Annotated in this window: 46 protein-coding genes and 4 pseudogenes (1 of these 50 running past the window's edge); 25 read left to right on the top strand and 25 right to left on the bottom strand. The window is 69.5% G+C overall.

Annotation, left to right across the window (positions count from 1 at the left end; all coding sequences use genetic code 11):
* Positions 1 to 860: the 3' portion of a phosphatase domain-containing protein gene (locus ABT078_RS30705; RefSeq protein WP_351233442.1), read on the top strand. 55 nt of this gene lie to the left of the window's left edge; only the last 860 of its 915 coding nucleotides appear in the window; its start codon lies beyond the left edge, outside the window; its stop codon occupies positions 858 to 860.
* Between the two features lie 66 nt (positions 861 to 926).
* Here ABT078_RS30705 and ABT078_RS30700 read toward each other — a convergent pair whose 3' ends face one another.
* The gene (locus ABT078_RS30700; protein ID WP_351233440.1) at positions 927 to 1,709 is read right to left on the bottom strand and encodes an aminotransferase class IV family protein; all 783 of its coding nucleotides are present in this window, start codon (positions 1,707 to 1,709) and stop codon (positions 927 to 929) included.
* 653 nt (positions 1,710 to 2,362) lie between these two features.
* On the opposite strand from ABT078_RS30700, the gene ABT078_RS30695 reads away from it, so the two are divergent.
* The 4 genes and pseudogenes from ABT078_RS30695 to ABT078_RS30680 all read left to right on the top strand — a co-directional run bounded on the left by ABT078_RS30695 (position 2,363) and on the right by ABT078_RS30680 (position 6,935).
* Positions 2,363 to 2,836, top strand: coding sequence for a carboxymuconolactone decarboxylase family protein (locus tag ABT078_RS30695; protein ID WP_351233438.1), 474 nt, complete (start codon positions 2,363 to 2,365; stop codon positions 2,834 to 2,836).
* Positions 2,837 to 3,738: 902 nt separating this feature from the next.
* Positions 3,739 to 5,853, top strand: a complete 2,115-nt coding sequence (gene fusA, locus ABT078_RS30690; RefSeq protein WP_351233436.1) for an elongation factor G — start codon at positions 3,739 to 3,741, stop codon at positions 5,851 to 5,853.
* Between the two features lie 654 nt (positions 5,854 to 6,507).
* Positions 6,508 to 6,652 (top strand): annotated as a pseudogene (locus ABT078_RS42900) (metallophosphoesterase); the annotation flags it as partial.
* 52 nt (positions 6,653 to 6,704) lie between these two features.
* Positions 6,705 to 6,935 (top strand): DUF6480 family protein, encoded by a 231-nt coding sequence (locus ABT078_RS30680; protein ID WP_351233434.1) that lies wholly within the window; start codon positions 6,705 to 6,707, stop codon positions 6,933 to 6,935.
* Between the two features lie 94 nt (positions 6,936 to 7,029).
* Here ABT078_RS30680 and ABT078_RS30675 read toward each other — a convergent pair.
* From ABT078_RS30675 to ABT078_RS30665, 3 genes and pseudogenes are all read right to left on the bottom strand, one after another.
* Positions 7,030 to 7,545 (bottom strand): annotated as a pseudogene (locus ABT078_RS30675) (glutamate-cysteine ligase family protein); the annotation flags it as partial.
* Positions 7,546 to 7,672: 127 nt separating this feature from the next.
* Positions 7,673 to 8,203 (bottom strand): hypothetical protein, encoded by a 531-nt coding sequence (locus tag ABT078_RS30670; RefSeq protein ID WP_351233432.1) that lies wholly within the window; start codon positions 8,201 to 8,203, stop codon positions 7,673 to 7,675.
* Between the two features lie 81 nt (positions 8,204 to 8,284).
* Complete coding sequence (locus tag ABT078_RS30665) at positions 8,285 to 8,446, bottom strand: DUF5670 family protein (RefSeq protein ID WP_351233430.1); 162 nt, start codon at positions 8,444 to 8,446, stop codon at positions 8,285 to 8,287.
* 253 nt (positions 8,447 to 8,699) lie between these two features.
* On the opposite strand from ABT078_RS30665, the gene ABT078_RS30660 reads away from it, so the two are divergent.
* Complete coding sequence (locus ABT078_RS30660; protein WP_351233428.1) at positions 8,700 to 11,738, top strand: hybrid sensor histidine kinase/response regulator; 3,039 nt, start codon at positions 8,700 to 8,702, stop codon at positions 11,736 to 11,738.
* Between the two features lie 15 nt (positions 11,739 to 11,753).
* On the opposite strand, the gene ABT078_RS30655 is transcribed toward ABT078_RS30660, so the two are convergent.
* Positions 11,754 to 14,081, bottom strand: a complete 2,328-nt coding sequence (locus tag ABT078_RS30655; RefSeq protein WP_351233426.1) for a SpoIIE family protein phosphatase — start codon at positions 14,079 to 14,081, stop codon at positions 11,754 to 11,756.
* A 239-nt stretch (positions 14,082 to 14,320) separates the two neighbouring features.
* Between ABT078_RS30655 and ABT078_RS30650 the strand changes: the two genes are divergently transcribed.
* Positions 14,321 to 14,746, top strand: a complete 426-nt coding sequence (locus ABT078_RS30650) for a CBS domain-containing protein (RefSeq protein ID WP_351233424.1) — start codon at positions 14,321 to 14,323, stop codon at positions 14,744 to 14,746.
* 64 nt (positions 14,747 to 14,810) lie between these two features.
* Positions 14,811 to 15,134 (top strand): plasmid stabilization protein, encoded by a 324-nt coding sequence (locus ABT078_RS30645; protein ID WP_351233422.1) that lies wholly within the window; start codon positions 14,811 to 14,813, stop codon positions 15,132 to 15,134.
* Positions 15,135 to 15,176: 42 nt separating this feature from the next.
* Here the strand turns inward: ABT078_RS30645 and ABT078_RS30640 are convergent, their stop codons facing one another.
* The 9 genes from ABT078_RS30640 to ABT078_RS30600 form a co-directional block, all read right to left on the bottom strand.
* Positions 15,177 to 16,064: a SigB/SigF/SigG family RNA polymerase sigma factor gene (locus tag ABT078_RS30640; RefSeq protein WP_351233420.1), complete on the bottom strand. Its 888-nt coding sequence runs from the start codon at positions 16,062 to 16,064 to the stop codon at positions 15,177 to 15,179.
* Positions 16,065 to 16,549: 485 nt separating this feature from the next.
* Positions 16,550 to 17,740 (bottom strand): thiolase family protein, encoded by a 1,191-nt coding sequence (locus ABT078_RS30635; protein WP_351233418.1) that lies wholly within the window; start codon positions 17,738 to 17,740, stop codon positions 16,550 to 16,552.
* A gap of 115 nt (positions 17,741 to 17,855) precedes the next feature.
* Positions 17,856 to 18,500 carry a CoA transferase subunit B gene (locus ABT078_RS30630; protein ID WP_351233416.1) on the bottom strand — a complete coding sequence of 215 codons (645 nt, stop codon included), beginning with the start codon at positions 18,498 to 18,500 and terminating at the stop codon, positions 17,856 to 17,858.
* Positions 18,500 to 19,282, bottom strand: a complete 783-nt coding sequence (locus tag ABT078_RS30625; RefSeq protein ID WP_351233414.1) for a CoA transferase subunit A — start codon at positions 19,280 to 19,282, stop codon at positions 18,500 to 18,502. The genes ABT078_RS30630 and ABT078_RS30625 overlap by 1 nt, the downstream gene beginning before the upstream one ends.
* Positions 19,283 to 19,368: 86 nt before the next feature.
* Positions 19,369 to 21,132: an FAD-dependent oxidoreductase gene (locus tag ABT078_RS30620; RefSeq protein ID WP_351233412.1), complete on the bottom strand. Its 1,764-nt coding sequence runs from the start codon at positions 21,130 to 21,132 to the stop codon at positions 19,369 to 19,371.
* Between the two features lie 15 nt (positions 21,133 to 21,147).
* Entirely contained in the window at positions 21,148 to 23,124 is a 1,977-nt protein-coding gene (locus ABT078_RS30615; protein ID WP_351233410.1) for a maleylacetate reductase and hydroxyquinol 1,2-dioxygenase domain-containing protein, read from the bottom strand.
* A 141-nt stretch (positions 23,125 to 23,265) separates the two neighbouring features.
* Complete coding sequence (locus tag ABT078_RS30610) at positions 23,266 to 24,141, bottom strand: helix-turn-helix domain-containing protein (RefSeq protein ID WP_351233408.1); 876 nt, start codon at positions 24,139 to 24,141, stop codon at positions 23,266 to 23,268.
* 301 nt (positions 24,142 to 24,442) lie between these two features.
* Complete coding sequence (locus ABT078_RS30605; RefSeq protein ID WP_351233458.1) at positions 24,443 to 25,426, bottom strand: GDP-L-fucose synthase family protein; 984 nt, start codon at positions 25,424 to 25,426, stop codon at positions 24,443 to 24,445.
* A gap of 5 nt (positions 25,427 to 25,431) precedes the next feature.
* Positions 25,432 to 27,000, bottom strand: coding sequence for a tyrosine-protein kinase domain-containing protein (locus ABT078_RS30600; RefSeq protein WP_351233406.1), 1,569 nt, complete (start codon positions 26,998 to 27,000; stop codon positions 25,432 to 25,434).
* Between the two features lie 190 nt (positions 27,001 to 27,190).
* On the opposite strand from ABT078_RS30600, the gene gmd reads away from it, so the two are divergent.
* The 8 genes from gmd (at position 27,191) to ABT078_RS30560 (ending at position 36,174) form a co-directional block, all read left to right on the top strand.
* Positions 27,191 to 28,231, top strand: a complete 1,041-nt coding sequence (gene gmd, locus ABT078_RS30595) for a GDP-mannose 4,6-dehydratase (protein ID WP_351233404.1) — start codon at positions 27,191 to 27,193, stop codon at positions 28,229 to 28,231.
* A gap of 4 nt (positions 28,232 to 28,235) precedes the next feature.
* On the top strand, positions 28,236 to 29,165 hold the full coding sequence (locus ABT078_RS30590; RefSeq protein WP_351233401.1) for a glycosyltransferase family 2 protein: 930 nt from the start codon (positions 28,236 to 28,238) through the stop codon (positions 29,163 to 29,165).
* 98 nt (positions 29,166 to 29,263) lie between these two features.
* Positions 29,264 to 30,724 (top strand): O-antigen ligase family protein, encoded by a 1,461-nt coding sequence (locus ABT078_RS30585; protein WP_351233399.1) that lies wholly within the window; start codon positions 29,264 to 29,266, stop codon positions 30,722 to 30,724.
* Positions 30,725 to 30,792: 68 nt separating this feature from the next.
* Positions 30,793 to 31,554: an FkbM family methyltransferase gene (locus tag ABT078_RS30580; protein ID WP_351233396.1), complete on the top strand. Its 762-nt coding sequence runs from the start codon at positions 30,793 to 30,795 to the stop codon at positions 31,552 to 31,554.
* Between the two features lie 197 nt (positions 31,555 to 31,751).
* On the top strand, positions 31,752 to 32,456 hold the full coding sequence (locus ABT078_RS30575; RefSeq protein WP_351233394.1) for a class I SAM-dependent methyltransferase: 705 nt from the start codon (positions 31,752 to 31,754) through the stop codon (positions 32,454 to 32,456).
* 151 nt (positions 32,457 to 32,607) lie between these two features.
* A complete protein-coding gene (locus tag ABT078_RS30570; protein WP_351233392.1) occupies positions 32,608 to 34,074 on the top strand; it encodes an oligosaccharide flippase family protein in 1,467 nt (488 codons plus the stop codon).
* Positions 34,075 to 34,076: 2 nt separating this feature from the next.
* On the top strand, positions 34,077 to 35,237 hold the full coding sequence (locus ABT078_RS30565) for a glycosyltransferase family 4 protein (RefSeq protein ID WP_351233390.1): 1,161 nt from the start codon (positions 34,077 to 34,079) through the stop codon (positions 35,235 to 35,237).
* Positions 35,238 to 35,406: 169 nt separating this feature from the next.
* Complete coding sequence (locus ABT078_RS30560) at positions 35,407 to 36,174, top strand: class I SAM-dependent methyltransferase (RefSeq protein ID WP_351233388.1); 768 nt, start codon at positions 35,407 to 35,409, stop codon at positions 36,172 to 36,174.
* Here the strand turns inward: ABT078_RS30560 and ABT078_RS30555 are convergent.
* The 4 genes from ABT078_RS30555 to ABT078_RS30540 form a co-directional block, all read right to left on the bottom strand.
* Entirely contained in the window at positions 36,165 to 37,178 is a 1,014-nt protein-coding gene (locus ABT078_RS30555; RefSeq protein WP_351233386.1) for a glycosyltransferase family 4 protein, read from the bottom strand. The two genes, ABT078_RS30560 and ABT078_RS30555, sit on opposite strands and share 10 nt — an antisense overlap.
* 188 nt (positions 37,179 to 37,366) lie before the next feature.
* Positions 37,367 to 38,563, bottom strand: coding sequence for a glycosyltransferase family 4 protein (locus tag ABT078_RS30550; protein WP_351233384.1), 1,197 nt, complete (start codon positions 38,561 to 38,563; stop codon positions 37,367 to 37,369).
* A 444-nt stretch (positions 38,564 to 39,007) separates the two neighbouring features.
* Positions 39,008 to 39,883: a WecB/TagA/CpsF family glycosyltransferase gene (locus ABT078_RS30545; protein WP_351233382.1), complete on the bottom strand. Its 876-nt coding sequence runs from the start codon at positions 39,881 to 39,883 to the stop codon at positions 39,008 to 39,010.
* A 59-nt stretch (positions 39,884 to 39,942) separates the two neighbouring features.
* The gene (locus tag ABT078_RS30540; protein WP_351233380.1) at positions 39,943 to 40,941 is read right to left on the bottom strand and encodes a UDP-glucuronic acid decarboxylase family protein; all 999 of its coding nucleotides are present in this window, start codon (positions 40,939 to 40,941) and stop codon (positions 39,943 to 39,945) included.
* A gap of 252 nt (positions 40,942 to 41,193) precedes the next feature.
* On the opposite strand from ABT078_RS30540, the pseudogene ABT078_RS30535 reads away from it, so the two are divergent.
* Both ABT078_RS30535 and ABT078_RS30530 read left to right on the top strand, forming a co-directional pair.
* Positions 41,194 to 41,784: pseudogene (locus ABT078_RS30535) on the top strand (sugar transferase); the annotation flags it as partial.
* 43 nt (positions 41,785 to 41,827) lie between these two features.
* Complete coding sequence (locus tag ABT078_RS30530) at positions 41,828 to 43,663, top strand: DUF4012 domain-containing protein (RefSeq protein ID WP_351233378.1); 1,836 nt, start codon at positions 41,828 to 41,830, stop codon at positions 43,661 to 43,663.
* A gap of 57 nt (positions 43,664 to 43,720) precedes the next feature.
* Here ABT078_RS30530 and ABT078_RS30525 read toward each other — a convergent pair whose 3' ends face one another.
* The gene (locus ABT078_RS30525) at positions 43,721 to 44,281 is read right to left on the bottom strand and encodes an arsenate reductase/protein-tyrosine-phosphatase family protein (RefSeq protein ID WP_351233376.1); all 561 of its coding nucleotides are present in this window, start codon (positions 44,279 to 44,281) and stop codon (positions 43,721 to 43,723) included.
* 770 nt (positions 44,282 to 45,051) lie between these two features.
* Here ABT078_RS30525 and ABT078_RS30520 point away from each other — a divergent pair.
* The 4 genes from ABT078_RS30520 (at position 45,052) to ABT078_RS30505 (ending at position 50,048) form a co-directional block, all read left to right on the top strand.
* Complete coding sequence (locus tag ABT078_RS30520; protein ID WP_351233374.1) at positions 45,052 to 45,987, top strand: hypothetical protein; 936 nt, start codon at positions 45,052 to 45,054, stop codon at positions 45,985 to 45,987.
* 218 nt (positions 45,988 to 46,205) lie between these two features.
* Positions 46,206 to 47,051: a glutaminyl-peptide cyclotransferase gene (locus ABT078_RS30515; RefSeq protein ID WP_351233372.1), complete on the top strand. Its 846-nt coding sequence runs from the start codon at positions 46,206 to 46,208 to the stop codon at positions 47,049 to 47,051.
* A gap of 159 nt (positions 47,052 to 47,210) precedes the next feature.
* Positions 47,211 to 48,845 (top strand): alpha/beta hydrolase, encoded by a 1,635-nt coding sequence (locus ABT078_RS30510; RefSeq protein ID WP_351233370.1) that lies wholly within the window; start codon positions 47,211 to 47,213, stop codon positions 48,843 to 48,845.
* Positions 48,846 to 49,235: 390 nt separating this feature from the next.
* Positions 49,236 to 50,048: an SDR family NAD(P)-dependent oxidoreductase gene (locus ABT078_RS30505; protein WP_351233368.1), complete on the top strand. Its 813-nt coding sequence runs from the start codon at positions 49,236 to 49,238 to the stop codon at positions 50,046 to 50,048.
* 222 nt (positions 50,049 to 50,270) lie between these two features.
* Here ABT078_RS30505 and ABT078_RS30500 read toward each other — a convergent pair whose 3' ends face one another.
* Both ABT078_RS30500 and ABT078_RS30495 read right to left on the bottom strand, forming a co-directional pair.
* Positions 50,271 to 51,023, bottom strand: a complete 753-nt coding sequence (locus ABT078_RS30500) for an SDR family oxidoreductase (RefSeq protein WP_351233366.1) — start codon at positions 51,021 to 51,023, stop codon at positions 50,271 to 50,273.
* 616 nt (positions 51,024 to 51,639) lie between these two features.
* A complete protein-coding gene (locus tag ABT078_RS30495; protein WP_351233364.1) occupies positions 51,640 to 52,017 on the bottom strand; it encodes a hypothetical protein in 378 nt (125 codons plus the stop codon).
* 446 nt (positions 52,018 to 52,463) lie between these two features.
* Between ABT078_RS30495 and ABT078_RS30490 the strand changes: the two genes are divergently transcribed.
* Positions 52,464 to 54,197 (top strand): SulP family inorganic anion transporter, encoded by a 1,734-nt coding sequence (locus ABT078_RS30490; RefSeq protein WP_351233362.1) that lies wholly within the window; start codon positions 52,464 to 52,466, stop codon positions 54,195 to 54,197.
* 46 nt (positions 54,198 to 54,243) lie between these two features.
* Positions 54,244 to 54,483 (top strand): annotated as a pseudogene (locus ABT078_RS30485) (aldo/keto reductase); the annotation flags it as partial.
* Positions 54,484 to 54,522: 39 nt separating this feature from the next.
* Here the strand turns inward: ABT078_RS30485 and ABT078_RS30480 are convergent.
* The 3 genes from ABT078_RS30480 to ABT078_RS30470 form a co-directional block, all read right to left on the bottom strand.
* On the bottom strand, positions 54,523 to 55,083 hold the full coding sequence (locus tag ABT078_RS30480) for a phospholipase D-like domain-containing protein (RefSeq protein WP_351233360.1): 561 nt from the start codon (positions 55,081 to 55,083) through the stop codon (positions 54,523 to 54,525).
* Between the two features lie 85 nt (positions 55,084 to 55,168).
* Positions 55,169 to 55,429, bottom strand: a complete 261-nt coding sequence (locus tag ABT078_RS30475) for a hypothetical protein (RefSeq protein ID WP_351233358.1) — start codon at positions 55,427 to 55,429, stop codon at positions 55,169 to 55,171.
* Positions 55,413 to 55,865 (bottom strand): phospholipase D-like domain-containing protein, encoded by a 453-nt coding sequence (locus ABT078_RS30470; protein ID WP_351233356.1) that lies wholly within the window; start codon positions 55,863 to 55,865, stop codon positions 55,413 to 55,415. Before ABT078_RS30470 ends, ABT078_RS30475 begins: the two co-directional genes overlap by 17 nt.
* A gap of 352 nt (positions 55,866 to 56,217) precedes the next feature.
* Between ABT078_RS30470 and ABT078_RS30465 the strand changes: the two genes are divergently transcribed.
* Positions 56,218 to 56,688, top strand: coding sequence for a hypothetical protein (locus ABT078_RS30465; protein WP_351233354.1), 471 nt, complete (start codon positions 56,218 to 56,220; stop codon positions 56,686 to 56,688).
* A 110-nt stretch (positions 56,689 to 56,798) separates the two neighbouring features.
* On the opposite strand, the gene ABT078_RS30460 is transcribed toward ABT078_RS30465, so the two are convergent.
* Positions 56,799 to 57,368, bottom strand: a complete 570-nt coding sequence (locus tag ABT078_RS30460; RefSeq protein WP_351233456.1) for an aminotransferase class I/II-fold pyridoxal phosphate-dependent enzyme — start codon at positions 57,366 to 57,368, stop codon at positions 56,799 to 56,801.
* Positions 57,369 to 57,671: the final 303 nt, after the last annotated feature.

Raw genomic sequence — 57,671 nt, 5'->3', positions numbered from 1 at the left:
CGCGCGGGCTGCAGGCGGAGTCCGAGGGCCGGATGCGCCGCGTGAACCTCGACGACCTGCGGTCGATGCTCGACATCCCGGCGCCCGAGCGCGGCCGGTCCCACGCCCACGAGCAGACCGTGCTGGCCATCCAGGACGCGGCGGTGCGGGCGGCGGTCGACGACGGCTTCGACGTCGTCGTGGACAACACGCATCTGACGCCGCACATCCCCAAGCGCCTGAAGGCCGCGGTGGCCGGGCAGGCCGCCTTCGTCGTGCACGACTTCACCGACGTACCGCTCGACGAGTGCATACGGCGCGACGCCGAGCGGGACAGGGCGGTCGGCGAGGAGATCATCCGCATCCTGGCCGACAAGCACGAGAAGGTCAGGAGGGGCGGCTGGCAGCTCACCGACGCGTGGCTGAACGACGAGCCCTCGGTCAAGCCGTACGTCGCCGACCCGGCGTTGCCGGTGGCGGTGATGTGCGACATCGACGGCACGCTCGCGATCCGGGGCGACCGCGGCCCCTACGACTTCACACGCTGCGACGAGGACCTGCTCAACGTGTCGGTGCGCGGGGCCCTGGGGTCCTTCCGGCGCGCCGACGGCGATGTCATCGTCCTGCTGTCGGGCCGCGGTGAGGAACACCGTGAGATGACGCAGGCGTGGCTGGCCCGGCACGAGGTCCCCTACGACGAGCTGTGGATGCGTGCCGCCGGCGACGGCCGCCGCGACGACGTCGTGAAGGCCGAACTCTTCGACCGTCACGTCCGCCACCGCTACGCCGTGCGCGTCTCCCTGGACGACCGCGACCGCGTGGTCGCCGTCTGGCGCCGTATGGGCCTGCCCACCTGGCAGGTCAACTACGGCAACTTCTAGCCGGCCGGTGCCGCGGGGGCGGAGCACGTGCCACCCTGGCCTGCGCCGGTCCTGGGGCCGCTGCCGCTAGAGGCGCTCCGGCGGAATGGCTGCGTACACCTCGCGCAGCACCGCGAGCACCGGATCGTCGACCGGGAACGTCACGTCGTCGACAGCGCTGAGCGTACGGATGCCGATCGAGGCGTTCGTGGCGAAGGCGGCCCGCAGGGAAGGGAGTTCACCGGAGTGCACCGGACGTGTCACGCACGGACCGTGGGCCGCCTGGAGCAACCGCATGGTCACACCCGGCAGTACATCGGCCTCCGGCCACACCACCGTTCCGGCATCGTCGACGAACCCGATGTTCCACGTGGTTCCTTCCGCGATCCGGCCGCCGGATTCGACGAACAGAGCGTCGCCGAATCCGGCGAGCTGCGCCTGACGCCGCAGCCTGAGCTGCCCGAAGAGCGCCACGTGCTTCACCGCGGCGGCGTCGCGGTGATAGGGAAGGCACTTCACGGTGAGCGGAGACGGGGACGGGGCGCCGGCCGAACGGGTCGTGACGAGGACGTGAGGGTCCGCCTTCACGGCGGGGTGCAGCATGTCCAGCGCGGGATCGAAGATGGTGACCCGTACGGTGAACACACCGGTCCGCCCTCCGACTTCACGCCGCACGCAGTCCAGCACCCGCTCGGGATCGAGTTCCGTCCCGAACACCGTGTGACAGTCCCGGACCAACCGGTCGAGGTGCAACGACAGTCCGCGGACCGCCCCGTCCTCCACGCGCATGGTGGTGAAGTGCCCGTAGTTCGTCAGGGCGAGCGCCAGCAGATCGTCGGTCACCGCGGGCGCTCCGTTGACAGTGGCCATGCGGCAAGTGTGGCATCGGACGATCAGTCTTCTGCACCTTACGCCGTGCACGACGCCGTGCGCACCGCCCGCACCGCGGACGCCGGCGAGCGGTCCGACCCCGGCCCAACCAGCGCCGAGCGGGCCCCGGCCGCCCTCCTCCTGCTGCGTGAGGTACGCCATCAACTCTCCGGATGGGAGCCGGGCCTGATCGACGCAGCACGTGCAGCGGGTGTCGGCCGGGCCGACCTCGCCGAACCACTCGGCGTTACGAGCCGCCAGGCCGCCGAACGCCGCCGCCACGGTGCGGCGGACGCGGGTGACCTCGACTCGCTGTTCGCCGGGGGTGCCGTTGGCTCCCGGACGTACCCGCAGGTGGGCCCCTCACCGCCGCCCTCGCGGACGGCAACGCCGCCAACCACGTCGGCCCCCTGGACACCGGGGCGCATCCGCGACGCCACCACTCCCAGGCAGTTTCGTTCGGATCAGCGGGTGGATCAAAGGGGCATCGGGATCGCGGTGAGCGGGGCGACGTCATGGCAGCGGTACGGAACGTCGCCGTGGACTGCGTCTCGGCGCGGCAGGGAGACGCGCGTCACATTCGTCCATGTCACAGCTTGCCGAGCTGTTCCGTCCAAGAGGTGTAACCACCAACAACGACACAGGAGTGCACCATGGAAGCTCGGTTGAACCTCATGGCCAGCCCGGTCGCAGCCAAGTTCGGGAAGCACATCGTCGCCGCGGGCCAGGTGCTCGCGGACTCGACGCTGCCCGCCGCGACGCGCGAACTGGTGATGCTCCGCGCCAGCCAGATCAATGGCTGCGGTTTCTGCGTCGACATGCACACCAAGGACGCCGCGCACGCCGGGGAGACCTCGACGCGCCTCAATATGGTCGCGGCCTGGCGGGAGGCCAAGGTGTTCACCAATGCCGAACGCGCCGCCCTGGAGCTGACCGAGCAGGGCACGCGCACCGCCGACGCGGCTGGTGGCGTCCCCGACGAGGTCTGGGCGAATGCCGCCAAGCACTACGACGAGGACCAGCTTGCCGCCCTGGTGTGCACCATCGCCCTCATCAACGCGTTCAACCGCGGAAACGTCATCGTCCAGCAGCCCGCCGGCGACTACCAGCCCGGCCAGTTCCACTGACGGGACGGCCGTGGCCGCCGGTGACGTCCGGCGCCAACAGCAGCACACACCCCGGGCACCGCTTCGCGGAGCCCGGGGTGTTGTTCTGGTCCGCCCAGGGGAACGACTGAGTCCAAGGCGTCGGCCGGGACGGTTCCGTTCTGGAGCTGGACGGGCGCTACGTGCCGGTCGTCGACCAGGAGATGCTGCTGTGGGCGAAAGCCCGCGAACCGAGGCCCGCGCCCCGGTCCGTGCTCGACCTCGCGGCCGCTACCCCGACACCGCTCGTCCCCGCGCCGCGTAGTGCCCCCGCTGACACTGCGGTGGAGGGCATATGAGCCAGCGGTACCACGCGTTCTGCCCCACGTTTGCGCAGGACGTGGACGAGGGCCACATGTACGGGCCCGACGCGGCGGTGGCGCCGAGGGCTGCGGCAACCTGACGCCGACGAGGCGGACGGATAATCGAGTGCCCGGCCTCGGTCCCGCTCACTACACTCGGCTTGCGCGCTGACACGACATCACAGCGTGCGCTTCGACGAGTGAGGGGAGCCGGGCCGTGCGTCACCGCACCGCTGTCGCCGTTCCCCGGTCACGGTTCGACGTGATCCTGATGTCTTCCTGCGCCCGGTGTCGGCTGCGCGGCCGCCACCGGAAGTCCGCGACGAACACCTGAGTCCTGACTGCCCGTCCGGTCGGCCCGGTGAGTTCGGCGCCGCGGTCGTGTCCTCCCCGTGCCCTCGTGCTGTCGTGCCGTCGCGCCGCATCAGCGGCTTCCGGGACGGCCGCCGGCCCAGAGGATCCTGGCGGCTCCCGACTGCACGGCCTCAGGCCGTCCTCCGGGCCGCCCTCGAGCTGACGTCAGGCCGTTTCGTCCGGGAATCGCGCTGCCCAGTTCTCGAACACCCTGAAAGGCCATGGGCCGTGCGTACCACCAGGCAACGCCATACGACCAGTCCGCTGACCCGCGTCCGGAACCTGGGCATCCTCGCCCACGTCGACGCCGGCAAGACCACCGTCACCGAACGGATCCTGTACGTCACCGGCGCCACCCACAAGCGTGGCGAGGTCCATGACGGCAACACCGTCACCGACTTCGACTCGCAGGAGCGCGACCGCGGAATCACCATCTTCGCCGCGGCGGTGAGCTGTGTCTGGGACGGACACCGGATCAGCCTGATCGACACGCCGGGCCACGTCGACTTCTCCGACGAGGTGGAGCGCTCGCTGCGGGTGCTCGACGGCGCGATCGCGGTCTTCGACGCCGTCGCTGGCGTCGAGCCGCAGAGCGAGTCGGTGTGGCGGCAGGCCGACCGGCACGGAGTGCCGCGGATCGCGTTCGTCAACAAGCTGGACCGCGCCGGTGCCGACCTCGACACGGCGGTCGCGTCGATCCGGGACCGGCTCCACACCGTCCCGCTGGTGGTCCAGCTGCCGATCGGTCGGGAGGACGAGTTCACCGGGGTCGTGGATCTGCTGCGTATGCGCGCGCTGGTCTGGGGCGCCGGCCGGGACACGTACGAAGACGCCCCGTTGCCCGAAGACCTTCGCGAGGAGGCGCACCGGCGCCGCCGGCTGCTCGAGGAGGCGGTGGCGGAACTGCACCCGGTCGCCCTGGAGGAGTTCTGCGCGGAGTCGACGGTCTCGGCGCGGACTCTGGCCGCGGCACTGCGCGACCTCACCCGTCGTGGCGAGGGCGTGGTGGTGCTGTGCGGATCGGCCTACCGCAACCGCGGGATCGAACCGCTGCTGGAAGCCGTAGTGGCCTACCTCCCCTCACCCCTGGACGTGCCGCCGGTTCGGGGCACTTCGGGCGGCACGGCGCAGGAACGGGCCGCCGACCCGGCCGCGCCGTTCGCCGCGCTGGTGTTCAAGGTCAGCTCGACGGCCACAGGGAGGCTGACCTTCCTGCGTGTGTATTCAGGATCGATGGAGAAGGGAGACGCGGTGCTGGACGTGGGCGCGCGCCGCACCGAGCGGATCGGCCGGATCCTGCGGGTCCAGGCGGACCGGCACGCCGACGTGGGCCGGGCGGTGGCCGGGGACATCGTCGCCGTCGTCGGGCTGAAGGCGGCCCGTGCAGGGGCCACTCTGTGCACACCGGCAGCTCCGTTGGCCCTCGAACCGCCGACGGTGGCCGAGCCTGTCGTCTCAGTGGCGGTCGAGGCCCGTAGGAGCCTCGACGCCGACCGGCTGGCTTCGGCGCTGGCCCGTGCGGTCGAGGAGGACCCCTCACTGGCGGTTCGGACCGACCCCGAGACCGGCCAGACGGTGCTGTCGGGGCTGGGCGAGCTGCATCTGGAGGTCGCGGTGGAGAGAGTCCGTCGCGCTCACGGGCTGGAGGTCGTCGTCGGCCGACCACAGGTGGCCTACCGGGAGACGGTCGTCCGCGGTGTGTCCGGCCTGGTGTACCGGCACGTCAAGCAGGACGGCGGCGCCGGTCAGTTCGCCCACGTCGTGCTCGACGTGGAGCCGCTGCCGACCGCCGGCCGGCGGCCTGATGGCGACAACGCGAGGTGCGGCACAGGGCACTTCGAGTTCCGGTCGACCGTCACCGGCGGACGCGTGCCGCAGGAGTACATCCGGGCGGTGGAGGCCGGCTGCCGGGACGCCCTGGCGGAGGGGCCCCTCGGCGGTCACCCGGTGACCGGGCTGCGGGTCACCCTGACCGACGGGGCCACCCACCCCAAGGACTCCTCGGAGATGGCGTTCCGGACGGCAGGCAGGCTGGCGCTGCGGGAGTCCCTGCGCGCCGGCGTGATGGCGCTCCTGGAACCGGTGGTCGAGGTCACGGCCACCGTGCCCGACGACGCCGTGGGCGGAGTGCTCGGCGACCTGGCGGCACGCCGCGGCCGGGTCTCGGGCTCGACCGCGCGGGCGGGCACAGCCGTGATCACCGCAACCGTGCCGCTGGCCGAGCTCTTCGGCTACGCATCCCGGCTGCGCAGCCGGACCCAGGGCCGGGGCACCTTCACCACCCGGGCCACCGGCTACGCGCCGGTACCGGCAGCGGTGTCCGACGGGCTGCTGTCGACGTAACTGCACATGACGGCCCCGTCCGCAGGCGGCGGAGCGATTCCGACCGCCTGCGGACGGGCCGTTACCGGCCGCGGGACGTCCAATTCCGGTTGCTGCGGGCGGCGTGGACCCCACCTCGGCAGCGGTTGAGAGCGTGGGAGAGGGGGCGGGCGGCACGACAGAGGGGGCACCCGGGGAGGGGCGACCGCCCCGGCGCGGTCCGCCGGCACAGCTCGCGTATGGTCCAGCCGCCGGGCCGGACACGAGCTCGTCCGCCGATGCGTGCATGGCACGCCGACCCGACGGCGTCGCCCACACGCCCCGCCCCGGGCCCGGCTCACACGCGCGCGAGAGCTCCCGTCCGCCGCGCTTCGCTCACCGTCGCCGCTTCGCCGTCTTGCGTCGGGGAGCCAGGCGTAGCCCTGGAGCAACCGGGCTACGGTGCTGTCGCTGTAGATCCCGTACAGGTGCGCGGGTACCCGTCCTCACACCGGCACACCGCGTATGTACCCGGGCCGTGCGGGCACGTGACCGGTGAAGGGTACGCGCGGGTGTCCCACCCCCGGCCCGACTTGGTGGGATGCAGCCCTCTGGAGGAGAACGTGCCTGAGCCGCCGGACGTCGAGGGCTTCCGTGAGGTGCTCAGCTCCTGCGCCCGCGCAAAGCGGGTTGCGCACGGCCGGTGCCGACGTGGCAGTGCACGGACACGCGCACCCGGGGCGTCGAGCACGGGATGACGGCGGGCGGGGTGCGCGTACGCAATGTGGCACAGCCCGTGATCGGCCGTGCATTCGGCGTCTGTCATCTGCGGGCGCCGTAACCACCCCGCAGTCACAGGCGTCACATCGGGATAAATTGGGCAAATATCTTGTATGGCTGTTTATAACCCCGACCCCGACCCACGAGTGACCCCCGGTCTGGAGCCGGGCGGTTCGGTGCCGCCGGGCGAGACCCCGCCCGGCGAGGCGAGCACGTCCTCCGGCGCGGGCCCGTACGAGACCCGCACACGCGGCTGGGCCAAAGGGCCGCTGGTTGCCATTGCCGTACTGGCTCTGGTGATCGCGGCGTTCTTCCTGGGCTACGCGCTCGTCCTGCTGTTCTGAGGTGCGGACCGGGCTGCCGCGGTGGCGTTGCCGCGGAGTTCTGTGCGGGCACGCGGACCGTCGAGACGGTACGGCGTTTCGTGGATGCGGGCTTCCGATAGCTGCAGTACCGGCTGTCCTGGCCCTGCCAGAAGGGCGAGTTCGCACTCACCGCCAGGAGCATGGCCAGCCAGTGCCGGATGCGGTCGAGGACGGCCACTCCCTCCTCGTCGGACGCCACGGACACATGCACATGACAGCCACAGGTGAGCTGCTCCTGAGTCGTCAGGCCGAACTGCTCTTCCATCCAGCGGTACCGCTCGCCCGTTCCCACCTCCGGCCTGACCGGCAGGGGTGACGTGGCCAGGGCGGCGACGGCAGCGCCCTTGTTCTCCGCATGTCGCGCGGCCTGCGCACGGCACCGGGTGATCTCGGTCGCGAGCCTGCCCATGTCGACCTGTGGGTGGGTGGCGAATTCGAGTAGCTGCCGTTGCAGCTCCGCCTGGAAGCGGTCCTGTTTCCCGTCGGCCTCGCGGGACGCGGACGTCGGCACCGCGGTGGACAGCGCTCTCGGCTCGCCGCTCTCCGCGTCGACCAGCAGCAGTTCCTCCTCCACACCCACACTTCGCACGGCGATCGACCTCTCGCGGACCGGTACACACACGTTGGTGACGCGCCCTCGGAATGTGCCGTCCACAGTCTTCTCCCCCAGGGGCGAGCCGACTGCATGGCCCGCGAGTGTCGACGTGTCGCAAGCGTCAACTCGGCCGCGGGTGCGCTTGCCGTAGCGCTTCGCGTCGGCCGTGACCTCCGGCCAGGACAGTTCTCGCAGCTGTGCCGTGCAGCCCGTCCACGATCGCCATCTGGCTTGCTGCCCGATCGATCAGTTCGTGGAGGCGCGAGTGGTCGAGACCCTCCGACTCCGTGGATACGGCGGCCAGCGCCCGCCACAAGAGGTACTTCCCCTGAATGCCCATCCGCAGGGTTTCCAGCTCGACGACTGTGCTCAGCCCCGAGCGGCGATGGGCGTGGCCGTTGGGCTTGAGCCGCGCGATTTTCTCCACGGCCCAGCCCCCGTAGACCTTGTACCGGCGTGGTGCGACTTCCAGAGAACGCATGAGGTCCAGGAGGCTCTGGCGGTCCTCGGCGATGTCCTCGGCCAGGTGCTGCACCTCTGCGGCACGGGCCGAGGAGCGGTGCGCACGAGCGATACGCCGGGACAGTTCCACGCCCGATGTGGCGCCGGCCAGGTGGTCGTTCAGGTAGATGCTCAGATATTTGTGCTGCACGGGGCCTCCTCGCATTCTGGCGGCGTCAAGAGGCTCGCCTCGGATTGTGCGCGGACATGTGCGGGAACCCACAGGCGCCGGCTACCAGCGATACCAGCGACCGCTGCCGCCCGCCGGACGAAGGAAGAATCCGAGCAGCCATACCACCAGCAGGATGACCGCGACCCACCAGAGCACGTCCAGTGCGAATCCCGCACCGAAGAGGATCAGCACGAGGAGCAGAACGAGGAGAAGCGGGACCATGACGTCACCTCCGTGATTGCGTCTGTCCCTGCGTCTGCCCTCTCCGTATTCCGCCACACCAGTTTTTTGGCCTGTACGGGACATTCGACAATCGATGCGTGCCTGGGCCCTGAGTCGCGGGACACCGGGAAAACGATGCGCGCGGAGAGCGCCGCACTCCGCCGCCCCAGGACATCCGGGGGTGTCGCCAGGGGGAGCGCGTGCGAGAGTCGAGAGTGGAAGAAGACGCCGAACGAGTGACACGAGGTCGGCGATGGACGCATCAGGCCACTCACGGGGCGACCCGCAGGACCAACCGGCCCGTCCGCAGGACCACGCCGCGGCGGAGGCCCGGCCGCCGGCCGCGCTGAGCGAGGAAGGGCTGAGAAAGCTCCTGGCAGGGCTCACGGCCGTACGCGACGGGGACTTCTCCTCCCGGCTGCCCGACGACGCCGGGGGCATCATGGGCGAGATCGCCGCGGTCTACAACGGCATGGTCGACCAGCTGTCGCTGGTCACCTCCGAAGTCACACGGGTCGCCCGGGAGGTCGGCGGTGAGGGGCGGCTCGGCGGCCACGCGCGGGTCAAGGGCGTCGGCGGCGTCTGGCAGGAACTCACCACCGGTGTGAACACCATGGCCGACAACCTCACGTCGCAGGTGCGGTCGATAGCCCAGGTCGCATCCGCGGTGGCACGCGGCGACCTGACCCAGAAGATCCGGGTCGACGCGCGCGGCGAGATCCTGGAGCTGAAGGACACCATCAACACGATGGTCGAGCGGCTCTCCTCGTTCGCCGAGGAGGTCACGCGCGTGGCTCGCGAGGTCGGCACCGAAGGCAACCTGGGCGGCCAGGCCACTGTTCGTGGTGTGTCCGGCACCTGGAAGGACCTCACCGACAACGTCAACTCCATGGCGACCAACCTGACCAACCAGGTCCGCAACATCGCCCAGGTCACGACGGCCGTCGCCCAGGGCGACCTGACCCGCAAGATCGACGTCGACGCGCGCGGCGAGATCCTGGCGCTCAAGACGACCATCAACACCATGGTCGATCAGCTGTCGTCGTTCGCCGCCGAGGTCACCCGCGTCGCCCGCGAGGTCGGCAGCGAAGGCCGGCTCGGCGGCCAGGCCGAGGTCGAAGGCGTCTCCGGCACCTGGAAGAGGCTCACGGAGAACGTCAACGAGCTCGCCGGAAACCTCACCCGGCAGGTCCGCGCGATCGCCGAGGTGACCAGCGCCGTCGCGGAAGGCGATCTGACCCGGTCCATCGCCGTGGAGGCCCCGGGAGAGGTCGGAGACCTCAAGGACAACATCAACTCGATGGTCGAGTCGCTCCGTGCCACCATCCGTGCCAACGAGGAGCAGGACTGGCTCAAGACCAACCTGGCCCGCATCTCCGGACTGATGCAGGGCAGCAGCGACCCCGCCCAGTTCGCCACAGTCATCATGAACGAGGTGCCGCCGCTGGTCTCGGCCCAGTACGGAGCGATCTACCTGGCCGAGGAGGCCGCGGACGGCAGCGGCCCGGAGCTCGTCATGACCGCCGCGTACGGAGTGCCGGCGGCCCGGGCCGTGCCCGCCGGGGCCACAGGGCGCGACGTTCCGCCCGCCCGTTCGCCGGCCCGCCTCCGGCTCGGCGAGTCCCTGGTCGGCCAGGCCGCCCTCAGCCGCCGCACCATCGCCGTCGACGACCTGCCGCCCGGTTTTGTTACGATCTCTTCCGGCCTCGGAGCCGGGGACCCCGGCGCCCTGATCGTGCTGCCGATCCTGGTCGAGGACCAGGTGCTCGGCGTTGTGGAGCTGGCCGCGCTGCGGCCCTTCACCCGTATCCACCGGGACTTCCTCGAGCGGTTCATCGAGACCGTCGGCGTCAACGTCAGCTCGCTGATCGCCCATGCCCGCACCGACGAGCTGCTGGAGCAGTCGCAGCGGCTCACCTCCGAACTGCGCGCCCGTTCCCAGGAGTTGCAGGCCCGCCAGGAGGAACTCCAGCGCTCCAACGCGGAGCTGGCGGAGAAGGCTGCGCTGCTCGCCGACCGCAACCGGGACATCGAGCGCAAGAACCTGGAGATCGAACAGGCCAGGCAGGAGCTGGAGGACCGGGCCAAACAGCTCTCCCGCACCTCCATGTACAAGTCAGAATTCCTCGCCAACATGAGCCATGAGCTGCGCACCCCGCTCAACAGCCTGCTCATCCTGGCCCAGCTGCTCGCCCAGAACCCCGAGGGCAATCTGACCGAGAAGCAGGTCGACTACGCCGAGGTCATCCACTCCGCCGGCTCCGACCTGCTTCAGCTGATCAACGACATCCTCGATCTGTCCAAGGTCGAGGCGGGCAAGATGGACGTCCACCGCGAGCGCTTCCCGCTGCACCGGTTGCTGGAGTACGTCGAGATGTCCTTCCGGCCGCTGGCGAGCGAGCGCGGCCTGGAATTCGGGGTCGTCACCGCGGACGACGTGCCCGCCGACATCACCACCGACGAGAACCGCCTCCGCCAGGTGCTGCGCAATCTGCTCTCCAACGCCCTGAAGTTCACCGAACGCGGCGGCGTCGAACTGCGGGTCGAGCACGCCACCGACGACGAACTCCCCGCGTCACTGCACGGCCTGCCGGTGCTCGCCTTCCGGGTCAAGGACACCGGCATCGGCATCGCGCCCGAACATCTGGACGCCATATTCGGGGCCTTTCAGCAGGGCGCGGTCAGCACCGGCCGCCGCTACGGCGGCACCGGCCTCGGACTCTCCATCAGCCGAGAGGTCGCTCAGCTCCTCAGCGGGGTGATCGTCGCGGAGAGCAGGCTCGGCGAGGGCAGCGTCTTCACCTTCTACGTACCCGTCGGCGGAAAACTCCCCGTGCACCCCCCGCCCGGGCTCGCCGCCCGCGAAGCCCATGGCCTGCGGTCCGTGACGGAACGGCGGCCGGTCCACGACGGAAGCCTTGCCGGGCGCGTGGTGCTGATCATCGACGACGACGACCGGAACGTCTTCGCGCTCACCGAGATCCTGGAGGCCGAGGGGATGCACGTACTCACCGCGGCCGACGGGCGCTCGGGCATCGACCTGCTCATCGCCCATCAGGACGTGGATCTGATCGTCATGGACGTGATGATGTCCGGGATGGACGGTTACAGCGCCACCGCCGCCATCAGGAAGCTGCCGAGGTTCGCCGCCGTGCCCGTCATCGTCGTCACCGCCAAGGCCATGCCCGGGGACCGTGCCAAGAGCCTCGCGGCCGGGGCCAACGACTACATCACCAAGCCGGTCGATGCGTACGACCTCGTCACCCGGGTACGCAAGTGGCTCCAGCGCTGAGCGCGGATCCGGTGATCAGGAGACCCGCACGACCACCAGGCTGGTGTCGTCGTCCGTGTCTCCGGTGACCGACGTCAGCAGCCGGTCCGTACGCTCGTCCAGCCCGCCCGGGCCGAGCCGCTCCGCCGCGCGCCGCAGACTCGCCAGGCTCTCGTCGAGTCCCGTGTAGCGGCGCTCGACCAGACCATCGGTGTACAGCATCAGGATGTCGCCCGGTGCGAGCGGTGTCACCACCTCGGCGTAGTCGGCGGACGCCACCGCGCCCAGCAGGATGTTCCGCGGCGGCTCGAGGAAAGACGCCCGGTTGTCGCGGAGCAGCAGCGGCGGCAGGTGGCCCGCACTGGCCCAGCGCAGCGACCGGTCCGCGGGGTCGTACAGGGCGCACACCGCCGTGGCCGTCGGACGGCCGTGCGTGTGCAGGGTGACCTCGTTGAGCCAGGCCATCAGCCGCGCCGGCGAGTGGCCGGTGAACGCCAGCCCGCGCAGCGCGTTGCGCAGCGAGACCATGCCGGTCACCGAGTCGATGCCGTGCCCCGCGATGTCGCCGACGGCGATCAGCACCCGACCGTTCGGCAGCGGCAGTACGTCGTACCAGTCGCCGCCGACCCGGTACTCCTCGGCCGCCGGCCGGTAGCGGGCCGCTACCTGCAGACCGGGCAGCCGCTGGAGCACGGGCACTTCGGGGACGATCGCCTGCTGCAACTGGATGACCAGCTGATGCCGGAGCGCCGCCTGGGTCTGGGCCGCGGTCAGCCGGTCGAAGGTGGCGGTGAGGGCGATCTCGGTGTGGTGCTGCGCGGACACGTCCTGGTACACGCCGGTGATCCCGGTGAGCACACCGCCCGTCAGCAGCGGCTCCGCGGCGATCCGGACGTGGCGGAGCCCGCCGTCCTCCCGCACCGCCCGGACGACGGTGTGTGCGCCCTGGCGGCGCTCGGTCAGCTCGGCCAGCAGGTCTTCCAGCCTGCCGGTCTCGTCGCGGTGGAGCCGCGGTGCCAGCCGGCGCAGTGGCACCGGCGGCGTGCCGGGGTCGAGGCCGAAGATCCGGTAGGCCTGCTCGCTCCACCGGGATGTTCCGGTGATCAGGTCGTCCTCGAACGCGGCCAGGTTCTCCAGCCTGCCCAGCACCCGCGCCAGCGCCATCCCCGGGTCGGTCGCGCCGTGCCAGAGCACCACGGTCCTGACGGGGCCGACGGGCAGCACCCGGACGTCATGCAGCGGTTCCGGGTCACCGGCCCTGTGCACCACGGGCAGTCTGGCCGCCCGCTGCGGAGCGGCCCACTCCCGCGCCGCCCGCTCCAGCCGCACGAGATCCGGCTCCATGGCCGGGAACACCTGGGCCAGCGGACGGCCCGCCGCCCCGTGCACATGGCCCGCCGAGTCCAGCGCCGGCCGGTTGAGATGCTCGATGTGCAGGGCCCCGGTCCCCGGCGCGGCGCAGAGGACCATCGCGGGATGCGTCATCAGATCGAGCAGCGCGGCGAGTGCCCCCGGCTGCGCCGGATCGTCAGCACCCGCGTCCAGGATGCGTGCCGCGGGGACGGCCAGCGCGGTCAGGGCCCGTTTCACCGGTTCGTCGAGCTGCCTGGGGCCGGGCCAGTCGGCGAGGGCCAGTCCCGTCACCGTCCCGTACTGCCGCAGCGGTAGCACGGCGCGGGCGGCGTCCGGGGTGGGCCCCGGCAGCCGTTCGGCACCGGGAGGACCGGCCGGAAACCACGCGGGGGCCGCCTCCCGCAGCACGCGGTGCAGCGGACTGCCCGCGAACGGAGGCACCCACTTCCAGTGCGCGGCCTCCAGCCGGCTCACCCCTGCGTGGCCGGTCAGAGCCAGGCAATCCGTCTCCGTTCGCCGGAACAGCCACAGGCCGCGCACTCCGAGTGGGCGCAGCCCGCCGTCCAGGAGGGTCTCGGCGACTTCGCCGACCGTGCCGCCGGTCCTGGCGGCGGTTTCCGCCGCGGCCTCCGTACGACGCGCCCTGCGCGCCTCGTCCCGGTCCTGATCCCCGTTCTGGTCCTCGTGCCGGTCCCGGCGTGTGTCCGCGCCGCTGTCCGCGGCCTCGTCCCTGTCCCGGCCCGCCTCCCTGTCCGTTCCCGACGCGTTGAGGATGTCCGCGGCGAGATCCTCCTCGGGGACCCCGGTCGTCTCCGCGAGCTGTGTGAGGTGGTCGGCGGCATCGGACGGGGTGAGGGAGAGTTGCGCGACGAGTACGCCCGAGGCGAGGTCGAGCAGATGGCGCCGCGCAAGATCGCGGCGCAGGGCGGAGAGCTCGGCGGCGAGCTGTGTGACCGCGGAGGCCAACTGGTCGGGCGCAGGCTCGTCCCGCCCCTGATCGGGCATGGTCATCTCGTCTCCAGCGTGACGAACCGGAGTCTACTCGGGCATACCGGACCATGTGTGGTCGCCGTGCTCCACGCGACCCGTCACCGACTGTGATGACAGGGGCCCGCGCCGTTCCGCTGTGGGCTCGGCGTGCCTTCATCGGCCCCTTGGCCGGTCTCAACCACGCGCTCCACCGACTTTCACCGGATAACCGGGCGGAACCAGGGCAGGTGCGATACGTCAGCGAAGGGAGAGTGGGTGTCATGGCTCAGCTGGTGAAGGACGTGATGACGACGGGAGTGCGGACACTGCCTCCCGACGCTTCGCTGGTCGAGGCCGCCCGGCTGATGCGGGACGAGGACATCGGCGATGTGATGGTCGCCGACGACGGCCGGCTGCTCGGTGTGCTGACGGACCGAGACATCGCCGTCCGTTCGGTCGCCATGGGTCATGACCCGTACATCATGCCGGTGCGTTCCGTGTGTACCCCGGAGGTGCTCACCATCCGTCCCGACGAGGAGGCTTCGAAGGCCGTGTGGCTGATGCGGATGCACATGGTGCGCAGGCTCGCGGTGGTCGAGGACGGTCGCCCCTTGGGTGTTGTCACCCTCGGAGATCTCGCGAGGGCCCGTGATCCGGGTTCGGTCCTCGCCGGGATCAGCGCAGGCCCGCCCAACAGTGGTGCCTGAATGCGATCCGCAGCGTGCAAGGAACCCGGGCTCGATCCGGTCGATCCGGGAAGGAGGCTCGACGATGCCCCGAGGATCCAGTCCCAAGCGTGAACGTCAGTACGAGCACATCAAGGAGAGCGCGCTGGCCCGCGGCGAGAGCCCCGAGCGTGCGAAGGAGATCGCTGCGCGCACGGTCAACAAGGAACGCGCGCGCAGCGGCGAGTCCGAGACTGCGAGCCGCACGTCCACGCAGGACATCTCGTCGAGTCGTCGTGGTGGACTGCGCTCCCACAAGGGCGCGCAGGGGCCGACGTACGACCAGCTCTACCAGGAGGCCAAGAGCCGCAACCTCGAAGGCCGTTCCAAGATGAACAAGGAGGAACTCGCCCGCGAACTCGGCCGCTGACCGCTTCTGCCCCGTGGATCAGCGCTCAGGGCGGACCGCCCCTCACAAGGCCCCTTCAGGAGGGTCGTCGTCCGCCAGGAGCCCTTTCCGCAGCTTGGTGAGGATGCCGGCGAGCAGGCGGGAGACATGCATCTGCGAGATCCCGAGCCGCTCCCCGATCTCGGACTGCGTGAGCTCGTCGCCGAACCGCAGCGAAAGGATCGTGCGTTCGCGCTCGGGCAGGTCGGCGATCAACGGCTTGAGGCACTCCAGGCACTCCACGATGTCCAGTGCCGGGTCCTCCTCTCCCAGCCGACGGGCGAGCGGGCTGACGGCCTCGTCGTCCTCGAGAGGCTCTATGGAGCGGGCCACATAGCCGTTGGCGGCCCGCTGGCCCTCGGCGACCTCGTCCTCGGTGATCCCGAGCCGGGCCGCCAGTTCGGCCACGGTGGGGGCGTGTCCAAGGTCCTGCTCCAGGACGTCGTACGCCTTCGCCAGGTCCAGCCGCAGTTCCTGGAGGCGCCGCGGCACGCGCACGGCCCAGCTGGTGTCGCGGAAGAAGCGCTTGATCTCGCCGGCGACGGTGGGCAGCGCGAAGGACGTGAACTCGACCTCGCGCTCGACGTCGAAGCGGTTGATCGCCTTGATGAGGCCGACCGTGCCCACCTGGACGATGTCCTCCATCGGTTCGCTGCGGCCGCGGAACCGGGTCGCCGCGAACTTCACGAGGCTCATGTTGAGCTCCACCAGCGTGTTGCGGACGTACGAGTACTCCGCCGTGCCCTCCTCCAGCGTGCGCAGTCGCCGGAAAAGGGAGGTCGACAGGGCCCGTGCGTCCATCGTGCTGATGGTGTGCGGGTCGGGGATGTCCGGAAGGTCGTCCAGTGCCGCGGGTCGTTCCGGACTGCAAGCACGGACGGTGGGATCGCGGGTGATCGGGAAGCTGGACATGAGAACGCGGCTCCTTCGACGGCTGTGGCCTGCGCCGATGGCGGCGGGACCGTCCGTCGAGCTCAATCCCTTTGATACCCGTTTGTCCTCTGTCGAAGCTTCCTTTGGCTTGTCGGCGCTGTGCACGTCCGCGTGCGAAGCGTGACGAATGCCCGCTCGTCCGGCGACATGAGGTGCGGCCTGCGGCCTGTGGGCCCGGTCGGTTCCGCTTCGTGGATCACCTCGCGGGCGTTGTCCGCCCGGTCCTGCTCGATCTTCGTACGGTGCCCGGGAGCATCCCGCCGGCCGGACTCCTCGGCGGAGAACCGGATGGTGCGACCGGCCGCGAGGAATCCAGTCGTCCGCGGGAATCCAGCCGTCCGCGGGACGGCCGGGCCGCCGTACGCGGCACGATGTCGCTCTCCCGTGCGGCACCGCGCGCACCGCGCCGAAGTGCTACCGGCCCACGGGCACGCGGTGTACGACGACCGCCCGTTCCCTGCGCCTCAGCGCTCCAGGACCAGCGCCAGGCCCTGCCCGACACCGATGCACAGCGCTGCCAGGCCCGTGCCCGAGCCGGCAGCGGCGAGCTGGTGCGCGACCGCTCCGGTGATGCGGGCGCCGGAGGCGCCGAGGGGATGCCCGATGGCGACGGCGCCGCCCCTCGGATTGAGGATGCCCGAGTCGAGTTCGGGCATGGCGGCCAGGCAGCCGAGGGCCTGCGCGGCGTAGGCCTCGTTGAGCTCGACGGTGTGAAGGTCGTCGAAGGCGCGCCCCGCCTTCGTCATCGCGTTGCGCATCGCCTCGACCGGGCCGAGGCCGAAGTACTGGGGCTCGATGCCGGTCACGGCACTGGCGCGGATCCTGGCCAGCGGCTCACGGCCCGTCTCGGCCAGCCCGGCCTCGTCGGTGAGCAGCAGGGCTGCCGCGCCGTCGTTGAGGGGCGAGGCGTTGCCGGCCGTGATCGTGCCGCCCTCACGGAAGACCGGCTTGAGACGGGCGAGCGCGGTGAGGGAGGTGTCGTCCCGGATCCCCTCGTCGCGGGGCAGGTCCACACCGTCGACGGGGACCACCTCGGCCTCGTAGACACCGTCCTTCCACGCCCGGGCGGCCTTCTCGTGGCTGGCGAGCGCGAAGACGTCCTGGGCCTCGCGGGTGATTCCGTACCTGTCGGCGATCAGTTCGGCGCTCTCGCCGAGCGGGATGGTCCAGGCGTCGGGCATCCGCGGGTTGACCATCCGCCAGCCGAGCGTGGTGGAGTACAGCTGCTGGTTCCCGACGGGGAAGGCCCGATCCGGTTTGGGCACTACCCACGGGGCGCGGCTCATGGACTCCACTCCGCCGGCCACGGCGACGGAGGCGTCACCGAGCGCGATCGCGCGGGCGGCCTGGATGACGGCCTCCATCCCCGAGCCGCACAGCCGGTTGACGGCGGCACCGGGGACCGTCACGGGAAGCCCGGCCAGCAGGACGGCCATGCGGGCGACATCCCGGTTCTCCTCCCCGGCGCCGTTGGCATTGCCGAAGAGCACGTCGCCGATGAGGGCCGGGTCCAGGGCGGGGCTGCGGTCGAGCAGCGCGCGCAGCACCCCGGCGGCGAGGTCGTCCGGACGTACGGAGGACAGGGCACCCGCGTAACGGCCGACGGGTGTGCGGACGGCGTCGACGACGTAGACGTCCCGCAGGCGCTCGTTCATCGAGACTCCTTGGTGTGGGGGGTGTTGAGGGGGAGCGGTGAGTGGAGGGTTGTGCCCGCCGGTCCGGGTGCTGTCCGGGAACCCGGCCGACGGGCGTCAGGGGGCCGACGCGAGGTCAGCCGACCGGGCCCGGCACGCGCAGGGGCGCGGCCGTACGGCTGACGACCTCGTCCGCGCTGATGCCGGGTGCGGTCTCGACGAGGACGAGACCGTCCTCCGTGACGTCCAGGACGCCGAGGTCGGTGATGATGCGGTCGACGCACGCGACCCCGGTGAGGGGGAGGGTGCAGGAATCGACGACCTTCGGACTCCCGTCCTTGGCGCAGTGGTCCATCACGACGATCACCCGCCGGGCGCCGTGGATGAGGTCCATCGCACCGCCCATGCCCTTCACCATCTTGCCGGGGATCATCCAGTTGGCGAGGTCCCCGGTGGCGGAGACCTGCATGGCCCCGAGAATGGCGGTGTCGATGTGGCCGCCCCGGATCATTCCGAAGGACAGCGCGGAGTCGAAGAAGCTCGCGCCCGGCAGCACCGTGACCGTCTCCTTGCCCGCGTTGATCAGGTCGGGGTCCACGTCCTCCTCCGCAGGGTACGGGCCGACGCCGAGGATGCCGTTCTCCGACTGGAGCACCACGTGGACTCCCTCGGCCACGTGCTCGGGGACCAGTGTGGGCAGTCCGATGCCGAGGTTCACGTAGTCGCCGTCGTGGATCTCCGCCGCCGCGCGCGCGGCCATCTCGTCCCTGGTCCATGCCATCAGTGCTGCACCGACTCTCGTGCTGAGGGCACGGTCACCGTGCGCCTTTCGATGCGCTTGTCCGCGGCCTGCTCCGGGGTCAGTTCGACCACGCGCTGGACGAACACGCCGGGCAGGTGGATCTCGTCCGGGTCGAGCTCGCCGGGCTCGGCCAAGTGCTCCACCTCCGCGATCGTGACGCGGCCCGCCATCGCGGCGAGCGGGTTGAAGTTGCGGGCCGAGCGGTGGAAGACGAGATTGCCGTGGCGGTCGCCCTTGGCGGCCCTGACGAGCGCGAAGTCGGTGGTGATGCCGTGCTCGAGCACGTAACGCCGGCCGTCGAACTCGCGTACTTCCTTGGGCGGTGACGCCACGGCCACGGTGCCGTCGGGCGCGTAGCGCCAGGGCAGGCCGCCCTCGGCGACCTGGGTGCCGACACCGGCGGGCGTGAAGAAGGCGGGGATTCCGCAGCCTCCGGCTCGCAGACGTTCGGCGAGCGTGCCCTGCGGTGTCAGCTCGAGCAGCAGTTCCCCCGAGAGGTACTGGCGGGCGAACTCCTTGTTGTCACCGACGTACGAGCCGGTGACGCGGGCTATGCGGCCCGCGGCGAGAAGGATGCCCAGCCCGCCGCCGTCCACTCCGCAGTTGTTGGACACCACGCTCAGCCCGCTCGCGCCGGTGGCGTACAGCGCCTGGATCAGCACATCGGGGACACCGCTGAGGCCGAAGCCGCCCACGGCCAGGGACGCTCCGTCCATGACGCCGGCCAGCGCCTCCTCGGCGCCGGCAACCACCTTGTCCATATGCACTGCACTCCGTTCCGGTCCGGCGAACAGCGCGCGTGGCGTTCGCCCTTGTTCGTGTGGTCCTCTGCGCGTCGCGCGCGCCGTCAGCGCTGCAGCACGGTCCTCAGTGCGTCGAGCAGTTCCTCGTACGCCGTCGAGTCGGCATCCGGTGCCGAAGCGGCCCGCCAGGCGATGTGTCCGTCCGGGCGGACGAGCAGACACCCGTCCTCGGCCAGTTCCGATATCCGGCGCCACTCGCCGTAGGCGTCGCGGCTGTTCCGGTCGCCGATGCGGACGCACGCCAGCGGAAGCCCCAGAGCCTCCGCGCAGGCGGCCGCCGCGGCCTCCCACACTCCACCGGAGAGCCCGGTGACCAGTGTGAAGACTCCCTTGCCGACGACGTCCAGCGTGGACACCCGGTGACCGTCTCCGTCGACGAGCCAGGCGTGCGGCAGTTTGGCACCGGGGCGGGTCGTCGCCTGGTGGAACAGTTCCGGATCCCGTGGCCAGGCCTCGGCGGTGTCGTCGTCCTGGACGACCGCCGCGGACACATAGCGCTGGTTCATCTCGACACCGTGGGCGTTGAACTCGAAGTTCTTCAGCCGGATGGCCTCCTCCAGCGCCTGCCGCCGTTTGGTGCCGTCGGCCGTCTCGCTGCGGCACGCGGCGAGACCGTCGGCGATGTGCTCCTCCTCGCTGTACTCGTCGAGGCCGAGCGCCTGGAAGATCGGGCCGAACTGATCGCGGCTGAGGTTCGCCCGATCGACGATCTGCTTGCCCACCGGTGCCCGCTCTTCCGTGTAGGTGTCGAGCAGCCCGGGTCCGGCCTGACCGCGGATGACCATGGCGAGCTTCCAGGCCAGGTTGTACGAGTCCTGGATCGAGGTGTTGGAGCCGAGTCCGTTGGACGGCGGGTGCCGGTGCACCGCGTCCCCGGCACAGAAGACCCGCCCGGCCGAATACGTGGTGGCGTAGCTGTGGTTGACCGTCCAGAGCGAGCTCGAGGTGATCTCGACGGGGATGTCCGGGTCGCCGATGAGGTCGTGGACGATGTCGCGGGCGGTGGCCTCGTCCATCTGCGGCGGGGGCTGGTCGATGTCGTATCCCCACACCAGCAGCCATTCGTCCCAGGGCCGGACCATCCGCACCAGACCCATGCCGATGCCGCCCATGTGGGCGCCGGGGCGCATCACCCAGTACAGAACACTCGGGCGGTGGGCCACGTGCCGTGACAGGTCCGCCTTGAAGACGATGTTCATGCTGCCGGCCTTGCCGCTCTCGCCGGCGATCGGCAGCCCGATCTGCTCCGCCACACTGCTGCGGCCGCCGTCCGCTCCGATCAGATAGCGGGCCCGCACGGTGAACTCGTCCCCGCGCAGGCGGTCCCGGAGCCGGGCGGTGACGCCGTCGGCGTCCTGTTCCAGGCTGAGGAACTCGGTGTCGAAGCGGACCTTGGCGCCCCGCGCCGCCGCGTTGTTCACCAGGATCGGTTCCAGGTAGGTCTGCGGAAGGTCGATCATCTGCGCGGGGCTGGCGACCCCGTACTCGGTCGCCGCGTGGGGGCCGGTGCCCCAGCTGCGGATCCGGCCGATCTCCTCGCCGGCCAGGGCGGTGCACAGGACCGTGTCGCCCATGAGTTCGGCGGGGCTTCCGGCCGCGACGGCTTCGCCGTCCACGCCGAGGTCTCGCAGCACTTCCATGGTGCGCTGGTTGGTGATGTGCGCACGAGGGGTGTTGGCCAGCCAGCCGTACTTGGTGACGAGCAGGGTGCGTACGCCGTAGGTGGCGAGGAGCAGGGCCGCGGATCCACCGGCGGGGCCACTGCCGACCACGAGGACGTCGGTGTCGTAGGCGTGGGTCGATTCCATGGGGACTGCTCCAGGTCAGTGTGCAGGGCCGTCGGCCAGGCGGGCGATGCGGAAGGTGAACTGCAGGTTGCGCCACTCCCCGTCGACCTCACGGCCGTCCGGGGGCGCACCGACGCCGGGCGTGAAGTCGACGACGAGGCCCTCCTTGACGCCGAACACGGTGTCGGAGTCGATGTAGTGGCCCCCCTTCACGAACAGCTGGGTGACCAGGCGCTGGTGGCCGGGTGCGGAGATCATGAAGTGCAGATGGGGGGCACGGTAGGGATGGCGACCCACGGCCTGGAGCATCTGTCCCACCGGTCCGTCGTCCGGGATGGGGTACTCGGCGGGCAGGGTCGTCCAGAAGCGCAGGTGGCCCTCCGCGTCGGTGCGCAGTCGGCCCCGCAGCACCGGTCCGTCGAATTCGGCCAGTTGGACGTCGTAGAACCCGTCCTTGTTGGCTTGCCAGACGTCCACGACGGCATCCGCCAGGGGCCGTCCCTCCGTGTCGGTGATGCCGATGTCGGCCCACAGCGGAGTGCCGGCCACGCCCTGCGAGATGTCCGCGCCGTGCGCGGTCTCCGGTGGACCGTCCGTGTAGAACGGCCCGAGAACCGCCGACGGAGTGGTCTGCGGGGTGCGGGAGTTGGTGAGCAGGTCGACGACGCTGGAGACACCGAGCGTGTCGGACAGCAGCACGAACTCCTGACGGGTGCTGGTGGAGATCTGCCCGGTACGGGTCAGGAAGTCGATCGCGTACTGCCACTCGGACTCGGTGACGTCATTGCTCGTCACGAAATGGTGCAGATGCCGCACGAGGTCGCCGAGCAGCTGCCCGACCCGCGGATCTGGTGCGTCGGCGAAGCTCGCCACCACCTGATCGGTCAGGTGCTCCGCGTCCGCAGCCGCTCCATGTGCCGCGGGAACCACTGCCCCAGGTGCCCGGTCCGGTGGAACCGCCGGACGGCGGCCCTGCCAGGCATCGTGCAGCAGGCTCTCGATTCCCTGGGGCGTCAGCTCCCGGGGGTTGGGGTACGGCGTCGAGGTGGCCAGCCGTGCGGCCTGCGGCAGATCCGCTTCCGCCAGGCCCAGCTCGCGCAGCGACGTGGGGCCTCCCAGGGAGGAGATCAGGTCGAACACCCCGCTCGGGGCGTCCGCCACGCCCAGCGCGTCGGCGATGCGGCTCATGACGTCCGGGGCTGCCGGGGCGTTGTAGGCCATCGCGTGCGGCAGGACCACGGTGTGCGTCTCGGCGTGCGGCAGCTCGAAAGCACCGCCCAGCGTGTGGCAGAGCTTGTGGTGCAGCCCCATGCCGACGGAGGCGAGGCAGGTGCCGGCGAGCCATGCGGCATGCAGCAGGTCGGCGCGTGCCTCGGTGTCGGACGGTTCGGCGACGAGGGCCGGCAGGGCGCGGGCGATCCTGGCGATCGCGTCGAGCGCCATGCCGTCGACGACCGGGTTCGCCTGCGGCGAGTAGAGGGCCTCGACGGCATGGGCCATGGCGTTGATCGCGCTCGTGAGCGACATGCCCACCGGTAGGCCGAGGGTGAACTCGACGTCGTAGACGACGGTTTCGGGCAGGATCGCCGGCGACGACTGTGTGATCTTGCGTCCGTCCCGCGTCTCGCCCAGCACGGGGGTGACCTCGGAACCGGCGTACGTGGTCGGAAGAATGATCTGCGGCAGATCGGTGCGCAGCGCCAGGGCCTTGGCCAGCCCCGTCGTGGAACCGCCGCCGACGGCCACCAGGCAGTCGGCGGAGTGTTCCCGAAGGATCCCGAGGGCCCTTTCGGTCACGTCCACCGGAGTGTGCATGGCGGCACCGTCGAACTCCGCCACGGTGACGTCACCGAGGACGTCACGCACCTGTGCGGCGGCCTTGGCCACCGGTGGGCTGGACAGGAGCAGGACACGGGAACAGCCGAGCCGCTCGACTTCGTCGCGGACCCGGCTGACCGTACCGGTGCCGAAGATGACCCGCGAGGGGTGGGAGGTGTAGACGAAATTCCTCATGGGGTCCGCCTTCGCGTATGCCGTGGGTCCCTGAATTTCAGACCTTGAGTGTGCGGGCGGCGGGCGTTCCGTTTCCTGCACGTTTCGCGCGTGTTTCTGCAGGATTGGCGCGGCGGACCGCTTCGTGGGTGGCCCCGGGTGTCAGCCCGCGCGCCGGAAGGCGGCGGGCGTGGTGTCCAGCTTGGCGCGCATCACGCGCGTCAGGTGTTCCTGGTGGGAGAAACCGCAGCGGACGGCCACGTCGGGGATGGGCACGGCCGTGGCGCGCAGCAGCCGCCGCGCATGGTCCAGCCGCAGCTGCAGCAGGAACTGGTGGGGGGACTTCCCGGTGCTGGTCCGGAACTGCCTGCTGAACTGGCTTGCGCTCAGGCCGGTGGCCGCGGCCAGGTCGGAGACGGGCAGCGGCTCGGAGATCCGCTCCTCCATCAGTTCCCGTGCGGACATGAGCTGCGGAACGGTCAGCCCCGACAACGCGCCGTCGCGATCCGCGGGGCGGCCGACCGTGTGCGCACGGGCGAGCTGCGCGGCGAGCGTACCGACCAGATGATCGACATAGGTGCGGGCGGAGGGCTCCCAGTGCCGCAGCGCACCGTCCAGGGCCAGCACGAGCTGCTCGACCAGTGGATCCGAGCCGCCCAGCTTCTCGGCGAGCTCCACCGGCTCGTGCCCGCCGTGGGCTTCCTGCAGGGCCGGGTCGCTGAGGTACAGATGGACGGTGTCGAGTCCCCCCTCGAGCTCGACGTCCAGCCCGCGACCCGCCGGGTGGAGGAACATCCCCCCGGCCGGAACCCGCCGGGTCCGTACCGACCGGCCGGACCGGCGCCGGACGGTCACCGGGCCGTCCAGGTGAAGGATCAGCAGGTGTGTGGGGGCAGCATCGAAGGATGCGTGGTACGGCCTTTCCCGCTGGGTGGACACGTACGCGTGCTCCCAGCCGAGACCCGAGCTGGTCCGGTCCGGGTTCACCCAGGACTGGCACAGGATGCCACTGGTGTCGAGGAGTCCCAGTTCAGACATGCTTGAGACCTCCGAGCCCGGTAGCGGTGCCCATGCGAGCCTCCCACGCGGTGGTGTGACAGATACTCTTTGTTGAATGCTAAATGATTGGGGTGCATTCCCTGCCGTGCTTGCGGCGGGTTTCCTGCGAGGGTGCCTGATGCGGAGGCGTTACGGCGGCGTTCCGGCGCAGGTGAGTATGGGCGTTCGGGCGGCGATCATCACGAAAAGGGCGCCTGACGGGCGTAAGCCCTGGTCAGGCGCCTTCATCGGCCCCCGGGGCCGTCACGATCGACGGTCGTGACCGATCGGAGTCGTCCGGTCACTGCCGCAGGGCCCCCGATGTGAGGTGTTTCCTGTACCAGGCGTAGGTCTCGGCGAGGCCCTCCGGCAGGCCGATGCGCGGTGACCAGCCCAGCGCAGTGAGACGGGAGACGTCGAGGAGCTTGCGCGGGGTGCCGTCCGGCTGAGCCGCATCCCACTCGATGGACCCCTGGTAGCCGACGACCTCTGCCACCAGCTCCGCGGTCTCCCGGATTGTCAGGTCCGTGCCGGTTCCGACGTTGACCGGGCCGCTCGCGTCGTAGCGCTCCAGCAGGTGCAGGCATGCCCGGGCGAGGTCGTCCACGTGCAGGAACTCGCGGCGGGGCATCCCGGTACCCCAGTTCACCACCCGCCGACCTCCTGCCTCGTGGGCCTCGTGGAAGCGCCGGATCAGCGACGGCAGTACGTGGGAGTGCTCTGGATGGAAGTTGTCCCCGGGGCCGTACAGGTTGGTCGGCATGGCACAGATCCACGGCAGGCCGTACTGCCGTCGTACCGCCTGCACCTGCTGGATCCCGGCAATCTTGGCGATGGCGTAGGCGTCGTTGGTCGGCTCCAGCGCGCCCGTCAGCAGTGCCTCCTCGCGGATGGGCTGGTCGGCGAATTTCGGGTAGATGCAACTGGACCCCAGGAACAGCAGCCGCTGCACTCCCTGCTCCAGGGCCGCGTCCAGCACATTGACCTGGATCCGCAGGTTGTCGGAGATGAATGTGGCGGGCTGGGTGGCATTGGCCTTGATCCCGCCCACGCGCGCCGCGGCCAGCACCACCACGTCCGGTCGCGTGGCCGCGAACCAGTCGAGGACGGCACGGCGCTCGCGCAGGTCCAGTTCCGCGGAGCGGGGGCCGACCACGTCGGTGAAGCCCTCCCGGACCAGGTGCCGTCGCACGGCCGAACCGACGAGCCCACGGCTTCCGGCCACGAACACGCGCGCCGAGCGGTCGAGAGGGCGGTGAGTCCGGCCGTGGCCCACCGAGGTCATGGTGGTCACCGCTGAACGCTCGGTTCGGCGGTCACAGGGCGCGTCCCGTCCTGGAGTACTTCCTCCGCACGCGTGACCTGGACGTCCGTGACCTGGACGTCCCGTTCTCCCCCTGGAGTCGGCAGAGCCGGAGCGGTGTCGATGGACGGTGCGGGTCTGCCGACGCGCACCAGCCCGCCCAGCTTGGAGAGGCGGCCGGTCGTGTGGCTCTGCGGACGGTATTCGTAGGCGTAGCCATGGGCGCCGCGCTCCTCCTTCGCGGACGCCATGTTGAGGACCGTGCCGAGCACGGAGGCACCGACGTGCTGCAGTGTGCGGAGGGCCTCGCCGACCTGGTCGCGGCTGGTGCGTGAAGCACGTACCACCAGCAGGTAACCGTCGACGGCGGAGGCGATCACGGACGCGTCCGCGACCGGGAGTACCGGAGCGGTGTCCACCACGACATGGTCGAACTTCTCCGCGAGGGCGAGCAGCGCGGCCCTCAGCTGTTCGCTGCCCAGCAGCTCGGTGGGGTTGGGCGGAACGGAGCCGCTGGTCAGCACGGAGAAGGTGACCGTCGACTGCAGCACCTGCTCCACCTCGGCCTGGCCGATCAACGCGGTGGTGAGCCCGGCGTCCCGGACCAGCCCCAGGATGCGGGCGGTGGAAGGACGGCGCAGATCGGTGTCGACCAAACACACCGAGGCGCCGGTCTCGGCCAGTGTCGCGGCCAGGTTGATCGCGACAGTGGTCTTTCCCTCACCGGACAGCGGGCTGGTCACCGCGATCACTTTCGGCGGCCGGTCCACGTCCACGAACTGCAGGTTGGTGCGCAGCCGCCGGAAGCCCTCGGCACGCAGTCCGTGCACGTCGTCGCGCACCGCCACCAGATGCCTGGTGGTCTGTGGGTCATGCACGATGCTGCCCAGTACGGGCGGCCCGCCGAACCCGGCCAGGAACTCGGTCAGAGCCTGGGTGCTGCGTACCGAGGTGTCCAGGGTTTCCCTTGCCAGGGCGAAGACCGCTCCGAGGGCCAGTCCGGCCAGCAGCCCGAGGGCGAGGTTCACGATGGGACGCGGGGAGAAGGGCGCGGACGGCACGGAGGCCGGCTCCGTGACACTCAGCCGCACGGGGGACGTCTCGGCGCCCACCGGGCGTTCGAGACTGCGGATCACGTTGGCGAAGCGATCGGCAACAGCATTGCTGATCCGCGCGGCCCGCTCCGGCCGGGTGTCGGTGACGGTGAGTCGGAGCAGCACCGTGTCGGGCTGGACCGTCGCGCTGATTCTGCCGCTCAGCTGAGTCGGCGACATGTCGAGCTTCAGCTCCTTCACGACATGCCGGGTCACCAGAGGGCTCGCCGCCACCTCTGCGTACGACTGCACGCGAGCCTGCGTGAAGAGGTTCCCCTGCGCGAGCTGAGCCGTGTCGGCGTCGGTTCCGCCCTGCAGGGAGACGAAGAGCTTCGCGCCGGCCCGGTATTCGGGGACCGCGGTGTAGGTGACGAGTGCGCCGACGGCCGTACCGAGCACGGTCAGCACGGTGATGGCGCACCAGCGGCGAGAGAGGACTCGTAGGTAGTCACGCAGGTCCAAGGTGTCCGTCCCCGGTCGGATCCAGTGAGGGCAGCCCTCACCTTACGGAGCAAAGGGGCAAAAATTGCAGAACGCCACAATCCGCCAAAAAGGCATGAGTTGTCCCTACACTGATCGAGGTGTCGGGGCGCCCACCTGCACAGGAGAATTCCGTCCACTTTCGACACCCACCCCCAGCTAAGGAGTGCGTGTGACCGTCAAGACGGCGCTCATCACCGGCATCACGGGCCAGGACGGTTCCTACCTCGCAGAGCTGCTGCTGGACAAGGGCTACCGGGTCCACGGAATCGTCCGCCGCGCCTCCACGTTCAACACGCAGCGCATCGACCACCTCTACCGTGATCCGCACGACCCCGAGGCCCGCCTCTTCCTGCACTACGGCGACCTCACCGACGGGACCCGCATCGCAGGACTGCTGGAGCAGGTGCAGCCGGACGAGGTGTACCACCTTGCCGCCCAGTCGCATGTGCGCGTGTCGTTCGACGAGCCCGAATTCACCGGGGACACCACGGGGCTGGGTACCACGCGGCTGCTGGAGGCCATCAGGAGGACGGGCCTTCCCTGCCGCTTCTACCAGGCGTCCAGCTCGGAGATGTTCGGGGCGGCAGCGCCGCCCCAGCACGAGCACACCGCTTTCCATCCTCGGTCGCCCTACGGGGCGGCCAAGGTGTACGCGTACTGGGTCACCCGTAACTACCGGGAGGCGTACGGCCTCTATGCCGTCAACGGCATCCTGTTCAATCACGAGTCTCCGCGCCGTGGTCCGACGTTCGTGACCCGCAAGGCGGCCGTGGCCGCCGCGCGGATCAAGGCCGGCCTGGAGGACGTGCTCCACCTCGGCAACCTCGATGCCCGCCGGGACTGGGGATACGCCGCCGAGTACGTCGAGGCGATGTGGCTGATGCTGCAACAGGAGGGTCCGGACGACTACGTCGTTGCCACAGGCACGAGCTACAGCGTGCGTGACTTCGTCGAGCAGTGCTTCGCTCACGTCGGCCTGGACTGGCGTGACCACGTGCGCTTCGACGAGCGCTACCTGCGCCCGACCGAGGTCGATCACCTGGTCGGGGATGCCTCCAAGGCCGAGCGGCTTCTCGGCTGGCGTGCGACTGTGCGCGCCCCGGAGCTGGCCCGTCTGATGGTCGACGCGGAACTCAGCGCTCTTGGGCACACCGTCGGGCCCGGTGGCCAGGCTGCTCCGCCCATCGTCCCCGCTCCGGCCGTGCGGTGACCCGGTGCCCCTCGATCACGTCGCGCCCGACGACGCCCCGGGCGCCGTCGCCGTCCTGATGACCTGTCACAACCGTCGGGACAGCACCCTTGCGGCCATCGCCTCGCTGCATGTCCAGACCGGCCTTCCGGCCGGCACCCGCTTGACCGTTCACCTTGTCGATGCCGGCAGCGTCGACGGAACGGCAGTTGATGTGCGGGCCGCATTCCCGGACACCGACGTGGTCACGGTCGGTGCGGACGTCTACTGGGGCACCGGGACCAGGATCGCCGCGACCCGGGCGGACCCCTCGGCCCACGTCGTGTGGCTCAACGACGACGTGGTCCTCGACCGTGGAGCGCTCGCCGCGCTGCTGCGCACCGCCTCCCCGCTGGATCGCCCGGCCGTCGCTGTCGGCGCCATGCGGTCCGGCGACGGCACTCGCACCACCTACAGCGGCTATCGAGTCGTCCGCGCCGACCTGCACCCTCCTCGTCTGGAGCGGATCGAGCCGGATGCCCGCCAGCCGAAGCCGTGCGACACCTGCAATGGCAACGCGGTCCTGGTCACTGCCCGCGCCAGGCACATGCTGGGGGATCTCGACCCCGCCTTCCCTCACCGTATGGGCGACCACGACTACGGGCTCCGCGCTCGACGGGCCGGCATCCCGGTGCTGCTTGCCCCCGGCCACGTGGGCACCTGCGACGACAACCCACCGCTCGCCCACGGCACTTCGGCCGAGCCCGGCATCGGGGCGCGCACCGCGCTGCGTCGGCTGGTCTCACTACGGGAGCAGCCGCCGGGACCCTGGTGGCGGTATTGCTGCCGTCACCTCGGCCCCTGGGCCCCGCTGGTCTTCTGCTCCCCGTACCTGAAGACCGCCCTGCGGTCCACCGTGCGCCGGGCTCGAGCCCTGCCACGGCATCGCCCCACGTTCCTTCGAGCGGATCCATGAGTACTCCGGCACGTGTCCGGACGGACGACTGACCGTGCGGGCGGCTGCGGGACACCGGCTCCCTCCGCGCGCTTTCCCACACCCCAGGACGGATCACGGTGCGACACCTTCCCGTTGACCCGCACACCCTGCTGACGCTGTTCACGGCACTCCCGCTCGTCGGGCTGCTGCTGTGGGTCTTCGCCCGGCACTGCGGGACCGCCATCGGGCTGCTGCTGGGCACACAGGTCTGGGCCGTCGCCGCCGGCGGACAGACAGCCGCCCTCGACATCGGTGTGCGTGTGTACCCGATGGACGTCCTGGCCGTCTGCGCGCTCTGTGTCGCACTGGTGCGTCTGTGGCGCGGCGGCCTGACTGGTCACGCGGGGTTGTTGCCTCTCCTGACGCTGGTCGCTCTTACCGGATGGTCGACCCTGCGGGGGATCGCCAACTTCGGTCTCCAGGCCGCGGGCAACGACTCCCGGGTCTATTTCTGGTATTTCCTCGCCATCGCCCTCTACACGGCCACCGCGCCCCTGGGCACCTCACTGAGTCGGATCGTCACCCGGGCCTGGCTGGCCTCCGCGGCAGCGTATGCGTTGTTGAGCCTGGCCGGTTGGGCGGGCCGCGGACTGCATTCGGTGACCACGCGCGTCACGGTCGATGGGGTGACGGTCGACCCCAGACCTGTGCCTGCCGGCGCGGCGCTCGTCCTGGCGCAGGGCGCGATGCTCCTGCTGTGCCCGCTCGTGTCCGCCTCGTCCACTGCCGGCTCGTCAGGCCATCACCCTCCGACGCGCACGCGGCAAGCGCGCGGCCGATCGCTGCTGGCCTTGTTGCTTCTCGTCCTCGTCGCCTTGCTGCAGCACCGCACCGTGTGGGTGGCTGCTGCGGCCATGGCGATCGCATGGTGGGTGTTGCGTCCTGCTCGAACCGGGCAGCGCGTGGCGTCCGCGATCGCAGGGGTGACGGTGCTCTTCTCGGCAGTACTGCTTTACTCCGTTGGAGCCTTCGGTGCGATCGGAGGTGCTCTCACGGACTCCTTCATGGAGACACAGGGCACGCACAGCACGTTCGTCTGGCGGGTCCTCGGCTGGCAGGATCTGCTGAACGCGCCGCGCTCTGCAGCCCAGTGGCTGTTCGGCGCCCCGTTCGGCTCCGGCTACGAGCGGTCCATCGCGGGCGGGCTCGTCACCGTCTCTCCGCATGACTACTACCTGCACGTCGTACTGCGCCTGGGTCTGGTCGGACTGGGGGCGCTGCTGGTCCTGTACGTCCTGGCGTGGCGGCGGTCCGTCCAGGCAGGATCCGGGACCCTGGCTCTGCGCCTGGCGATCATCGGCCAGTTGGTGCTCTTTGTCGCCTACTCGGCGTTGCCCGAGCAGGCGGTGCTGCTGGGGCTGTGCCTGTGGCAGGCGCGAGTCTCCGCAGTCGGCGAGCGCCGGCAGCCGTCGCCCGGTCGACTCGGCGCGGATACTTGTACCGCAGAGACTGTTCTTCATACGGCAGCCGTTGTGCCCCGACCCTCATCCGTCCCGGACAGCGTCAATGCTGCACCACCCTCAGCTCGCTCGTGCTGAGGGTGGTGCCGAGCCGGGAGTGGGAGGTGCGGCGTGTAAACACCGCAATTGACATGAAAGAACGCCAAGTGACCGAGAATGCACGAGTGACTCTTCTTCATCGTGCTCGCAAAACAGCACAGCGCTTCGGCATCGACGTGAGCCGATTCCCGGAGTGTTCCTTCGATTACCGCGTGGTGCAGTTGCTACGCGGCTTCGGTATCGATGTGGTTCTCGACGTGGGGGCGAACTGCGGCCAGTACGGGGTAATGCTGCGGCGGTTCGGATACCAGGGCCGGATCGTATCCTTTGAACCGTTGAACGGTCCGCTCAAGACTCTGCGCCAGAGGGCGGTGGCGGATCCGCTGTGGACGGTGTTCCCCTGCGCGCTGGGTGACGAGAGATCCACCGTCACCGTCAACGTAGCCGGCAACAGCGGATTGAGCAGCTCCATTCTCTCTATGCTGCCCCGGCATGCCAAGGCATGTCCGGAGTCCCGCTACGTGGACCGCCAGGAGGCCGAGCAGTATCGTCTCGACGCCCTGTGGTCGCAGGTGGCCGGACCAAATGATCGGATCTTCCTCAAGCTCGACGTTCAGGGATACGAGGAACGTGTTCTGCACGGAGCCGGGGAGCTCATCGACCGTTGCCATGGGCTGCAGATGGAGACTTCCTTGGTGCCGTTGTATGAGGGCAGCCTGGTGTTCGGTCAGGTTCTGGACCTGGCGCAGAAGCTCGGTTTCACCTTGATGGCCGTGGTACCCGGCTTCATCGATCGCCGGAGTGGCCAGATGCTTCAATGTGATGCGGTCTTCCTCCGGGACTCCGCTCGGGATTCTCGCACCTGTTGAATTCCTCGACTCGGGCCTCTCAGTTTCTGCCTCGTCGCGAGGGTGTGTCAGATCTCTGTCGGCAAGAAGCTGAGTTAGCCTGGTGATTCGGCGCGCACTGTGCCAGGGGATGCCGATATTCTCACTTCTCATTGAGCGATCTGGCGTCGTGCACCTTCCCCGCCCCGTGCCTTTGCAGCAAGTTGAGGAGAGGCATCATGCCGCATCCCGGATTCTTTGTTCATCGTCTTCCCGTCGGGCCCGTGATGCCTGACCGGGACGCGCTCCTGCTCGAGCTCTGCGCCGGGCGCCGTGTGCTGCACATCGGCTGCGCCGACTCGCCGTTGACTGCCGAAAGGTTGGACGACGGGTCAATCCTCCATGCCAAGCTGCTGAAGACTGCCTCCGCTGTTCTCGGATCGGACATCGACGCCCGTGGCGTCGAGCTCCTGCGGGAACGACTGGGTGGGGAATACGCCGTTATGGACGTCACCGACCAGGACGCCAGATCCATCGCCGCCCGGTTCAAGCCAGAGATCGTCCTGGCAGGAGATGTCATTGAACACGTACGTGACGCCGCATCGTTTCTTCGTGGCATTGCAGACCTGATGCGGGAAGCAGGAAGCGGAGCCGAGTTGATCCTCTCGACTCCGAACGGACTTGCTTTCAAAGGCGTTGTCAATACGATGAAAGGCCTGGAGAGCATCCACCCCGACCACGTGTACGTGTTCACCCCTGCTTCGTTGGCACGCCTGGTGTCGGACTGCGGGCTGCACCCGAGCCGATGGCTGTTTTACCACGTTCTCGGATCGGGCAAGAGAGTTCGCGAGCGCTTCCTGCGGGCTGCCTCCCATGCTGCGGTGAAATTGCGGCCCGCGTTCTCGGAGGGGCTGGTCCTCGTGTGCAAGGAATCCGCACCCTGACCACATGAAGCGGGTCAACGGTGCTGGAGTTCCCACTTCGTGCGCGGCGTGAGGCGGTTCCTTTGTGAAGCTCGCTGATGCAGATCACTCTCCTGGGGCCGGGCCCCGGTCGGCTCTCAACTGGCTGAAGTGGAACTGTTCCGGCTCGGCCGTGCTCCTGCTGCTCCAGCTGGGATACGCCACCTACACCGGTCGAGCGGTGACGCCCGGCGCATTCGGCGCGTACGCCGTCGCCCTCACCGTGATCCAGTTGCTCGGCTATGTGTCCAACGCCGGGTTGGCAACGTATGTGCTGCGGGTCGGTGTGCTGACCCGGCCGGCCGCTTATGCTGCCGGGCGACTCGGGACCATCTGCGGCATCGTCTGTTTCACACTGATCGAGACGACTGCTCCGCTGCTCGGGGCGCTATGGCAGATGCATGAAATGCCGTCCATGCTGCGGTTGCTGGGCTGCCAATTCCTCGTCCAGCCTGCAGCTGCGGTGGCGGTCGCCACATTGCGTCGCCTGGGGCAGGCACGCGCGGCGGTGACGTGTGAACTGGCAGGCCAGGCAAGTGGCATCGTTGCCGGTGTCACGTTGATCGCTCTCGGGTGGAACCCGCTGGGGCTCGCGGCCGCACAGCCTTCGGCAGCGGTGGTCGCCCTGGCACTCGTCGCGGGCCGGTTCGTCGCCCGCCCCGTGCTGCCCCCCGGCCCGCCGGTCAAGGTGCGCCACCTCGTGGCGCCTTCCAGCTTTCTGACCGGCTTCGGTCTTCTGGAGTTCGTCAGCAACAGTTCGCCGACGTGGGTTGTGGGGCGGTTGTTCGGGGCGGACGCCACCGGGGCCTACTCCCGCGCTTCCTACTTCGTCGGTCTCCCTTCCCAGGTTCTGTTCCAGGGACTGAACTCCGCAGCCACTCCCTTGCTTGCCGAGCGGCGTGAGTCGGGCCGTCTCGCGGGCAGCCGCACGACGGAATACATCGTGTGCACGGCTTCGGCTGCCACCTTCTTCGGCTTCGGAGCACTGTGCGGGCTCGGGCCGGCGGCGCTCGAACTGCTGCTCGGCCCGGGCTGGGGGCTGGCCACCGCGCTGGTGCCACTCACCGCAGCAGGTGCCGGCATGGCGCTTATGTGCCGATCAGGCATGATCATCGATCAGGTCCGACATGCGACCAGTGCCGTGCTGGTGACACAGTTGGCGGTGCTGGTCACCACACTCGTGGGAGTCGGCGTGGCGGCCGTGGCGCACAGTCTCGCTCTGCTTGCCGCCGCGGCAACCCTGGGGCAAGCCGCCGGACACCTGGTCCAGCTCATCGGCTGGCACCGTGCCGACCTGCTGCCCGCACGTGTGGCCTTGCGCATTCATTCGATCCATGCGGGCATTGGCGCTCTGCTCGGGGGTGCGGCCACTCTGGGCAGCTACGGTCGGCCCCCGGCGGCCGCGATCGGGTGCGGCCTGGCCTGCATGCTGCCGGTTGTCGCGCTCTGCGCCCTTGTGCGCGACCGGATGCCGCTGCACGCAGTGGCCGTTGCCGCAGGAATTCTGCGCTCTCGAGGAGACGGCCCCGGTGGCCCGAGGCAAGTCGAAGCACGGATTCGGCTGAGTACGACCGCCCCTGGCGACGTGAAAGGAAAGTGACCATGCATATCGGGTTTGCGGGGCCCATCGATCTCACGATGCTCCGCAGCTACGTGCCGGAGGAGGTCCCAGGTGTCTATTCCTTCCCGTACACCGGCTGGCTGGTTCGCACGTGGCTGGATCAAGGGCACCGCGTGACCGTGTATGCCCTGAGCGCCGAACTGAGAGAGCGCCGCGTGTACGGGGACGGCAATCGACTAAAGATTGTCGCCGTGCCGCAGCGGCCCAGAGCCAGACATCGCGCGCGTGACTTCTTCCGTGTCGAGCGCAGTGGTTTGGCCACCGGCATGCGTGAGCACCCCGCTGACGTGATCAGTGCCCATTGGACCTACGAGTTCGCCCTGGCGGCAAGTGACACAGGGCTGCCGTCATGCGTCACCGCGCACGACGCTCCGCTCCGCTCGGCCTGGGAAATGCGCAGCGCCTATCGTTGGTTGCGCCACAGCCTGGCCCTGCCCGCCGTGCATAGAGCCACTTCCCTGAGTGCCGTCAGTCCGTACACGGCACGCCATGTACGTCGCTGTCTCGGCGTCCAGCGTCATATCGAAGTGATCCCCAACGGCCTGATGCTCGATGCACTTCCTCGCGCTGAGGCACCACGCTGCCACGGCGATCCGGTATTCGCATCAGCGCTTCGAGGATGGGGACGCCTGAAGAATGGAACCGGGCTGCTGCAAGCCTTCCGAATCGTGCGAGAAACCCTGCCAGCAGCACGGCTTCTGGTGTTCGGCGATGGATTCGGCCCTGGCGGGCCTGCGGAGAAGTGGGCCAACGAGCAGGGCCTCCGTGAAGGGGTGGAGTTCATTGGACCCACCGACCACGCCATGATGCTTCAGCGCCTCGCGCGAGAGGCAGACGTATTGGTACACCCGTCCCGGGTGGAGTGTTTTCCTTTGACCATCCTCGAGGCCATGGCCATCGGCGTTCCGGTTGTGGCAGGCGCCCGCAGCGGAGGAGTTCCCTGGGTTCTCAATGGTGGGCTGGCGGGTGTTCTGACAGACATCGGTGACCCCGCAACTTTGGCCTTGAGCATGACAGCACTTTTCCGAGACCACGAACGCCGCGCGCTGCTCGCTGAGCGGGCCCGGAAGCATGTTGCGGACAACTTCCAGCTCCAGGACGTGGCTCGTGCCTACATCGACTGGTTCGGGAAGGTCAGCTGAGGCCAACGAAACGGTGCAGATCAGTTATGTGCCACCGGGACAAGCGTTTAACCCGCTGACTCTCACACGTTCGGCTCAGAACAGCGGACGAGTGGGCGTGTCATCAAAGCCGGTCTACTCCCACATCGAACCATTGGCCACAGAAGCGAACTGGTTCAGGAAGGTCCCCATGTCACAGCCGAATCTCGCGAGACACTACGACATCAAGTACGCGGCAGATGCAACGGATGAGGCGCCCACCCCGCTCAGTCTCGACCAGCCACTGCCCACGGATCGGTTTTCTGCGGCCGTGGCCGAGCTCCCGCGGCGGCTCCCGAAGGATGCGGACATCCTGGAGTTGGGTGCCGGCAACGGGCTGATGGCCCAAAGTCTGCTTGCAGGGGGTGTTTCGATTGGTTCCTACACGCTCGGTGACTTGTCGGCCGCGCGCATGGCGGGACTGCGCCGGAACTTTACCGACTCCCGGTTCCGCTTCGTGCAGACGGACGCGGAGCATCCGTCTGCGACCGTTCAGGGACCCTTCGATGCTGTCCTGATGCTGGCGCTCATCGAGCATCTCGTCGATCCACTCAGGGCTATGATCGATATTCGCTCGCTCCTCAAACCCGGCGGATTCGTCTACCTGGACACGCCCAACCTCGCCAAATGGACACGGCGAGCCAAGCTCGCGCTGGGGTACTTCCCCTCCACCGCCTCCACCAACGAAGGGCTCACGACGTACGACGGCCGTGAGGTGGACCTTTATGACGAAGGCCACCTGCACTACTTCACCTACCGGTCGCTGGAGCTCATGCTGACCCGTCGTTGCGGCTTTTCTCGGGTGGTGCGCACCGGCTACTACATGGGGCCACGGCTCATCGATGCCCGTGTGGGAACTCGCCTGGCTCGCTGGCGCCCGACCATGTTCTCGGAGGTCGCCTGCTTCGCCTACGCATAGGGCTGTCCGACGGGCTCGGGTGGTTTCCCGATCAGCCGCAGCAAGCCGTCGCAGAAGCGTTCAGCCATGCCTTCGACGGTGTATCTCTCGGCGTCCTCCCTACAGGAGGCACGGAGTGACGCCAGTCGCTCGGCGTCCTGCAGCAGTGCAGTGACGGTCACCGCGTAGGCGGAAGGGTCGTCCGGGGTGATCACGGCGTTCCGGCCGTTGGTCAGGTACTCGAACTCGGGGGCGTGCCACGGCCAGTCGGTCGTGATGATCGGGGTGCGCAGAGCGAAGGAGTCCACTGCGCACAGCCCGACCCGGCCGGGCATCAACATGACGTCGCTGACCGACCCCAGCAGCGCGACGAGTGGTCCGGTCGCCCGGCCCATCGGCACCACCGGACTGCCGGGGCGGGACGCGGCGTCGTCCACCAGCTTTCGGTCGGCGCCGTCTCCGGCAATCAGCAGACGGAAGCCGGGGAGAGCGTCGGCGATTCGCCCAGCGGCCTCCAAGACGAAAGGGATCCGTTTGGGCGCATCCAGACCGCCGAGGAACAACGCGGTGCGGCCGGCGGCCAAGCCGTAACGCTTGCGCAGGAGTGCCCCCTCGGCGTACTCCGCGGTCCCCGGATGTCCGGCTCGGTCCCGGGTGGCAGCCAGCGCAGTGGTGTCGGTGGAGTTGCGTACCACGGTGATCCGTTCGGAGGGGAACCCTCCGGCGGCGACATGGGCGGCTCCACCTTCGGTGTAGGCAAAGAACCACGCGCCTCGTCGTGTCAGCGTGCTCTTGACGGAGGTTTCGAGGCGACTCGGCGGCTTTGTGTAGGTCCTGCCATGTCCCCAGAAGGCCACCTCGGGACCACGCCCAGTTGCTCGTCCCACCAGTTGCCTGAGCAGGATCGGGTATGCCTCCAGATTGTGAAGTGCCTGCTCCAGCACAATCACATCGGCGCCGGCCGCCTGGCGGCGCACCTGACGCCACATCAGGGAACGTCCGCCGGGAATGGTCAGACGTCGCACGGGCACTTCCACCGCGCAGGAACAGGAAGAGGCGTCCTGCCGGGCAGCCTGCTCCCGCGGTGCGGGGCCGTGGAGCACATTCAAGGCAACGCCCTCGGCGTGCAGGCTTGCCTGCAGGCTGTCGAAGAAGGACGTCCTGTATCCGGGGACATACGGTTGTACCACCACGACATGCCGTCGGGTATCCCTCATGCTCGGCACACCGCCTCCGTCACGGAGGCCGGCTGCAGGCCGGCCGATTGGTTCATGGCCTGCGCATAAACAGCCTCCACGCCCGCTGTCCAGCGGCGCACACTGTAGCGATCGGCATGCGTGCGGCGGCAGTGTTCTCGCAGTCCAGGGAAGTGCATGCGCGCTGAAGTGAGTGCGTGCGGCAGTTCATCCGCGCCTCTGTAGACCGCACCCGTCCCGTCCCTGCGTACGCTGTCCGCCGCTGCCGATCCTGAGAGGGCGAGCACGGGTACCCCTGCGGCCAGCGCTTCCTGGCATACGAGGGCTGCGGCCGTCTCGGGGCAGACGCTGGGGAAGACCAGACCGGTGTAGCACGGCAGCCGGGAAGCGATTTCCCTGCGCGAGAACGTACCCAGGAACCGCACCCTCATGGGCGCGATTTCCCTGCAGGCCGGCTCCAACGGTCCGGAGCCGATGACGTCGAGAGGTTCGCTGTCCGGCCAATTCCGCAGGAGGGGCAGGATGCCCTTCTCCGCGCTCAGCCGGCCGACGTACACCCAGCGATGGACTGTTCCCGTCGCCTCCACTGCGGCTTCGGTGGGGCGAACCTGGCCTCCGGCCCCGACGAAGTTGGGGACCAGGGAAAGCTTTTCCGCCGGAACTCCGAAACGGAGATAGAGAGCCCGGCTGCGCTCGGAGAGCGCGACCAACCGTTCTGCGCGACGCAGCAGAGGGTGGGCCGCCGCACCGGCTCGGCCTGCCCAGGCAAGGGGGAGTGTGGCGCTGCGTGCGCCCCGGTAGCAACCGTGCCGCAGCCCTGTCCACGGGTCACCGTCAGGGCATGCAGTGCACATCTGCCCGTTACGGAAGAGCGTCCCGGCCGCGCAGGCCGGGCGGTAGTTGTGGAGCGTGGCGACGAGAGCACCAGGCCACCGGGACAGCCAGTCAGTTGCGAAATTGGGGAAGAGATTGTGGACATGCACGATATCGGGAGCAAACCGGCTGAGGGTGTCCAGCGGTGACCGGCCGAAGCCGGTGGCTACCCGCACTGCCGCGCGCAGGGCGTATCCCGGCTCGGCCTGCAAAGCATCGGTATGTGCGGCAACCACGGCGACTTCATGTCCAGCGGCACGGAGGGCCTCCGCCTGGTCCAGCACGGCGGCGTTCTCCCCGCTGGGTTGACGGGACGAGTAGAAGCTGTGTACCAGCGCCACGCGATAGGGCGGTGAATCCTTCGGCGGAGTATCGACCCGGAGCTGGGCTGTCTCGTTCACCCTGAGCGTCACGTCTAGTCCTCGGCTGGAGGTCGCTTGCGGTGGTGGGAGCCGTCGGATGCTGCCTCGTGCGGCAGTTCCGAAGGCATCGGGGGTCTTTCGCTCTCCGGAAGGCGAGTCGGGCCGGACGTCGTGGGCCGTGGTGGGCGAACACCATGCCGACCGTGTATGTGCATTGAGCCCTCCTCTCTTTCTCATGGCACAGCCAGATGGTTGAGTGAGCGAGATCGGAGTCGGCGTCCTCGCGGACGTCGGCTGCCTGGACTGGGTAGTCCCGAGAGGTCAGCCTGGCAGGCAAAGCACTTCTCTGGCGATGCGTGGGAGGTGAGTGGCGCTGCGGCCCGCCTGGGTGCCGCAGGTCGGGGACTTCCCCGGTCGAAGCGGTCATCGGTTCCTCTCCCGGCTGCTGAGGAACGCCGCGCTGAAGAGCGAGGGCGGCGCCGACGGGGCAGCCTTCCGCGGTGCGGTCCCGAGGGCCGCCTGCCGGACGACGCCCTTGATGAAGCGTGCGTTGCCGAACAGATAGCGCCGCCACAGCCGGCGCGGCTCAGAGGCCAGCCGGAACAGCCACTCCAGCCCGCTGCGCTGTATCCATGGCGGTGCCTGCCGTTTGTGTCCGGCGATGAAGTCGAAGGCCGCACCGACCGCCACGGCGACCACGGGAAGTGCGGTGCACAGCTCGGCGGCCCGGCGATCCTGCTTGGGAGTACCGAGTCCCACCCAGACGATGTCCGCGCCGGCGGTGCGGATGTCCTCCTCCTGCTCCAGCAGCTCCCGGGTGGTCAGAGGCCGGAAGGGCGGGGTACAGGCGCCGACGATCCGAGCCCCAGGGAATCGCCGCTGCAACTCGCGCTGCAGGGACTCCAGCACCTCCGGTGTGGAGCCCAGCAGGTAGTGCCGCAGTCCGGTGTTGTGGCTCAGGGCGAAGACGTCCAGCAGGAGGTCCGGCCCGTACACGCGTCTGGTAGGCAACACCGTGCCCCGGTGGAGGAGTTGGTTGGCCCAGACCACCGGCTGTCCATCGGGGAGGTTGAGGGCTGCCGAGCGAAGGATGCCGAGCAGCTGGGGGTCCCGGTCGGCAAGGGCGAGGGTGTAGGCGTTGCACAGATGCACATCACCTCCGCGAGCGGCGTCGACGCCGCGGGCTCGGTCCGTCATCCCGACCCGCGGCGCGCGGCGTGCCTCGCGGACCTGTTGGGCGAGGTGCACGACCTCGCGGGCTGCGCTCTCGCGGGTGTGTGCGGCGATGGGTACGCCCACGCACCCGACCACAGGGACCGTCTCAGTTTCCCGCGCTCGTCGCGGGCTCACCGGAGTGGTCATGGACGGGCAGCGGCATTCAGCACGGGAGTGACGGGGTGGTGCCGCTGCTCGGTGACCTCGCCGAAGTCCATCCGGCGGCGGAAGTCCTTGATGGTCTCGCGCAGGCCGTGTTCGACCGGCGTGGTGGGTGTCCAGTCCAGCAGTTCGCCGGCCAAGGCGATGCTCGGACGGCGCTTTCCCGGATCGTCCTGCGGCCGGGGGATCAGCATGATCTCCGAGGAGGATTCGGTGAGCTTGCTGATCCACTGGGCCAGCTCGAGCACGGAGACCTCGTGCGGGTTACCCAGGTTGACCGGACCGCCGTGGCTGCCGGCGAGCATCCGCAGCAAACCGTCGACGATGTCGTCGACGTAGCACAGGGACCGTGTCTGGCTGCCGTCACCGGTGACGGTGATCGGCTCTCCCCGCAGTGCCTGGCGGATGAAGGTGGGGATGGCCCGTCCGTCGTCCGGTCGCATCCTGGGGCCGAAGGTGTTGAAGATGCGCACGATCTTGGCGTCAACGCCGCGGGTCCTGCGGTAAGCCATCGTCAGCGCCTCGCCGAAGCGTTTCGCCTCGTCGTACACCGAACGTGGGCCCACCGGGTTGACGTGCCCCCAGTAGCTCTCCGGCTGTGGGTGGACCTGGGGGTCTCCGTACGACTCGGAGGTGGAGGTCAGCAGGAAGCGCGCGCCTTTGGCGACGGCCAGGTCCAGGGCGTGCCAGGTACCTGTCGATCCCACGCGCAACGTTTCCAGGGGCAGCCTCAGGTAGTCCACGGGCGAGGCGGGCGAGGCCAGGTGGAGCACGGCGTCCACCGGTCCGGGCACGTCCAGGCCCTGGGTGATGTCCCAGTGCTCGAACTGGAAGCGCGGGTCGCCCAACAGATGCTCGACGTTGTCCACGCTGGACGTCACGAGATTGTCCACGCACAACACGACGTGGTCTGCGGCGAGCAGGCGCTCGCACAGGTGCGAGCCGATGAATCCGGTCCCGCCCGTCACTACGGCACGCATGAAGGTCCTCTCGGCTGCCCCGTCGCAAGCCGGACGGCGGCAAGCTGAAGTGTCATTGCCGAAACTTACATCGACATCGTGTTTGTATCTATTGATCCGCTATGAAGCATTTGAGACGTCAGGTGCATGAATATGCCGCCAGGCTGGACAAGTTTCCCTCGTTCGGTTGAAGGTGAGCCCCGCGTCCAGGCGCTCGCCCCCTTGACGATCCGTCATCACCCGTCTCCGCGGCGCCAGTCGCGGCGGCGAGGCCGGGCCGTCAAACGGATCATGGATGTGATGGGGGCTGCCGTCCTGCTCCTGCTGCTTGTGCCGGTACTCCTCGTGTGCGCCATCGCGGTCAAGAGCGACTCACCGGGGCCCGTGCTGTTCCGTCAGCGGCGTACGGGCCGGCACGGCAAGGAGTTCGACGTCCTGAAGCTGCGCACCATGCAGGTCGGGGCGGAAGGGATGCGAGCGGCACTGGCCGTCCGCAACGAAGCCGACGGGCACCTGTTCAAGATTCGCGAGGATCCCCGTGTCACTGCCGTCGGACGCCGGCTGCGCCGCTACTCCCTGGACGAGCTGCCGCAACTGGTGAATGTGCTGATGGGCCACATGTCGCTGGTCGGCCCCCGACCGCTGCCGATCGGGGACTCCGCCTTCACCGGCGCGGCCCGCCGCCGTCTGCTGGTGCGGCCGGGCCTCACCGGCCTGTGGCAGATCAGCGGCCGGTCCGACCTCGCCTGGGACGACGCCCTGCGTCTGGACCTGCAGTACGTCGACTCCTGGTCCTTCCGGCTGGACCTGACCATCCTCGCCCGGACGCTGCCCGTCGTACTGCGAGGGGACGGCGCCTACTGAAGCGGGCCCGCGCCGAGCCACCGCCGAAGGAAGGAAGATGCGCATGCCGCGTTCCGAGAAACGCTCCGAGCCGCGCAACGCCGACACCCTGGTCCGATGGCTCCGCAGCCGTCGTGCCAGGCAACTGGCGTGCGCCGTCGGAGGACTGTTCCTGGCCGGCATCGCGTGGATCGCCGTCACCGGCATGCTCGCCCGCAACGAACTGCTGGCCGCCCAGCGGACCCTGGACGGGCTGCGGCAGCAGATGGCCGCGGGCTCGGCCGCCACGAGTGCCGCGTCGGTGACGGGAACCCCCGGGGCCGCTGTGGACGTCGCCGCCCGGCACGCCGCCAGAGCACACCGCCTCACCACCGGCCCGGCCTGGTACTCCGCCGCGCACCTGCCCGTCATCGGCGGCCCCCTGCGCACCGTACGCGGTGCCGCGGATGCAGCCGACCGGCTGACCCGCGACGTGCTCGCCCCCCTGGCGCACACGGCCACCGAGCTCACCGCCGTCACAGGGCAGGACGATGGGTCCCTGAACCTCTCCGCGCTGCGCCGCGCCGCCCCCGCTCTCGAGCGGGCCTCGCGCAGCGCCTCCGACGTGCGGACCCAGGTCGCCGGGTTGCCCCGCAGCAGCTGGCTGCCCTCCCTCGAGCGGGCCCGGACCCAGCTCATCGCACAGCTCGACCGGATCGTCCCCGCCACGGTCGACGCCGCCGCGGCGGCGCGCGTGATGCCGTCCATGCTGGGAGAACAGGGCCCACGGCGCTACATGGTGGTGTTCGAGAACACCGCAGAAGCCCGCGGCACCGGTGGGCTGCCCGGGGCGTTCGCGATCCTCACCGCGGACCGCGGACGGTTGAGTTTCGAGCGTTTCGGCAACGACACCGAGCTGGCCAAGGCCCGCGCGACAGTCGACCTGGGAACCGAGTATGCGGCGTTGTACGGCCGTAACGCCCCCACCAGCGTCTGGGTCAATTCCAACCTCAGTCCGCACTTCCCGTATGCGGCGCGCATCTGGACCGCTGTGTGGCGGGAGTACAAGGGACAGAAGGTGGACGGCGCCTTCGCCCTCGATCCCAGCGCGCTGGCAGCGTTGCTGGCCGCGGCCGGACCCGCCCGTCTGCCCGACGGAACCGCCATCACCGCGGCCAATGTGCTGGACATGACCGAGCGCACCAGCTACGCGGCCTTCCCCAAGACGGAAGAGCGCAAGGAGTTCTTCCTCGACGTGGCCCGCGCCACCGCGGATGTGCTGCTGGGAGCCGCCGACGATCCGAAGCGACGGCCCGCGTTGTTCACCGCGCTGCGCGGCCAGCTGCAGGAGGGACGGGTCAAGGTGTGGAGTGCCCATCCGTCCGAGCAGAGTGAGCTGCGGCCGCGCCCCTTCGGTGGCACCCTGCCCGACAGCTCTGATCCGTTCGCCGGACTGGTCGTCAACAATGCGGCCGGCACCAAACTGGACTACTACCTGGACCGTCGCCTGGACTGGGTACCCGGCCGGTGCACCGCAGCCGGCCGTGAGATCACCGTGACCGTGCGCCTGACCAACACGGCACCCGGATCCGGGCTCCCCACGTATGTCACACAGCGGGTGGACGCCCCGCCCTACCGAACCCGTCCCGGCGACAACCGTCTGCTGGTCTCGTACTACGCGACCGAGGGGGCACAGCTGGACAAGGCGACTCTGGACGGACGACCGGCCCTGCTGAACCACGCAGTCGAGCGCGGCCACCCGGTCTACACCGTTGATCTGGAACTGCCCGCAGGTGCCACCCGCAACTTCGTGCTGCACCTGCTGGAGCCCCACTCGGAACGTCCCCCGTCCCTACTGCGCCAGTCGCTGGTGCGGCCCCTGCAGGCCACCGTCCGGCCGTACGTACCGTGTGGTGACTGACCGTCCGCTTCGAGCCCTGCCCGGCGGGCGCGCAGCTCCCGCCGGACCGTGCACATCTCAATGGTGGGATGGTGCTGGGGCCAGCACCGCGGCGGCGATCTGCTCCACCGACTCGGCGATCCGCACGGCAACCTGCTGCGCCACCGGCATGGCCGCACCGTGGGGATCGGCCACATCGTCGTCGTCCGCCCATCGGCCGCCTCCCCGTCGCGCCGCGGCACCCTTGACCAGCGCCGCGGCGCGCTCGGCAGGTTCCGTCGCGCCTGCGGCGTCTTCCGGCCTCAGCAACCGGGCGAACTCACGCAAGGTGAAGGCCCGCTGCAAAGCCCGCAGGGGTGACAGTCGCACGGCTGCCTCGCGGTGCTCGGCAGCAGCACCCAGCACGAGATCGGAGTCATCCACCAGCGCCGCGGTCAGCCGACGGGCGAGCGCGCCGCTGGGATCTCCGCCCAGCCCGATGAGGAGGGAGGCGGCCACAGGGTCCATGAGGGATCCCGCCGTGGCTGCGGTGCCGGCGCTGCTCACCAGAATGCTTCCCGGGGATGCGGCGAGCCGGGCCTTCAGCAGGCGTTCCGCCAGTGGCGAGCGGTGCAGATTTCCCGTGCAGACGAAGAGCACGCGAAAAGGCGAGCTCCTGCGTCCCGTGGCTGTCGGGGCCGGGGAAGGAGGCATGGCGGAAGTATCTTCCCGACCGCGGCCGTCCACCGCCCGCCTCGCCGGGCGAGCCGGTGCAAGACCGCCGGCGCGTCCGCGGACGACAGGGCAGAGGTGAGCCGACGGTGGTGAGACGGCAGGCGGCGGTGTCGGAGCCGGCGTCTGCCATGCGGAACCGCATCAGATCCGGGACGCGGTCGCCTCTCCAGACCGCCACGTGAGTGCACCTGGTACACCGTCCTGCCGAGCACCGTGGTGTGGCTGTTTGAGCGGGGCTGTTCACGTCTATGGATCCGAGCGCTTGATGTCCTTTCGATGCCCTTGCGGCCCGACGGCCCGCAGTCCGGAAGTCGCCCGGCTCGGACTTCCGACGGCGGCGGGGCCGTGAGGCAGTGCCGATCGAGTCCAACGGAGTGACGTACCCGAGTGTCGGTAGAGGTGGTTCGGACGGCGGATTCCCATGTCTGCCTTTGAATACGTACACAACCAGGGGTGGCGTGCAAAAGGGGCCGGAGCCCTGTAGGAGCTGCCCCAGCAGCTCAGCCCGGATGGCGCTCGGAACTGGGCGCCAAGTAGAGCCCGATCGTCTCTCCCCGCCGTCCCTCGGTGCCGCCACGCGGCCGACCACGCGATAGGCACGGCAAACATCCTGTCCTGCAAAGCGGTTCGACCCTCTACATCGACAGCAACAGCGATCACCACTCATCAAGCGTCTTCCGAAGGAGCCCGAAACCATGCCCAGACGCTCCGTATGGCGAGCCACCGTGGCCGCCACCGCCGCAAGCCTCATCGCCGCTGCTCCGCTTGTCGTCGCCGAGCCGGCGTTCGCGCAGCCGTACCCCCCAGGCCAAGACCTCACTGTCACGGACAACACCTTGGCCCCCGGTGACGAGGCCGACTTCCAGGGGACCGGTCACCAGGGCGGCGAGCCGGTTTTCGGACGCCTCGTCCCGGTGGGGCCTGGCGCCGCCGGAGCAGCAGGTGCGGCGGCATTCGGAAGGTCGGCGGTTCTCCCACAGTCCTTCGCGGCGGCCCGCCCCACACCCACGGCCACGACAACGTCCAAGCCGACGACTGCTCCTGACTCCAGCTCCGACGCTCGCGATGAGCGGCGGATCGTGGAGCTCGGAACGTGGACTGCGCACCCGACGAGCGGCATTGTGACGGGAACGATCACCATTCCCGAGGGCATCGCACCGGGCCGCTATGAGTTTCAGCTCCTCGGCCTGTGGTCGAGGATCAACCTGACCGAACCGGTGACCGTGCTCGACGGCAAGGACGACGACAACGGGCGTCCCGGGGATGGTGACGAGGACGACAACGGGCGTCCGGGGCACGGTGACGGCGACGACCACGGGCGTCCTGGGCACGGTGACGGCGACGACGATGACCACGGGCACCCCGGCAGTCGTGACGAGGCCCGTCACGAGCGCTCCGGGGATGATGACGACCGCGACCACTCGGGTAGCGACGACAACGGGGACGATCACGGATCGTCCGATCGTGGCGGATCCTCCGACGACGACGATTCCTCGGGCTCCTCGCTGGCCAACACCGGTTCGTCGGAGATGCCCCGAGTGCTGCTCACCGCGGCAGGCGGCCTGGTGCTGCTCGGCGGCGGAGCAGTCGTACTCGTGAAGCGCCGGCGTTCTGCGGCTCGCCGCGGTTGAGGGACGGCAGCGCCAGAGCACAGGCGATCTCCCCGACGGCGCAGCGCCGTCCGGGAGATCGCCTTTTGCCGGCCGGCGGTTCTCGCAGCGCGCTGGTGCGTGCTGCCCCGGGTGTGGGCCAGGACGACCGCGAAATGAGATGGGCCACGAGGGCGACCGTCGGTGAGCCGGTCCGGTGGGCAGCTCTTCCGGCCCGGCCGTTGTGCAAACGTGGCGCCATGCGAGGTGCGTTCGTGGTTCTGGCAGCGGTCGTTGCTCTCGTGAGCGGGATGCTCGTCCAATCGTGCGAGGCGGGCGGCGATGCCAGGGACCGCGGGCACGGCAGGGCCGGACAGACCACGGCACAGGTCGAGCAGTTGCGGGTCGAGGTCGTCCAGACCCTGTCCCACGATCCGAAGGCCTACACGCAGGGTCTGGAGATGGCGCAGGGTGTGCTCTACGAGGGGACGGGGATGGCCGGCCGGTCGACGATCAGGTCGGGCCGGCCCGGCGCCCCTGCGACGCTGCGTTCCGAACTGCCTGCGCCGTTGTTCGGCGAGGGCATCACCGTCGTGGGCGCGACTGTCTGGCAACTGACCTGGCGCAACGGCATCGCCATCGAATGGGACGCGAGGACACTGGCCGAGTTGCGCCGGGTTCCCTACGAGGGTGAAGGCTGGGGCGTGTGCCACCAGCGGCACCGCCGCCGACTGGTGACGAGCGACGGCTCGTCCCTGCTCGTGTTCAGGGATCCGAGGACTCTGAGGAAGCAGGGCGAGGTCGCCGTCACCCTGCGCGGGCAACGCGTGGGGCGGCTGAACGAGCTGGAATGCGTCGGCAACAGCGTCTACGCCAACGTCTGGCCCGCCGACCGCATCGTCCGGATCGACGCCAACTCCGGCCGGGTGACAGCAGACATTGCGGTTCCGCCCCTGATCAGCCCAGCCGAGCGACGGCCCGAGGACGTCCTCAACGGGATCGCTGCCATTCCGGGAACCGATCATTTCCTGTTGACCGGCAAGTCGTGGCCCAAGATGTTCCGCGTGGCGTTCGTTCCCGCCCCGCAAGCCGACCGCCGGCGGTGAGGGGCGACAGCGGCTCCCTCGGGGCCGGTGGTGGCGCCGACGCTCCGGAGCTCCGCGGTGGGCCGGCTCGGACGGGCGAATTCCGTGATCCGTGGAGGGTGTCAGCCATTTGGCCGTGCGCGGTTGCGGGCCCGGCGGGGCCCGCTTGGTATCGGGAGCATGCACATACCCGGATCCATAACCAGCCGCGGGGGGTACACCGCGGCCGCTCTCGCCGCGGTGCTCTGCACGACGCTGACCACCGCACCGGGACGGGCACCCGCCGACGGACCGCCTCCCTCCGTTCCCGCGACGCCGCTCGAGTGGAGCCCGTGTTCCGGGTTCGAGGCGTTCGACTGCGCCGTCACGAAGGTTCCGCTGGACTACCGCGATCCCGGGGCGCGTTCCCTCGACCTGGCGCTCGTCAGGAAGAAGGCGACCGGGCCCGGACCGCGGAAAGGTTCGCTGTTCTTCAACCCGGGCGGCCCCGGCGGCTCCGGAACGGAGGCCCTTGTCACGCTCTACGAGCAGTTTCCCGTCGAACTGCGTGAACGCTTCGACATCATCGGCTGGGATCCGCGCGGGGTGGGGGCGAGCACCGCAGTGCGCTGCTTCGACACCACGGAGGAGGTCTTCCGGTGGGCGGAGCCCATTCCCGCCGGTTTCCCGGTCGGCCAGGAGGAGCGAACGACTTTTGTCGATGCCTACGCCGACCTCGGCAGGCGCTGCGAGAAGCGCGACCCCGAACTGCTGCGGCACATCTCCACCGCCGACACCGCCCGCGACCTGGACCGCCTGCGCGAGGCGGTCGGCGAGGAACAGCTGAACTATCTCGGCGTCTCCTATGGCTCACTCCTGGGTGCCACCTATGCCAACCTCTTTCCCGACAAGGTGCGCGCCATGGTCCTGGACGGGGCCATCGACCCGGAGGCCTGGCTGAACGGAGGGTCGAAGAGCGAACCTCTCCTGGGGACGTTGCAGCGCGACGGCACCGACCTCGGCGCTGCCGCGACGCTCGAGCAGTTCCTCACCCTGTGCGGGAAAGCCACCGTCGACCGCTGCCCCTTCTCCGCAGGCGACCCGGAGGCGACCCGCACCAAGTTCACCCGGCTGATGGAGCGTCTGCAGCAGGCCCCGCAGGAAGCCTGGACCTACGGCGCCACCGTGGCCACCGTCCTTCAGGGGCTCTATGTCGTCGACCCGCAGTGGAGCGAGTTGGCCGTCACCCTGCAGGATCTGTGGCAGGGCCGCACACCGCAGGAGGCCACCGTCCCCGAGGATCCGCCACCGTATCCCGCCCTGGAGCAGATCGAGGCGATACGGTGCTCCGAAAGCCCCAACCCCCGCGACCCGCTGCGCTACCCCTCGCTGGAGCAGTTCAGCTACGAACGCGCAGGGGACCTCGGACGGCTCTTGGCCTGGTCCATCGAGCCGTGCGCCACATGGCCGGCCACAGCGGCCCAGCCGTACACCGGCCCCTGGAACCGCCCCACGGCACACCCGGTCCTGGTGGTGAACACCACGTACGACCCTGCCACCGCCTACACGCAGGCTGAGGCCCTGACGCGTCGCCTCGCCGACGCCCGTCTGCTTACCGTCCATGGCTACGGACACTCGGCCTTCTCCAACCTCAGCAGTTGCGCGGACGACCACCAGACCCGCTACTTCCTCGACGGTGTCCTGCCCCCGCCCGGAGCGACCTGCTCGCAGGACGACGAACCGTTTTCCACGCCCATCCCGCGCGGGGGCATCGACAGCGGCGGGGGAGGGATGGGCACCGGGAATCCCGCCACGGCCCGCCCTGACGCCGGCTGATCAGCCACGGGCCGCGAACGGGCATTCGTGCTACTTCTTCTTCGGTTCAATGAACATCGAACAATGGGGATCGCAGGGAAAGTCGTGCCGGGTGGTCCGTCGGGGCCATCCGTCGCGATGTCACTGAAGACGGACCTCCTGAAGTGACCGTTCGGGATGCCGTCGACCCGACGTCCGAGTGTCCGGAGCCGTGCGCAGTGCACGAAGCGGGGGGGCGCCCTCCTGGCGGGCCGGTGTGATGCCTGCGTCGCAAAGGACCTTCAGGTGATGGTCCAGCGTGGACTTGGCGATCGGTGTCCGCAGTTGGCCCCACCTGCGGGGCTGCTGCCGAGTGCGGCCGACGGGCGAGGCGGGTTGATCTCGTTCGTGCTCGGCGAGGGCTGATTTTTCATGACCTATGCCAGCAGTCATTCGACCTTCGACGAACATAGAACAAAAGGTGTGTCCGTGATGCCCAGCCGTTTTGCCGACCAAGTGGTGATCCTTACCGGAGCTGGTTCCGGGATCGGGCGAGCTGCCGCAGTGGCGTTCGCCGAGGCGGGAGCGCAGGTGCTGGGAGTGGGAAGGCGGGCGGAGGCGCTGCGGGAGACGGCCGATCTCCATCCGGCCATCGAGACGCTCTGCGCCGACGTCTGTGCCGAAGGCGCACCGGAGCGGATCGTGCGGGCCGCAGTCGACCGGTGGGGCCGTGTCGATGTCCTGGTCAACAACGCCGGAATCCTCGCGATGATGCCCCTGGGTCAGGTGACCGCTGAAGGCATCAACCAGCTGATGGCGACCAACGTCACCGCTCCGAGCCTTCTGGCGAGCGCCGCCCTTCCCTACTTGCGCAGCTCCCAGGGGGTGATCGTCAACGTCAGCAGCACATTCGGGCACAGACCCCTCGCTCATGCCGCTCACTACGGTGCCTCGAAGGCTGCGATCGAGCAGTTGACCCGGAGCTGGGCGCTGGAGTTGGCGCCCGACAGCATCCGGGTCAACGCGGTTGCTCCCGGACCCACCGAGAGCGGAGCACTGGCCGGCGCCGGCCTGTCCGCCACGGAGATCGATCACGTCAAGGATGCCGAGGCGGCACGCATCCCGCTGGGCCGCCGCGGGGAACCCGGCGAAGTGGCCGAGTGGATCCTGCGGCTCGCCGATGCACGGACCGCCTGGCTCACCGGCCAAGTGCTCACGGTCGACGGTGGACTGGAGCTCTCCTGATCGTGGGGGCGTTTCCACGCTGTCTCTACACGCCCCGACCGCAACGTCCGGCCGTAGGCGGCATGAGCGGCCCGCACCGGTACCCGTGCCAGTGGTTCGTGAGCGCGAGTCCCTCAGGGGTGTCCGGTGTGCCGGCGACGGCTCCGGCGACACTGCTCCGTCCGGGGGCTCCGTCACGGGAACACGGGAACGGCTGCGCCCGCGCCTCTCCTGGGGCCGGTGTCAGCGCGCGTTCGGCTGTTGCCCCTGAAGCCAGTCCCTGTAGTGCGTCGGGGCGAGCTCGGCGTCCTCCGGCGCGGTGAGCACGTCTCCGGTGACCACGGCGAACATGCCTGCCTGGTCATCGGTGACCACGCTGCGGCCGTCGGAGCGTGCGGCCAGAGTGATCCGGCCCAGCTCGTCGAGGGGAAAGGCATCAGGGCCCGCGACGTTGCGGGTGCCCTGCAGCGGGGCTTCGGAGGCGGCTCGCACGACCGCCGCGGCGACGTCCGCGCTCGCCATCGGCTGCACGGGGGTGGCCGGCAGGCGGACGGTGTCACCGTCGGTCGTCCACGACATGATCGGTTCGACGAACTCGAAGAACTGTGTGAAGCGCACGATCGAGTACGGTGTCGGCGCGTTCTTGAGGATGTTCTCCTGGGCGACCTTGGCCCGGTAGTAGTCGAGTTGCGGCACCTGGTCCACGCCGACGATCGAGGCAATGACATGGTGGCGGACTCCCGCCGCTTCCGCTGCGGCCGTGACGTTGTTCATCGACGTTTCGAAGAAGCCGATGGAAGCGTCGTCGAACGTCGGGGAGTTCGTCAGATTGATCAGCACGTCTGCGCCCTCGAGAACCTGGTCCAGGCCCTTGCCGCTGAGCACGTCGACTCCAGTGGACAGTGAAGCGGGCACGACTTCGTGGCCGGCCGCTCGCAGCCGTTCGACCACCTGTGTTCCGACCCGGCCGGTTCCCCCCAGGACTGTGAACTTCATGGCGCACCCTTCGTCGAGCGTTCAGGTTCACGTGGGCGTCCGGGCGGACTCGCCGTCCGGTTGCGTGCGGAGGCACCGGGTACGCATCGAACCGGCCGTACCGGGAAGAGCCCGTGCCCTGCCGTGTCGACGCCGATGCGGAAACGGATGGCATCGCCCGTGCCCACGGATCGAACGTATCGCCCTCGACCACCGTACGCCTCACCAGTGGTGAGGCGCGCGCGACGGATCCCATGCCTCCGGCCCTGGCCGGCCGGTGTCGAGCGCGCCTTTGGCCGGGGGCTGGGCCGGGTGCCGGGCCGGGTGCCGGTTGCGGGACGGCTGCCGGGAGAGCAGCCTGAAGACGGCGGGCCCGGCGGCGCGCTCGTAGGCGTGCGCTTCTCGACGGCCCCGCTCAGGACCGACCGAATGCCGTCAGCGGTGAGGCGCCGATGTCGAGAGCCGTCGGCGACACACACGGACAAGCGGCGAAGGAGCCGGGCTCCTTCGCCGCTTGTGGACCGGTCACCGCAGGGTGCGAGGGCCGCACGAGCGGGCTTCCCTCCCATGGTGGCAGTCGGCGACAGCGGGACGGGTGTCCGTGCTCCGGGACTCGCTGTCGCGGTGACCCGGCCGGCTACGCCATGGGCGAGTAGCGGTAGTCGGCCATCTTGAACAGGGCGGCGACGTCGTCGACGGGAGGGTAGATCATCTGGGTGTTGACGAGCACCTTGATCTTCTTGGCCTCCTGGCCGGTCATGGCGACCTGACGGTCCCATCCCTGACAGACCAGGGCTCCGGCGGCCCCCAGGTCCAGGGTCGTTCCGCAGGGGTCGAAGGGGGAGAAGGGGACCATGTCCGCGCCGAACAGATCGGCCGCGACATTGTGGCCGGCGGACCGGCCCAGGGGCTGGGCATGCCGGCCCTGCTCGATGTCGTGCTGGCCATCGAAGGGAACGAAAGCCTCTTCCGCTGCACGGAAATTCGCCAGTGCGGGAAGATCGCCGAGCTCCACACGGGCGGCAACGACTCTGCCGCCTGCGCCGTCAAGCGAGCCATGTACCCGGGCCGAACTGGCCTGGCGTGAAGCCCTTGCGACGCAGAAACTCACCGATGTCCGCAGAGAACTCGACATGGATGACCCCGCCGTGACGAGGACCGTCCGCCGGGCGTTCGGCCGAGAGTGAGGCGTGTGCGCCGGGTTGCGGCAGCGCCGGGTTCTCGGCGCGCCGGCGCGCGCGGAGGCGGGGTCGCCTCAGCCGGCGCGAACGGCCAGTAGTCCATGGCGCCGATCGTGCCAGGCCCCTCGGACAGTCCGAGGTCCGGTTCGGATGGCGAGGGCTCCGCCGCGTCGGGAATGACACCACGCACTCGCTCGCGGCGGCTGACAGTGCGAGACTGCCGGCCCCCGCGGCCGGGCAGGAGTGCGTGGGATCCCGAAGTGTGGGGGAGAGGAGTCTCATGTCCCACCACGCCCGAGCCCGCGACGCGGGGTGGCGCCGTCTCGTGCCCGGCGCACCCGGAGTCGCCGCGCTCGTCGGATACGAGCGTTCCTGGCTGCGCGGTGATCTGCTGGCCGGTGTGACCGTCGCGGCGTATCTCGTGCCGCAGGTCATGGCGTATGCGACCGTGGCGGGGCTGCCCCCGGTCGCCGGACTGTGGGCGATCCTGCCCGCCCTGGTGCTGTATGCGGTGCTCGGCTCGTCGCGGCTGCTGTCGGTCGGCCCGGAGTCCACGACCGCGCTGATGACCGCCACCGTGGTCGGGCCGCTCGCCGCGGGGGACCCCGGGCGGTATGCCGTACTGGCGGCTGCTCTCGCGATCGCGGTCGGGCTGCTGGGTCTGGTCGCGTGGGCGGCCAGGCTCGGCTTCGTCGCAGATCTCCTCTCGCGGCCGGTCCTGGTCGGCTATCTGGCGGGCGTGGCCCTGATCATGATCGTGGACCAGCTGCCCAAGCTCACCGGCGTGCCGACGACCGGCTCCGGACTCTTCCCACAGTTCCTGTCCTTCGCGCGGAATCTGCCCGAGGCACATCCGCCCACCGTGGCCGTCGCCGCCACTGCCCTGGCCTCCCTGTTCGTCGCGCCGCGCTTCCTGCGCGCAGTCCCGGGCCCGCTTCTGGCACTCGTGCTCGGCACCGCGGCGGTGGCGGCGTTCGGCCTGGACGAGCATGGCATCGCGGTGATCGGCGAGGTCCCGGCAGGGCTGCCCCACCCGGCTGTCCCGGATCTCGGTGATCTGCAACTGCTGCTGCTCCCGGCGCTGGGGCTCCTTCTCGTCGGCTACACCGATGTGATCCTCACCGCGCGCGCGTTCGCCACCGGCGACGAGGGCGGCCGGCTCGACGCCAACCAGGAGTTGCTCGCCATGGGCGCGGCGAACCTCGGCGCGGGTGTGTTGCACGGCTTTCCGGTGAGCAGCAGTGCCAGCCGCACTGCCCTCGCCGACTCCGCGGGCGCGCGCAGCCAGGTGTACTCACTCACCGCCGGCGCGGCCCTCCTCGCCGTACTGCTGTTCCTCAGCCCGCTGCTGAGACTCACACCCGTGGCGGTGCTGGGCGCCCTCGTCGTCTACGCGGCTGTGCGGATGATCGACCTTGCGGGCTTCCGCCGGCTTGCCTCCTTCCGCCGCCGGGAACTCCTGCTGGCACTGGGCTGCCTGTGCGGCGTGCTGGCCCTCGATATCCTGTACGGGGTGCTGGTGGCGGTCGGCCTGTCGGTTGCCGAGCTGCTGACGCGGGTGGCCCGCCCGCACGACGCCGTCCAGGGCCTGGTGCCGGGCCTGGCAGGCATGCACGACGTGGACGACTATCCGCAGGCCCGCACCGTCCCCGGACTCCTCGTCTACCGGTACGACTCACCGCTGTTCTTCGCCAACGCCGAGGACTTCCGGCGCCGTGCGCTCGCTGCCGTCGCCGAGCAGACCGATCCCGTCGACTGGTTCGTACTCAACACCGAGGCCAATGTCGAGGTGGACATCACCGCGCTCGATTCGGTCGATGCGCTGCGTCGCGAACTGTCCCGGCGCGGTCTCGTGTTCGCGATGGCGCGTGTGAAGCAGGACCTGCGCGACGAGCTCGACGCCTACGGGCTCACCACATCCGTCGGCCCCGATCTGATCTTCCCCACACTGCCCACCGCGGTGGCCGCGTACCAGGACTGGTGCCGCGCCCGCGGAGACGGTTCGGCCGACTAGCAGACGGCGTCGCCAGGGACAGGGCCCACCGTCGGCGCTCCCGTCGCAGCAGGGCGTCGCCTTCGTGCCGTTCTTCGCGATCGCCGCTGCCGGGCGCGAGGCGGGCGCGAGCGCCGCCGACAGCGACGAGGTGCTCGCCGTCGCACGCGCGCACGGGGCGAGCGCCGCCCAGGTCCGCCTGGCGTGGACCCTGCACCGCGGGCCGCATGTGCTGGCCATCCCCGGTACGGGCAACCCGGGCCACCTGGTGGCGAACGTGGCCGCCGGCGCACTGCGCCTCTCGGAGGGCGCCTCCCGGTTCTCGGGCTGCTCGCGGTCCAGGTGCTCACGCGAGAGTTCCAGTCGCAGGTTCCTGGCGTATCGGCGGGCACCGTCGGCCGAGCCGGCCCGGGTCGCACGGTTCACGCGCGTCGATGGTCTCGTCCAGGACGCTGCAGTCGAGTTCCGAGTCGTGGGTCCAGGAGCGGAGGTTGATGTTGTCGGATCCGACCGAGGCCCACACGTCGTCGATCACGCACACCTTGGCGTGGACGTACACCGGTGTTCCGGCGTGGTTCTCGACCCCGTACACGGCGACGCGCTCACCTCCCGCACGGCGCAGCTCGTCCAGAGCCGCGATCCGCCCGACCAGGTTCATGGGCAGTGTGAGCCGGCCGTCCTGCTCGGGGACGGAGGGAACGACCGCGATCAGGCGCAGGCCGGAGTTGGCGCTCAGCGCGGCGGCGAAGCACTCGACCACCAGCGGTGACCACAGGTACTGGTCCTCCAGGTAGATGAGCGCCCGAGCCCGCCGCAGGGCCTTGAGATATCCGCGCGCGACGCTGCGCTCGCCGTCCGGAGCGAAGTCGTGGCCACGCAGCAGACGGTTGGGACAGGTACGCAGCACCTGCACGGTGTGCCGGCCGCACGGCGCGGGGTCGGGAAGCTGGGGCGGCAGCGGGTCCGCGTCCGTGTCCTCCCGGTGGACGGCCTCACAGGCGGGTGAGCGGACTGCGGGTGAGCGGGGCGGGATCGTCCCAGCGCTCGCGGAAGCACGCCTCGATGTCGCCGACGGCCGGCCCGCGGATCGCGAGCTGGATGTCGTGCCACGGCGGGTGCGGCCCGTACCCGGCGGCGATCGGGAGTGACTGTGGGTCGCCGCGGTGGGAGGCGTCGTCGTTGCGGTTGCGGCACAGGTCGGTCCCCCCGACGAACGCGATGTCGTGCTCGGGGCGGTCAGGATGCCGGAGCACGACGAACTTCTGGTGGTGCGAGCCGCCGGGGCACGCGTGTGTCGAGCAGGCACTCGCCGCCCGCAGCCGCGATGTCCTCCTCGAGGTGGCGGTTCTCGGTCTCGCTGAACTGGAGGCGGTCCGGATGGGATCGCCACATCAGCCCTTTGACGATCACGCCGCGCTCGGCAGCCTCGGCCAGCACGGTGCCTGCTGCGGTGCCGGGACCCGCGAGCCGCTGGTCGGGGTCGCCGCGCCAGTCGGTGAAGAGCAGCAGGTCTCCGGCGCGCTGCGAGCGAATCGCATCGAGGAGCTCCGGGAAGTACGTCGCGCCGTGGACCAGTGGCCGCACGTGGTTGCCACAGGACCAGGCCGTCCGGTCCTGACGGCGGTTGTCCAGTCGGTTCGCCGGATTACCGCGTTCACCGGGAGTCAGCAGCCATTCGTTGAATTCCACAGCCGGCCTCCGACGCCAGTTCGGTCCCATCAGTGCTGTTACCCGGTTCATGGGCGTTTATCTGGAGCACCGGGGAAGACGCCGGAACGGGGAGGTCATGAGGCCGATCCGGCTCGGAATCGGCCCTGCGTCGATCAAGGGTCGTGATGATCTGTACGGAATGGCGACATGCAAATCCATGCAATTTCGCTTGCATCGACGCAGCGGGTCCGACCCCGTCCGGATGGATGAACCAGACCTCCTTGATGGGTTTGAGAATTGACTGGCGATCACATAATCATAATCGCTGGAGTTGACCCCGAGAAACCTATTGCATCGGCGAGGAAGTATGTTTTCTGTTTCGAAGTGGGGCGTGGTGGCAGTAACGACGGTCTCGCTGGCGGCTGTCGCGAGTTCCGCATCTGCATCAAAGGATCCGTACACCCTCGACGGGGACGAGAACGGAAAGCGCGCCGAGGTCATCAGCCTGACCTCCACGAGCACGGGAACCTCGATGGTCGACAACGGGACACGCGGGCCCGGGATCGGCGATCAGATCATCATCACCGCGAACCTCTTCCGCAACGGTGTCAGTTATGGCACCGAGGGTGCGGTGTGCACCCGAGTGGCAGCGCGGACCACTCACTGCACGGGCACCTTCAGCCTTCCCCGAGGGCAGGTGACGTGGCAGCACCTGCACACCGTCCCCACCGGCGCCCCGCCCAGCGATTTCGAGGTCGCCGTCACCGGAGGCACCGGCGCGTACGCCACCGCCCGCGGCTACGCCCATATCGCCAGCATCTCCGAGTCGGGCGGCGCCTTCACCCTCTATCTCGTGTGCTGACCGGCACGTCCGTCGCCATTCGCACGGCATCACACCCGGCGGACTGCAGCCCCTTCGTGTTCCGGACGCGGCAGGACGAAGAGTGAGGTGGGGGAGGGGAACAGCAAGGATCACCTGGGGTGGTTGTCCTGCCGGCCACCGGTGAGTTCGCCCAGTGCGGCGCTGAGGCGGGTGAGCGCGGGCGCGATCCAGGGCAGTGTCTCCGGTTCCGCCGTGGTCAGTGCCGTGTGGCGCTGCTGTGGAGTGGCGCCGTACAGGAGGCTGGTGGCGATCCTGAGGGTGAGGGAGGTGTCGGACTCGCCGAACGCGCTGCCGGGCAGAGTGGCGACGCCGTGCCGTTCGAGCAGGGCAGTGGCCAGGTCTGTGCCTGTGGTGATTCCCCGGGTGCGCAGAGTCTCACGGGCGGGGGCGAGGTCGGGGTAGAGGTAGAAAGCGGCCTGGGGCGGGCGGCAGTCGGCTCCTGCCGCCAGGAGCCGGGAGTGCACCTCGGTGGCAATGCGGGCGTGCAGACGGCGGGAGGCGGCGATGTGTGCGGTCACCTCGGGCGGGTCGCTCAAGGCGTGGGTGGCCACGGCCTGCATGGGTGCGGCCAGACTGGACCAGATCTCGCTGGCGACGCCCGTCAGCTCCTGGTGCAGACGCCGCCCCCAGCGGCCTTCCGGGGTGCGGGCGAGGCCGATCCGCCTCCTCCACCAGGATCTGCCTCGCCCTGCGGCGCGCCGCAGGGCAGCCGCACGCCGTCCTCGCTCTGCCGCATGACCTCGATCTCCCGCCGTTCCTGGCGGAGTTGCGGCGGCCGCGGATCGGCAGCGGCCCGATGGGCGACTCTGCGACCCATGGGTGGCACGGCGGTGCGACTCACCGTATCGACCACTCCGGTGGTTGCGCGTGCTTCGTGCGCCCCCGCTGGGGTTCGCGCGGCTTCGTCGGCCATACTCCTCCCCGTGGATCAGGAACAGGCAGGCACACAGACAGGTACCAAC

It is taken from the genome of Streptomyces sp. NPDC002133, from assembly GCF_040296405.1.
Taxonomy (GTDB): Bacteria; Actinomycetota; Actinomycetes; order Streptomycetales; family Streptomycetaceae; genus Streptomyces.
Note: the sequence above shows the minus strand (reverse complement) of the source record. Positions and strands in the feature narration are given on the sequence as shown.

What these genes read in the sequence shown, in the direction of transcription:
- ABT078_RS30630 (WP_351233416.1), bottom strand. Translation starts at nt 18,500, where the DNA reads ATGGCATGGACCAGGGACGAGATGGCCGCGCGCGCGGCGGCGGAGATC.
- ABT078_RS30655 (WP_351233426.1), bottom strand. Translation starts at nt 14,081, where the DNA reads ATGACCATGCCCGATCAGGGGCGGGACGAGCCTGCGCCCGACCAGTTG.
- ABT078_RS30540 (WP_351233380.1), bottom strand. Translation starts at nt 40,941, where the DNA reads ATGCGTGCCGTAGTGACGGGCGGGACCGGATTCATCGGCTCGCACCTG.
- ABT078_RS30645 (WP_351233422.1), top strand. Translation starts at nt 14,811, where the DNA reads ATGCCCCGAGGATCCAGTCCCAAGCGTGAACGTCAGTACGAGCACATC.
- ABT078_RS30615 (WP_351233410.1), bottom strand. Translation starts at nt 23,124, where the DNA reads ATGAGGAATTTCGTCTACACCTCCCACCCCTCGCGGGTCATCTTCGGC.
- ABT078_RS30560 (WP_351233388.1), top strand. Translation starts at nt 35,407, where the DNA reads ATGTCACAGCCGAATCTCGCGAGACACTACGACATCAAGTACGCGGCA.
- ABT078_RS30620 (WP_351233412.1), bottom strand. Translation starts at nt 21,132, where the DNA reads ATGGAATCGACCCACGCCTACGACACCGACGTCCTCGTGGTCGGCAGT.
- ABT078_RS30530 (WP_351233378.1), top strand. Translation starts at nt 41,828, where the DNA reads ATGCCGCGTTCCGAGAAACGCTCCGAGCCGCGCAACGCCGACACCCTG.
- ABT078_RS30520 (WP_351233374.1), top strand. Translation starts at nt 45,052, where the DNA reads ATGCCCAGACGCTCCGTATGGCGAGCCACCGTGGCCGCCACCGCCGCA.
- ABT078_RS30605 (WP_351233458.1), bottom strand. Translation starts at nt 25,426, where the DNA reads ATGACCTCGGTGGGCCACGGCCGGACTCACCGCCCTCTCGACCGCTCG.
- ABT078_RS30610 (WP_351233408.1), bottom strand. Translation starts at nt 24,141, where the DNA reads ATGTCTGAACTGGGACTCCTCGACACCAGTGGCATCCTGTGCCAGTCC.
- ABT078_RS30635 (WP_351233418.1), bottom strand. Translation starts at nt 17,740, where the DNA reads ATGAACGAGCGCCTGCGGGACGTCTACGTCGTCGACGCCGTCCGCACA.
- ABT078_RS30575 (WP_351233394.1), top strand. Translation starts at nt 31,752, where the DNA reads ATGCCGCATCCCGGATTCTTTGTTCATCGTCTTCCCGTCGGGCCCGTG.
- ABT078_RS30505 (WP_351233368.1), top strand. Translation starts at nt 49,236, where the DNA reads ATGACCTATGCCAGCAGTCATTCGACCTTCGACGAACATAGAACAAAA.
- ABT078_RS30640 (WP_351233420.1), bottom strand. Translation starts at nt 16,064, where the DNA reads ATGTCCAGCTTCCCGATCACCCGCGATCCCACCGTCCGTGCTTGCAGT.
- ABT078_RS30565 (WP_351233390.1), top strand. Translation starts at nt 34,077, where the DNA reads ATGCATATCGGGTTTGCGGGGCCCATCGATCTCACGATGCTCCGCAGC.
- ABT078_RS30695 (WP_351233438.1), top strand. Translation starts at nt 2,363, where the DNA reads ATGGAAGCTCGGTTGAACCTCATGGCCAGCCCGGTCGCAGCCAAGTTC.
- ABT078_RS30660 (WP_351233428.1), top strand. Translation starts at nt 8,700, where the DNA reads ATGGACGCATCAGGCCACTCACGGGGCGACCCGCAGGACCAACCGGCC.
- ABT078_RS30680 (WP_351233434.1), top strand. Translation starts at nt 6,705, where the DNA reads ATGGCTGTTTATAACCCCGACCCCGACCCACGAGTGACCCCCGGTCTG.
- ABT078_RS30510 (WP_351233370.1), top strand. Translation starts at nt 47,211, where the DNA reads ATGCACATACCCGGATCCATAACCAGCCGCGGGGGGTACACCGCGGCC.
- ABT078_RS30515 (WP_351233372.1), top strand. Translation starts at nt 46,206, where the DNA reads ATGCGAGGTGCGTTCGTGGTTCTGGCAGCGGTCGTTGCTCTCGTGAGC.
- ABT078_RS30700 (WP_351233440.1), bottom strand. Translation starts at nt 1,709, where the DNA reads ATGGCCACTGTCAACGGAGCGCCCGCGGTGACCGACGATCTGCTGGCG.
- ABT078_RS30665 (WP_351233430.1), bottom strand. Translation starts at nt 8,446, where the DNA reads ATGGTCCCGCTTCTCCTCGTTCTGCTCCTCGTGCTGATCCTCTTCGGT.
- ABT078_RS30625 (WP_351233414.1), bottom strand. Translation starts at nt 19,282, where the DNA reads ATGGACAAGGTGGTTGCCGGCGCCGAGGAGGCGCTGGCCGGCGTCATG.
- ABT078_RS30650 (WP_351233424.1), top strand. Translation starts at nt 14,321, where the DNA reads ATGGCTCAGCTGGTGAAGGACGTGATGACGACGGGAGTGCGGACACTG.
- ABT078_RS30500 (WP_351233366.1), bottom strand. Translation starts at nt 51,023, where the DNA reads ATGAAGTTCACAGTCCTGGGGGGAACCGGCCGGGTCGGAACACAGGTG.
- ABT078_RS30490 (WP_351233362.1), top strand. Translation starts at nt 52,464, where the DNA reads ATGTCCCACCACGCCCGAGCCCGCGACGCGGGGTGGCGCCGTCTCGTG.